The sequence below is a fragment of the Vibrio sp. M60_M70 genome (genome assembly GCF_037162085.1).
GTDB classification, from domain to species: Bacteria; Pseudomonadota; Gammaproteobacteria; order Enterobacterales; family Vibrionaceae; genus Vibrio; species Vibrio diabolicus.
Map to the genome: position 1 here is coordinate 1 of NZ_JARLUL010000003.1, position 57,671 is coordinate 57,671.

General features: G+C 41.2%; 60 protein-coding genes and 3 pseudogenes (1 of these 63 running past the window's edge). 35 read left to right on the forward strand and 28 right to left on the reverse strand.

What is annotated here, in order from left to right:
• Both P4S59_RS24050 and P4S59_RS24055 read right to left on the reverse strand, forming a co-directional pair.
• On the reverse strand, window positions 1-755 hold a 755-nt coding region (locus P4S59_RS24050; protein WP_337169217.1), incomplete at its 3' end, for an NYN domain-containing protein.
• A 12-nt stretch (window positions 756-767) separates the two neighbouring features.
• The gene (locus tag P4S59_RS24055; RefSeq protein ID WP_337169218.1) at window positions 768-2,303 is read right to left on the reverse strand and encodes a hypothetical protein; all 1,536 of its coding nucleotides are present in this window, start codon (window positions 2,301-2,303) and stop codon (window positions 768-770) included.
• A gap of 457 nt (window positions 2,304-2,760) precedes the next feature.
• Between P4S59_RS24055 and P4S59_RS24060 the strand changes: the two genes are divergently transcribed.
• Both P4S59_RS24060 and P4S59_RS24065 read left to right on the forward strand, forming a co-directional pair.
• On the forward strand, window positions 2,761-3,960 hold the full coding sequence (locus P4S59_RS24060; protein ID WP_337169219.1) for a ParA family protein: 1,200 nt from the start codon (window positions 2,761-2,763) through the stop codon (window positions 3,958-3,960).
• Complete coding sequence (locus tag P4S59_RS24065; protein ID WP_337169220.1) at window positions 3,960-5,033, forward strand: ParB family protein; 1,074 nt, start codon at window positions 3,960-3,962, stop codon at window positions 5,031-5,033. Before P4S59_RS24060 ends, P4S59_RS24065 begins: the two co-directional genes overlap by 1 nt.
• A gap of 177 nt (window positions 5,034-5,210) precedes the next feature.
• On the opposite strand, the gene P4S59_RS24070 is transcribed toward P4S59_RS24065, so the two are convergent.
• Genes P4S59_RS24070 through P4S59_RS24080 form a run of 3 tightly spaced genes read right to left on the reverse strand, consistent with a single transcriptional unit; the run spans window position 5,211 to window position 8,364 of the window.
• On the reverse strand, window positions 5,211-6,086 hold the full coding sequence (locus P4S59_RS24070; protein ID WP_337169221.1) for a hypothetical protein: 876 nt from the start codon (window positions 6,084-6,086) through the stop codon (window positions 5,211-5,213).
• Window positions 6,026-6,709 carry a hypothetical protein gene (locus P4S59_RS24075; RefSeq protein ID WP_337169222.1) on the reverse strand — a complete coding sequence of 228 codons (684 nt, stop codon included), beginning with the start codon at window positions 6,707-6,709 and terminating at the stop codon, window positions 6,026-6,028. Before P4S59_RS24075 ends, P4S59_RS24070 begins: the two co-directional genes overlap by 61 nt.
• Window positions 6,709-8,364: a hypothetical protein gene (locus P4S59_RS24080; RefSeq protein ID WP_337169223.1), complete on the reverse strand. Its 1,656-nt coding sequence runs from the start codon at window positions 8,362-8,364 to the stop codon at window positions 6,709-6,711. Before P4S59_RS24080 ends, P4S59_RS24075 begins: the two co-directional genes overlap by 1 nt.
• Window positions 8,365-8,871: 507 nt before the next feature.
• Between P4S59_RS24080 and P4S59_RS24085 the strand changes: the two are divergent.
• Together P4S59_RS24085 and P4S59_RS24090 are read left to right on the forward strand one after the other, a co-directional pair.
• Window positions 8,872-9,003 (forward strand): annotated as a pseudogene (locus P4S59_RS24085) (ParB family protein); the annotation flags it as partial.
• Window positions 9,004-9,230: 227 nt separating this feature from the next.
• The gene (locus tag P4S59_RS24090) at window positions 9,231-9,371 is read left to right on the forward strand and encodes a hypothetical protein (protein ID WP_213893715.1); all 141 of its coding nucleotides are present in this window, start codon (window positions 9,231-9,233) and stop codon (window positions 9,369-9,371) included.
• Between the two features lie 101 nt (window positions 9,372-9,472).
• Here the strand turns inward: P4S59_RS24090 and P4S59_RS24095 are convergent, their stop codons facing one another.
• Window positions 9,473-10,630, reverse strand: a complete 1,158-nt coding sequence (locus tag P4S59_RS24095; protein ID WP_337169224.1) for a hypothetical protein — start codon at window positions 10,628-10,630, stop codon at window positions 9,473-9,475.
• A 169-nt stretch (window positions 10,631-10,799) separates the two neighbouring features.
• Window positions 10,800-11,642, reverse strand: a complete 843-nt coding sequence (locus tag P4S59_RS24100; RefSeq protein ID WP_337169225.1) for a hypothetical protein — start codon at window positions 11,640-11,642, stop codon at window positions 10,800-10,802.
• Between the two features lie 522 nt (window positions 11,643-12,164).
• Here P4S59_RS24100 and P4S59_RS24105 point away from each other — a divergent pair.
• From P4S59_RS24105 to P4S59_RS24115, 3 genes are all read left to right on the forward strand, one after another.
• On the forward strand, window positions 12,165-13,547 hold the full coding sequence (locus tag P4S59_RS24105; protein ID WP_337169226.1) for a class I SAM-dependent methyltransferase: 1,383 nt from the start codon (window positions 12,165-12,167) through the stop codon (window positions 13,545-13,547).
• Between the two features lie 366 nt (window positions 13,548-13,913).
• The gene (locus P4S59_RS24110; RefSeq protein WP_337169227.1) at window positions 13,914-14,762 is read left to right on the forward strand and encodes a hypothetical protein; all 849 of its coding nucleotides are present in this window, start codon (window positions 13,914-13,916) and stop codon (window positions 14,760-14,762) included.
• On the forward strand, window positions 14,755-15,492 hold the full coding sequence (locus tag P4S59_RS24115; RefSeq protein WP_337169228.1) for a hypothetical protein: 738 nt from the start codon (window positions 14,755-14,757) through the stop codon (window positions 15,490-15,492). Before P4S59_RS24110 ends, P4S59_RS24115 begins: the two co-directional genes overlap by 8 nt.
• Window positions 15,493-15,560: 68 nt before the next feature.
• On the opposite strand, the pseudogene P4S59_RS24120 reads toward P4S59_RS24115, so the two are convergent.
• A pseudogene (locus P4S59_RS24120) lies at window positions 15,561-15,777 on the reverse strand (hypothetical protein); the annotation flags it as partial.
• Window positions 15,778-15,879: 102 nt separating this feature from the next.
• Here P4S59_RS24120 and P4S59_RS24125 point away from each other — a divergent pair.
• The 5 genes from P4S59_RS24125 (at window position 15,880) to P4S59_RS24140 (ending at window position 20,450) form a co-directional block, all read left to right on the forward strand.
• A complete protein-coding gene (locus tag P4S59_RS24125) occupies window positions 15,880-16,203 on the forward strand; it encodes a hypothetical protein (protein ID WP_337169229.1) in 324 nt (107 codons plus the stop codon).
• Window positions 16,185-16,457: a hypothetical protein gene (locus P4S59_RS24130; protein WP_337169230.1), complete on the forward strand. Its 273-nt coding sequence runs from the start codon at window positions 16,185-16,187 to the stop codon at window positions 16,455-16,457. Before P4S59_RS24125 ends, P4S59_RS24130 begins: the two co-directional genes overlap by 19 nt.
• The gene (locus P4S59_RS24455) at window positions 16,424-16,660 is read left to right on the forward strand and encodes a hypothetical protein (RefSeq protein ID WP_443089059.1); all 237 of its coding nucleotides are present in this window, start codon (window positions 16,424-16,426) and stop codon (window positions 16,658-16,660) included. The genes P4S59_RS24130 and P4S59_RS24455 overlap by 34 nt, the downstream gene beginning before the upstream one ends.
• A gap of 1,259 nt (window positions 16,661-17,919) precedes the next feature.
• Window positions 17,920-18,687 carry a hypothetical protein gene (locus P4S59_RS24135; RefSeq protein ID WP_337169231.1) on the forward strand — a complete coding sequence of 256 codons (768 nt, stop codon included), beginning with the start codon at window positions 17,920-17,922 and terminating at the stop codon, window positions 18,685-18,687.
• A gap of 686 nt (window positions 18,688-19,373) precedes the next feature.
• Window positions 19,374-20,450, forward strand: a complete 1,077-nt coding sequence (locus tag P4S59_RS24140; RefSeq protein ID WP_337169232.1) for a replication initiation protein — start codon at window positions 19,374-19,376, stop codon at window positions 20,448-20,450.
• Between the two features lie 703 nt (window positions 20,451-21,153).
• On the opposite strand, the gene P4S59_RS24145 is transcribed toward P4S59_RS24140, so the two are convergent.
• Window positions 21,154-21,456 (reverse strand): type II toxin-antitoxin system RelE/ParE family toxin, encoded by a 303-nt coding sequence (locus P4S59_RS24145; protein ID WP_337169233.1) that lies wholly within the window; start codon window positions 21,454-21,456, stop codon window positions 21,154-21,156.
• Window positions 21,456-21,716: a type II toxin-antitoxin system Phd/YefM family antitoxin gene (locus P4S59_RS24150; RefSeq protein WP_025589569.1), complete on the reverse strand. Its 261-nt coding sequence runs from the start codon at window positions 21,714-21,716 to the stop codon at window positions 21,456-21,458. Before P4S59_RS24150 ends, P4S59_RS24145 begins: the two co-directional genes overlap by 1 nt.
• 208 nt (window positions 21,717-21,924) lie before the next feature.
• On the opposite strand from P4S59_RS24150, the gene P4S59_RS24155 reads away from it, so the two are divergent.
• Window positions 21,925-22,464, forward strand: coding sequence for a recombinase family protein (locus P4S59_RS24155; RefSeq protein ID WP_337169234.1), 540 nt, complete (start codon window positions 21,925-21,927; stop codon window positions 22,462-22,464).
• A 587-nt stretch (window positions 22,465-23,051) separates the two neighbouring features.
• Here the strand turns inward: P4S59_RS24155 and P4S59_RS24160 are convergent.
• Window positions 23,052-23,273: a hypothetical protein gene (locus tag P4S59_RS24160; RefSeq protein WP_337169235.1), complete on the reverse strand. Its 222-nt coding sequence runs from the start codon at window positions 23,271-23,273 to the stop codon at window positions 23,052-23,054.
• A 411-nt stretch (window positions 23,274-23,684) separates the two neighbouring features.
• Between P4S59_RS24160 and mobI the strand changes: the two genes are divergently transcribed.
• The 4 genes from mobI to P4S59_RS24180 all read left to right on the forward strand — a co-directional run bounded on the left by mobI (window position 23,685) and on the right by P4S59_RS24180 (window position 27,077).
• Complete coding sequence (gene mobI / locus P4S59_RS24165; protein WP_337169236.1) at window positions 23,685-24,215, forward strand: conjugative transfer protein MobI(A/C); 531 nt, start codon at window positions 23,685-23,687, stop codon at window positions 24,213-24,215.
• Between the two features lie 732 nt (window positions 24,216-24,947).
• On the forward strand, window positions 24,948-26,108 hold the full coding sequence (locus tag P4S59_RS24170) for a hypothetical protein (protein WP_337169237.1): 1,161 nt from the start codon (window positions 24,948-24,950) through the stop codon (window positions 26,106-26,108).
• Window positions 26,105-26,395: a hypothetical protein gene (locus tag P4S59_RS24175; protein ID WP_337169238.1), complete on the forward strand. Its 291-nt coding sequence runs from the start codon at window positions 26,105-26,107 to the stop codon at window positions 26,393-26,395. The genes P4S59_RS24170 and P4S59_RS24175 overlap by 4 nt, the downstream gene beginning before the upstream one ends.
• A 79-nt stretch (window positions 26,396-26,474) precedes the next feature.
• Window positions 26,475-27,077, forward strand: coding sequence for a hypothetical protein (locus P4S59_RS24180; RefSeq protein ID WP_337169239.1), 603 nt, complete (start codon window positions 26,475-26,477; stop codon window positions 27,075-27,077).
• Window positions 27,078-27,266: 189 nt separating this feature from the next.
• Here P4S59_RS24180 and P4S59_RS24185 read toward each other — a convergent pair whose 3' ends face one another.
• The 6 genes from P4S59_RS24185 to P4S59_RS24215 form a co-directional block, all read right to left on the reverse strand.
• A complete protein-coding gene (locus P4S59_RS24185) occupies window positions 27,267-28,226 on the reverse strand; it encodes an IS481 family transposase (RefSeq protein ID WP_337169240.1) in 960 nt (319 codons plus the stop codon).
• A 195-nt stretch (window positions 28,227-28,421) separates the two neighbouring features.
• A complete protein-coding gene (locus P4S59_RS24190; RefSeq protein WP_025589582.1) occupies window positions 28,422-28,628 on the reverse strand; it encodes a hypothetical protein in 207 nt (68 codons plus the stop codon).
• A 291-nt stretch (window positions 28,629-28,919) separates the two neighbouring features.
• Window positions 28,920-29,078, reverse strand: coding sequence for a ribbon-helix-helix domain-containing protein (locus tag P4S59_RS24195; RefSeq protein ID WP_337169255.1), 159 nt, complete (start codon window positions 29,076-29,078; stop codon window positions 28,920-28,922).
• A 522-nt stretch (window positions 29,079-29,600) separates the two neighbouring features.
• On the reverse strand, window positions 29,601-30,500 hold the full coding sequence (locus P4S59_RS24205; RefSeq protein WP_337169241.1) for a phosphoadenosine phosphosulfate reductase family protein: 900 nt from the start codon (window positions 30,498-30,500) through the stop codon (window positions 29,601-29,603).
• 16 nt (window positions 30,501-30,516) lie between these two features.
• Window positions 30,517-33,879 (reverse strand): hypothetical protein, encoded by a 3,363-nt coding sequence (locus P4S59_RS24210; protein ID WP_337169242.1) that lies wholly within the window; start codon window positions 33,877-33,879, stop codon window positions 30,517-30,519.
• Window positions 33,876-34,841 (reverse strand): DUF4007 family protein, encoded by a 966-nt coding sequence (locus tag P4S59_RS24215; protein ID WP_337169243.1) that lies wholly within the window; start codon window positions 34,839-34,841, stop codon window positions 33,876-33,878. Before P4S59_RS24215 ends, P4S59_RS24210 begins: the two co-directional genes overlap by 4 nt.
• Window positions 34,842-35,105: 264 nt before the next feature.
• Here P4S59_RS24215 and P4S59_RS24220 point away from each other — a divergent pair, with 264 nt between their 5' ends.
• The 6 genes from P4S59_RS24220 to P4S59_RS24245 are packed head-to-tail and all read left to right on the forward strand — an operon-like array spanning window position 35,106 to window position 42,105.
• Window positions 35,106-36,743, forward strand: coding sequence for a DEAD/DEAH box helicase (locus tag P4S59_RS24220; protein ID WP_337169244.1), 1,638 nt, complete (start codon window positions 35,106-35,108; stop codon window positions 36,741-36,743).
• 6 nt (window positions 36,744-36,749) lie between these two features.
• Entirely contained in the window at window positions 36,750-38,573 is a 1,824-nt protein-coding gene (locus P4S59_RS24225) for an ATP-binding protein (RefSeq protein WP_337169245.1), read from the forward strand.
• Between the two features lie 54 nt (window positions 38,574-38,627).
• A complete protein-coding gene (locus P4S59_RS24230; RefSeq protein WP_337169246.1) occupies window positions 38,628-38,789 on the forward strand; it encodes a hypothetical protein in 162 nt (53 codons plus the stop codon).
• Between the two features lie 25 nt (window positions 38,790-38,814).
• Window positions 38,815-40,128: a hypothetical protein gene (locus tag P4S59_RS24235; protein ID WP_337169247.1), complete on the forward strand. Its 1,314-nt coding sequence runs from the start codon at window positions 38,815-38,817 to the stop codon at window positions 40,126-40,128.
• Entirely contained in the window at window positions 40,128-41,060 is a 933-nt protein-coding gene (locus P4S59_RS24240) for a phospholipase D family protein (protein ID WP_337169248.1), read from the forward strand. Before P4S59_RS24235 ends, P4S59_RS24240 begins: the two co-directional genes overlap by 1 nt.
• Window positions 41,053-42,105: a cysteine desulfurase family protein gene (locus tag P4S59_RS24245; protein WP_337169249.1), complete on the forward strand. Its 1,053-nt coding sequence runs from the start codon at window positions 41,053-41,055 to the stop codon at window positions 42,103-42,105. Before P4S59_RS24240 ends, P4S59_RS24245 begins: the two co-directional genes overlap by 8 nt.
• On the opposite strand, the pseudogene P4S59_RS24460 reads toward P4S59_RS24245, so the two are convergent.
• The 3 genes and pseudogenes from P4S59_RS24460 to cadR all read right to left on the reverse strand — a co-directional run.
• Window positions 42,102-42,302 (reverse strand): annotated as a pseudogene (locus tag P4S59_RS24460) (hypothetical protein); the annotation flags it as partial. The gene P4S59_RS24245 and the pseudogene P4S59_RS24460 overlap by 4 nt on opposite strands.
• A 314-nt stretch (window positions 42,303-42,616) precedes the next feature.
• Window positions 42,617-43,639 (reverse strand): IS110 family transposase, encoded by a 1,023-nt coding sequence (locus P4S59_RS24250; protein WP_102552417.1) that lies wholly within the window; start codon window positions 43,637-43,639, stop codon window positions 42,617-42,619.
• A gap of 180 nt (window positions 43,640-43,819) precedes the next feature.
• On the reverse strand, window positions 43,820-44,227 hold the full coding sequence (gene cadR, locus P4S59_RS24255) for a Cd(II)/Pb(II)-responsive transcriptional regulator (RefSeq protein ID WP_048608525.1): 408 nt from the start codon (window positions 44,225-44,227) through the stop codon (window positions 43,820-43,822).
• Window positions 44,228-44,322: 95 nt separating this feature from the next.
• Between cadR and P4S59_RS24260 the strand changes: the two genes are divergently transcribed.
• The 7 genes from P4S59_RS24260 (at window position 44,323) to P4S59_RS24285 (ending at window position 48,031) form a co-directional block, all read left to right on the forward strand.
• Window positions 44,323-45,219, forward strand: coding sequence for a cation transporter (locus tag P4S59_RS24260; RefSeq protein WP_020744994.1), 897 nt, complete (start codon window positions 44,323-44,325; stop codon window positions 45,217-45,219).
• 3 nt (window positions 45,220-45,222) lie between these two features.
• Window positions 45,223-45,735 carry a signal peptidase II gene (lspA, locus tag P4S59_RS24265; RefSeq protein ID WP_004863699.1) on the forward strand — a complete coding sequence of 171 codons (513 nt, stop codon included), beginning with the start codon at window positions 45,223-45,225 and terminating at the stop codon, window positions 45,733-45,735.
• A gap of 21 nt (window positions 45,736-45,756) precedes the next feature.
• Window positions 45,757-46,470 (forward strand): transposase, encoded by a 714-nt coding sequence (locus tag P4S59_RS24270; protein ID WP_337169250.1) that lies wholly within the window; start codon window positions 45,757-45,759, stop codon window positions 46,468-46,470.
• Window positions 46,471-46,555: 85 nt separating this feature from the next.
• Window positions 46,556-47,068, forward strand: a complete 513-nt coding sequence (locus tag P4S59_RS24275; RefSeq protein ID WP_113606150.1) for a Spy/CpxP family protein refolding chaperone — start codon at window positions 46,556-46,558, stop codon at window positions 47,066-47,068.
• Window positions 47,069-47,155: 87 nt separating this feature from the next.
• The gene (locus tag P4S59_RS24465; protein WP_443089058.1) at window positions 47,156-47,359 is read left to right on the forward strand and encodes an SHOCT domain-containing protein; all 204 of its coding nucleotides are present in this window, start codon (window positions 47,156-47,158) and stop codon (window positions 47,357-47,359) included.
• Window positions 47,360-47,416: 57 nt separating this feature from the next.
• Entirely contained in the window at window positions 47,417-47,806 is a 390-nt protein-coding gene (locus tag P4S59_RS24280; protein ID WP_113606151.1) for an ArsR/SmtB family transcription factor, read from the forward strand.
• Window positions 47,807-47,881: 75 nt separating this feature from the next.
• Window positions 47,882-48,031 carry a hypothetical protein gene (locus tag P4S59_RS24285; RefSeq protein ID WP_181714985.1) on the forward strand — a complete coding sequence of 50 codons (150 nt, stop codon included), beginning with the start codon at window positions 47,882-47,884 and terminating at the stop codon, window positions 48,029-48,031.
• Between the two features lie 544 nt (window positions 48,032-48,575).
• Here the strand turns inward: P4S59_RS24285 and P4S59_RS24290 are convergent.
• On the reverse strand, window positions 48,576-49,202 hold the full coding sequence (locus P4S59_RS24290) for a recombinase family protein (RefSeq protein WP_238777244.1): 627 nt from the start codon (window positions 49,200-49,202) through the stop codon (window positions 48,576-48,578).
• A gap of 273 nt (window positions 49,203-49,475) precedes the next feature.
• Here P4S59_RS24290 and P4S59_RS24295 point away from each other — a divergent pair, with 273 nt between their 5' ends.
• From P4S59_RS24295 to P4S59_RS24305, 3 genes are all read left to right on the forward strand, one after another.
• Window positions 49,476-49,826, forward strand: coding sequence for a type II toxin-antitoxin system RelE/ParE family toxin (locus P4S59_RS24295; protein WP_258520172.1), 351 nt, complete (start codon window positions 49,476-49,478; stop codon window positions 49,824-49,826).
• Window positions 49,816-50,121: a helix-turn-helix domain-containing protein gene (locus P4S59_RS24300; RefSeq protein WP_170897565.1), complete on the forward strand. Its 306-nt coding sequence runs from the start codon at window positions 49,816-49,818 to the stop codon at window positions 50,119-50,121. The genes P4S59_RS24295 and P4S59_RS24300 overlap by 11 nt, the downstream gene beginning before the upstream one ends.
• A gap of 413 nt (window positions 50,122-50,534) precedes the next feature.
• Window positions 50,535-50,816: a thioredoxin family protein gene (locus tag P4S59_RS24305; RefSeq protein ID WP_029788655.1), complete on the forward strand. Its 282-nt coding sequence runs from the start codon at window positions 50,535-50,537 to the stop codon at window positions 50,814-50,816.
• A 173-nt stretch (window positions 50,817-50,989) separates the two neighbouring features.
• Here the strand turns inward: P4S59_RS24305 and P4S59_RS24310 are convergent, their stop codons facing one another.
• The 6 genes from P4S59_RS24310 to merR form a co-directional block, all read right to left on the reverse strand.
• Window positions 50,990-51,277: a MerR family transcriptional regulator gene (locus P4S59_RS24310; RefSeq protein ID WP_050582022.1), complete on the reverse strand. Its 288-nt coding sequence runs from the start codon at window positions 51,275-51,277 to the stop codon at window positions 50,990-50,992.
• Between the two features lie 39 nt (window positions 51,278-51,316).
• On the reverse strand, window positions 51,317-52,813 hold the full coding sequence (merA, locus tag P4S59_RS24315; protein WP_253644439.1) for a mercury(II) reductase: 1,497 nt from the start codon (window positions 52,811-52,813) through the stop codon (window positions 51,317-51,319).
• Window positions 52,806-53,063, reverse strand: a complete 258-nt coding sequence (gene merF, locus P4S59_RS24320) for a mercury resistance system transport protein MerF (RefSeq protein WP_337169251.1) — start codon at window positions 53,061-53,063, stop codon at window positions 52,806-52,808. Before merF ends, merA begins: the two co-directional genes overlap by 8 nt.
• Window positions 53,064-53,069: 6 nt before the next feature.
• On the reverse strand, window positions 53,070-53,345 hold the full coding sequence (gene merP, locus P4S59_RS24325; protein WP_029788659.1) for a mercury resistance system periplasmic binding protein MerP: 276 nt from the start codon (window positions 53,343-53,345) through the stop codon (window positions 53,070-53,072).
• Window positions 53,346-53,368: 23 nt separating this feature from the next.
• Window positions 53,369-53,716, reverse strand: a complete 348-nt coding sequence (locus P4S59_RS24330; protein WP_029788660.1) for a mercuric transporter MerT family protein — start codon at window positions 53,714-53,716, stop codon at window positions 53,369-53,371.
• A 67-nt stretch (window positions 53,717-53,783) separates the two neighbouring features.
• A complete protein-coding gene (gene merR / locus P4S59_RS24335; RefSeq protein ID WP_029788661.1) occupies window positions 53,784-54,176 on the reverse strand; it encodes an Hg(II)-responsive transcriptional regulator in 393 nt (130 codons plus the stop codon).
• 341 nt (window positions 54,177-54,517) lie between these two features.
• Between merR and P4S59_RS24340 the strand changes: the two genes are divergently transcribed.
• Complete coding sequence (locus tag P4S59_RS24340) at window positions 54,518-56,344, forward strand: Tn3 family transposase (protein WP_337169252.1); 1,827 nt, start codon at window positions 54,518-54,520, stop codon at window positions 56,342-56,344.
• Here P4S59_RS24340 and P4S59_RS24345 read toward each other — a convergent pair.
• The gene (locus P4S59_RS24345; RefSeq protein ID WP_337169253.1) at window positions 56,298-56,828 is read right to left on the reverse strand and encodes a hypothetical protein; all 531 of its coding nucleotides are present in this window, start codon (window positions 56,826-56,828) and stop codon (window positions 56,298-56,300) included. The two genes, P4S59_RS24340 and P4S59_RS24345, sit on opposite strands and share 47 nt — an antisense overlap.
• Before the next feature lie 62 nt (window positions 56,829-56,890).
• On the opposite strand from P4S59_RS24345, the gene P4S59_RS24350 reads away from it, so the two are divergent.
• Window positions 56,891-57,671, forward strand: partial view of a DNA phosphorothioation-associated putative methyltransferase gene (locus tag P4S59_RS24350; protein ID WP_337169254.1) — the beginning only. It continues 1,241 nt past the right edge of the window; 781 of the gene's 2,022 nt are visible here — the first part of the coding sequence; the start codon lies at window positions 56,891-56,893; the stop codon falls past the right edge of the window.

The window sequence follows — 57,671 nt, forward strand, 5'->3', positions numbered from 1 at the left end:
TCTTCTCCACGGTGCAAGATGAATGCAAAGCTGTTGCCTTTCTTAGGTGTCGCTTTAACCTTACCCGTTGCGTTAGCAAGGCGCACGTAGCAACGATCTTCTCGAGCGTCATGAATTTCCAGTTGGGCGGTTTTGTTTATGATCAGCTTTTTCAGACTAGCGCTACCATAGGTTCGTGGGTCAAATGCACTATCTAATTGTTTTAATTTAGTACCGAGATCGCCAAGGTAAATACTATCGCTGTCTCCAATCAATTGCCAGTAAGCATCAAGTAATAGCTTATCAAGCTCAGCCTCATCACCAATGTCATTCACGTTCTCGTCTTCTACTCCAATATTCTCAACATAGACAAAATTATGACAAGCTTTACGAAACGCAGCTGGCGTATCCTTTTTTCCGACTGCCATTACATGCAACCCTTTTTCACTGATTCTCTGCGCGAGTCCAGCAAAGCCGCCATCACTACTCACAATGCAAATTGCGTTGATTTTATTGGTCGAACAAATCAGCTCGATAGCATCCATGATGAGCGCATGATCCGCTGCGTCTTTACAGTAATGAAACTGTTGCTTAGGTGCTGAGCTTGTTTCAAGCATAATGTCCTTCCAACCTTTGTGAGTTGGATTAGTCCAATCTGCGTATACCCATTTACTAGCAATGTTTCCTTTTTGGCTTATCTCTCTCAAAATATCTTGATACTTAGAAGGTTGCGCGTTTTCACCATCAACGAAAACCGCAAAGTTTAGTGAGTTCATATTTGCAGCCCTCTAAGATATTGTAAGAACATCACTTAATAAATACCCACGAGTTAGTAGAGCTTCCTTTACGTGATACTTATGGTCACGTTCTACTATATCTAGTAACTCTGTCGCAGAAAGCGGCGGCTCCATCACCATAACTTGCTTCTCACACAACTCCATTTTTCTAAGTAAGATAAGGTCATTGTTATCCAAAGCATAGATAGTTATTGGTGACGAGGCGCCCTCTGAAGATTGATAAACCAGCTCACCGTTGATCTGAACAGTTTGACAAATGGGTGTTGCTTCCATCGTTCGACACCATCCTTTCAACTTTTCTGCAAGGTTAATCGATACGTCATTATCAAAAATCAGAAGTTCGATCTTATCCTGTTTCAGTACTTCTTGAAGCAGGTTGTCGATATCGAGAGAGAGGAAGTCATTCACCGTGATGGTTTTACCTTCACTAATATCTACGGCTTTTGATACATCAAATATTTTATTTAAGTTCAGTTTATTTTCTCGGCCGACCTCTCTGGACTTCAGTTCGAAAAGTTTCTCATAATACCGCTTTTGTTCATCAGAAAAACGCTCGAACTTAGCCAATAGTTTCTTTGCTTCATCGATTGCAAACCCAAGATCGTCAGAACTCAGTACGTGATTACTGCGCGTAATACATTCGGGTATATAGCTGTTCCTATCACCCAACGCCAGGACATTATGACGGGCTCCAAACTCGCAATCTTCCATAAACGCAGCCACCCGTTCCATGTAGTTCACAAGTGCATTGTATGAGTTTGCACTTGTGAACTGTGATGGTTGCAGTTGTTCAACGAGCCAATTGAGTTTTTCTTCAAGTTGTTGTCCCTGTTCCTCTTCACCGTAGCTGTGATTATGATACTTCATTTGATTTATAACGGATTGAAAAGATGAGTAAATGGTCTCCTTATCAGCCTCTTTACGCTTTTCTAGCATTTTTAGTCTACTTTCTGCATTTTCGATGGACTCGAGTAAAGCGGCGATAAGAGATTGCATTTGGCGTTGATAATCAAATGGTAATACCTTGGTTGGCTTTACATAATTAGGAACGGCACCAAAGGGCGCAGGCCTGCTTCTATCCATAGCTACACTAAGGTCAACTTCTTTACGAACCTTTTGATTGAAACTCTCAGACAACAACCGATTGATATCATCAAGACATGAGGCGTCAAGGAGTTGCTGCCTGTGCTCAAGAGTTCTAACAACACTGTCGTCTTCTCCAATATTGGTTACAACGGACATTAAGAAGCTTTCTAGATGGTCTTTGTCTAACGGTAGAGATACCTTTGATACAACATTGTGAACAAAAGCGTGGTGGTTAGACAGGCGTTCGTTTAGCAGAGCACGCAGCTTTATCAAGTACTCTTCGTTTGCTCCGCCTCCCTTCTTCCAAGCGGTAATTCTGGAAGGACTGCAGTTACAACGTTTGGAAATATCTATGTCTCTTAATCCTTTTCCTTCAAGAGCTTTAAGTAAACTTTGAGCACTATTTATATCGATTGGATCCAACTGGTCTGTTACGTTCATATTCGCCTCATTTCATTATTGTTTCGGTTGTTACTATAATCACCGAGATAGGAAAAAAAGAGAAATATGGCAGAAAATTTTATATATAACTAATTGATAATTAATAAAACAAGAAGAATGACAAGACAAAATAAGTTCATTTTTTGTTCTATTTGGTTGAGCAATTTGGTACTCAGCCTTCTAACATTTTCAAAAAAATTTATAGCTCGCCACACTATCAAGACAAAGTCTGTTTAACGGAAATATTAAGGAAAACTAAGGAAAATAAACCATCTAACACAGAAATAAAGCGGAAAACTCACCGTTTAAATCAACTTAAAATGAATAAAAGCTCCCCCTTATTTATCGGTTCTTGTCTGACTCAAACACTCTACCCCCAGAAGCATTACCTCAAAAATCACTTCCACCCTAAAAAAATGATGTATATACTATTTATAATTCCTTTATGGAGGTAGAAATGGATACCACACAAACAACTCAGGATTTTCAGAACCTTAAATACGGTGCGGATGAGTATATAAAACGTCGTAACATCCGATTATTAGCCAACCACCGTAAAGAACTGCGCAATTACACCCGTGCAGAAGCATCTTCATACCTCGATATAGACGCTAAAACACTGGACAAATACGTCGCAGCTGCAGGGATAGACCCCCGTCGTCATAGCGATTCACAGTGGTCAATAGATATTGCAGAAATGTATCTTGTCCGGGACCAGCTTCCGGAAAGTCTGCGTAAAGAAGCAAAGTTCCAACGCAGCGAGAAACAGCAAACCCAGGTACTAGTGATCCAGAACCAGAAAGGTGGGGTTGGCAAAACGGTCTCTGCTGCCACAATCGCGTCAGGTTTAGCAACCGAGTTCCATCAGGAATATCGTGTTGGCCTAATCGATATGGATGGTCAGGCTACACTATCGATGTACTACGCACCGGAAGCAAACCAGGAAGGAAGCCTGTCTGTTGGCGACCTGATGATGCGTAACTTTGATATGGATGAAGGCGAAACGTTTGAGCAAGTGGTATCCGAAGCGTTTCTGGAAACCACCATTCCAAACCTGCGTATTCTGCCAGCATCACAAAGCGATCGTGCGATGGAGGGCTGGTTTCATGAGCAAGTCTTTAATCACAAACTGCCCTCCCCTTACGAGATTTTAAGTGATGTCATTGATGCAGTAAGAGATGAGTTCGATATCTTAATCATTGATACACCGCCATCATTAGGTTATGCAACATTTAACGCTTACTATTCGGCGACCAGTGTCGTGTTTCCATTGTCGATTACCGAAAACGACATCGACGCAACCTGCTCATATTTCAGCTACATTCCTCAAGTATGGGCACTACTAAAAAACGCCAATCATGAAGGTTATGACTTCATGAAAATATTGCTAACCAATCACAGAGACAGTTCGAGCACCACTGACCTGATGAATAACCTGTACGATTATTTTGCTCCTTACCTGTACTCAAAAGAGTTCAAACACAGTGAAGCCATCCGCCAGGCTTCTTCGCTTCTATCAACCGTATTTGATATGTCCAAAAGTGAATACCCAAAGAGCAAAGCAACCTTCCAAACGGCACAACAAAACGGCTATGAAGTGACCAGTCAAATCTTACGAGACATTCTTAACGTCTGGCGTGAACAGGAGAATAACTAATGGCGAAGAAACGAGGCGCAAGCCCTCTTGGAAACACACCAGGCGCAGCTGAAGCGCAACAATCTGCAGCAAAAGCAAATCTGGAAACACTGTCTAATCAGCTGACAGCAGAACTAGAGAAGTCAGGTGAAAACATTGCTGACTACTTAAAAGCTCAGTTTGGTCTGGAGTCCATTGGTAAAGCGATGACTTGGCAACTGTCATCTGGTACATCTGCGACATTTAATGAGGTGACATTGTCACACGATCAGGTGCGCGACAATACTATAGTCACCTTTGATGTTAATGGCCGTGATCAGTCTCTTCTGACGGCAGAGTCTCTGTCTGATTTAAACTCACTTGAGTTTCAGCAGTTCTACCCTGCAGTAGGCCGTGAAGTGGACGGAAAAATCGACATTCTCGACGGTTCACGCCGCCGCGCTTGGTTCCTGCTTCAGGAAGGGAAAGTTGATTCATTCCGTGTTCTGGTTACTCAGGATGACATTTCCACAGCTGACGCCAAAGCTCTGGCCAAGCAACTGCAAACCGCCAAAGAGCACAACCAGCGTGAAATCGGTCTACAGTGCAAAGCGATTATGGACAGCGGAGAATACACTCAGGAAGATGTAGCCAAACTAATTGGCATCAGCCGTCCTGCAGTCAGCAAAGCACTGAAAGCTGCAAACATCGACTCTGCAATTATCGGCTTGTTTCCTGTCGTCAATGAACTATCTCATACCGACTACGCTTTACTTGATAAAGTCATGAAGGTAGTTGAAAAAGATAAGAAAAAAATATCAGCATTCGCTAAGAAAGTCAGCCAGCAGATTATCAATGCCCAGCCAGGACAAAGCAGCGATGAAGTTAAAGACAACATTATCAATGTGATCAAAGCCGAGCTGAAAATAGTGGAAGCTAAACAGGAAAAAGACAAAGCTGAAGTCACTCCCCTCGCCCAATTCAACAGCAAAGGTATGTTTGCCCGTAAAAGAGTTAAAGGACGTAACTTTTCTTACGAGTTCGGACGACTGTCGAAAGAAGTTCAGGAAAAGCTGGACATTGCAATTGCCAATGTATTAGCTGATAGTGAATGAGCCCCATCAGAAAAGTCTAAAAACTAAGCCAGCACCTGTTGGCTTAGTTGTACCAAACTGCCACTTTGATATTACGGATCGAATTAAGCCGTTATTGGGCAAAAATGACTTAGAGACTAACTCTAAGCCGCACCTTAGGATAAGCAGAGATAATTCAAAACTAACTTTGCACATCTATCAAGTCGCTAGTTTCTTCAGTTCAGCATCTAAGTATTCATCAACAGCATCAACATCAATATGACCAGCGTTGTGCCAAGCATATACTTCCTTGAGAGCTAAAGTACCAAATCGAGCCCAACCGATTATGTTGGTTCTCAATAAGAATTGCACCATATCACCACCAGACTTAAGCGCTGCATCTCCCGAATCAATCAAACAGAGCGTACCGTGAGCAACCAATAGCATCCGTCGTAACTCTGGATTACTCTCTGAGGGAACGCACTCCTTCCATAGCTTTTTGTGATAAAAACGCTGCTTACTCGCCCACATTAGTCGTGTTAAAAGATCGGTAATTAGAACTGGGATTGCCATGGCAACACCATGTCTCAAATCATAACCTTTTTCGAATACTTGTGTTGCTACAGTGGCAAAAGATTGTCTGTGTTGACCAAATTCACCAACATCCAGTAATAGCAGTAAGTTATAGAAAGGGATTGGAATACCCGCGCCACGTCCCGAAGCTCCGGAAGAACCAGCCATATCAGAGAATAAGTGTCCTAGCCAGTTGGCAAAGCCAGAAAAGACTTTGGCTATAAAGTTTCCGCCTTTTAACTCATGGGTTTCAGTATCAATAGTGATTATCTGACCGTTTGAGATAAAAGTCGAGGTATCCGTAAACTGATTCAAGATAGAGAAAAATAGACCAATGAGATCGGGAGAATGCGCCAAACTCTTTAAATGGTGATTCTTGGGAGAAAGGTTATTGACCGCGCCATCTGTCCCGTTTTTACCAAATGTGGTCGCTTGGTCATAGTTAACTTTGAAGTTACGCTCTAAGTAACCAATTGCACTCTTAGTTGAGTCCCCTCCTTCCTTCCCCCTTGCCAGCCGCACGCTGAGGCAAATTTCTCGACAGCCGAGTCAACAGCGCTATCTGCAACTTTGGTGAACTTTCCGTCTCCGGGCATACCGACGAAGAACACATCTATAAGCCCACCGATGACACCACACGTACCAGCAATGAGGTAATCATACTTATCACATTGAGCATTCTTGATGGTAAACTCATCTTTGATGCGTTTTTCGAGCTCTATTCGCTGAATTGGTGACATCAGTGTAGTAAACGGATCTGCACTTAAATCAACGTTGTTGCTCAGAGCATACTGCTCAACCGAACTCTGGTATTGTGCCCAACTCATATTTTCATTGAAATCTAGAGTATCGAGCAGGGCTATTGGCGCAATGCTTGGCTTAATTTGTGAGTGTGCGATAGATCTATCTAGGTCGAGTAACTCTTGAGTAATATCTATAGTTTCAACCAATGGAGAGTTAAGGTTTTGGTTATCCAACATCATATCCAAATCTGCTAGCGCTTGGTCAAGAGCATCATTATTTGATTGTTGACTTTGCTGTAAAGCATTAAGAGTCTTGTCCAGTTCACTTAACTTGTTTTCCGACTGATCCAGCTGGTGCTTTTGCACCAGCATAGCCGAAACGTGTTCATCTGATTTAGTCACTATGAAAACATCCCTGACAATTTACCTTTGATGACGTCAGCTGCTTTGAAATACCCGATTGCTTCAAAGACTTTGGCAAGTTTTTCCATATCTAAAGTAGAGATGTCTTGTTTTAAATTGAGTACACTAACGGTTACAGTCTCACCGTCTTGTTCACGTTCAACGGTTTTCTCTTCGTAGAAAGACATAATTACGGTGTAAATTTGCTGCTTGGTTGCTTCACGAGTAAGCGATTGAAGTTTTTCGTGATTAAGTTCCGTTGGACACTTCAGTTTGAAGCACTTGTTTTGAGTCGCATCGCCTTTTTGTGTAAGTACATTTCCTGCTGAGGTCAGTTGCTTCACTTTTTGTAAAAGCAGTTTTACTTTTTCATCTTGGACGCCGTGAGAAAGAATGCTCTCGTTCAACTTGATGGTAATGAAGTTGATATCTTCCATTAAGTGTGACACGGTTGCTTGGGTCTGCTTAATAACTTCGTTAAGCATCAGCTCTCTGCGTTTGGTTTTATCAAGTTCATTTGCTCCTGTTAAATGCTTAATGCCTTTGTAAGCACCGACACCTATTAGGACTGCAACACCAATACCAGTCGCCATACTAGAGAACCCTAATGCGCCGCCTAAACCAAGCGTTGCAAGGCCTGACGTTAAACCAGCAGCTGACATGCCAACTACTGAGCCTGAAAGGTAAACCGCAGCCAAAGGCACTCCCACAGCCCCCGCTTTTGCTCCAAGCTCTTTCATGCCACGAGTTAGTGCGTCGTCACTAAAGTCATCACTGAGCATCTTAAAGTCGAGCTCGAGTGCGTCGATGATTAGTTCAACTTCTTCATCACTAATATTGAACAAGTAGTTGTTGTCTTTAAAGAAGGCAAAGTTTTCATGCTGTCCATCGTTCACACTCATAAAAACGCTGAACAGATCTTTAACGAGCGAAATCTTAACTGATTTATTGTGGCTAGGTATGCAGGTTTCATCGATTGTTTGTATCAGAGATTCTAAGCTCTCTAGTTCGCCGGTTGTGGTGATGTACTCTCTTAGCGCAAAACGTGATTCAGAGCTGAGCTCTAAGCGGGTCATGAGCAGAAGAATCTGCGCAAATTCATTTTTGTCGACTTCGCCGTCGTCGGAGTAGGCCATGTTCACGATAACTTTTAAATAGGCGACTTTGAGGTCTTCTGACATTTCAGATAGTGCGACTAACTGATCTTCTTCTTCGAAGGTATCAAATTGACTGCTGATAGTGTTTAAGAACTCAGCTAACTTCTCGAGATTACATTCACTGATGTGCTCAATTTTAAAGGATGATCCATTTTTTTGGGTGACTGTGGTGTACTCGGTGATTTTCTCTTTGCCTTTATCATTACTCGTTACATTGCGGACATATTCCGCGGTTTCTAGATCGCTAAAGTTTACCATTTCAGGTGACTCGAATGCTGGTTTGTAGACCATTTTCTCACCAGTAAATGCTAAGCCATCTTTACCACTGCCAAATACGGTGCTATCGAGTAATGCAATGACGGAGCCGATTGCATCTTGCAGGCACATAGATTTAGCCGCATTGTTGAGTTTTTTCTCCGGAATATCTGGCGCGATGTGGAGGCCTTTATGCGCAACTTGGCTGACGTTTTCTTTAATAAATACATTTATGTTTTGCATTGCAAATACCTGAATTTTAGATAGATGACTTTAAGTGTTAGCTCGAACACAAGTTGTGAAATATCACCTAAATTTTACTTTTATATGACAAATCAAAATGAGTTTACATTTGATGAGTTGCATATTCTGTGAAATTTAACACATTGATTTAAATTGAAAGCTACCTAATAACAAGACCAGTTTTTAAGGCATTTAGAACTCATGAAGTCTTCGTCTAATCTTAAAGCTAACAATGAAGCATTTCACAATTGGTTTATTAATGATGATTTTCGGAAGTCGAAGTACATTTGGGGACGACAGAGCTATAAACGCTACTCGTGTTTTGTATGTTCCATAAAAGTGAACCTAACACCACAGACTGAGTATGAACGATTTTGTCAAATTATGTACATTTCCTAATTCCGGTTGACATTAGGAAATGTAGGGAAAGTTTTGGCGGTATTCATCGGCTTTAAATAAAGCTGACACGCTTTGGAGAAAACTCTGTTTGCAATAAGCGACTCATATTTCGACAGTAACGGGATAGTTGCCCGTAAGAGAGTTAAAAGACGTAACTTTTCTTACGAGTTCGGGCGTTTGTCGAAAGTGCTTCAAGATCTGCTGGATAAAGCGATTCAGGCAGTACTGGATAAGCAATGATACTATAGTTTTTCGCTTTCCGCACATGATGAAGCCGCCAACAATGGCGGCTTCATCGTATGAGTTGATATCAATAACACCTTTCGCTTTATCAAATCACACTGCAAATAAATTTATTTGCTAAAAGTACTTTTTGGGCTCCCACCCCCTGTGTAATTCAATGTTGAACCAGTCATAGTTATTCCCATCAGGTAATACCGCCTGATATGGAATCAAGGACTAATAAAATGTCAGGATTTAAAAGCGGCTATGAGCCATCTCAGGATGATCTGGATAACCATTCAGATCAGTTGAACCCAAACAATGATGCCTACTGGCAGTCCAGAGGCGAAGATGAACGGCCTGAAGACTGGGAGGATATGGAATGAGTAAAAAACAAACTCCACCAAACGGACCAAGTAAAACTGGTAACCCTTCGGGTAAAGACCGGGGCAATAACCCTCCGCGCAAATAGTACAAAGGCAGCCGTTTAATAGGCTGCCTTACTCTTATGGTATCGGTAGTATTTTTTATATACTTCGGGGTGTACCAGCTCATTCCAAGTAATGCCTTTAACTGCATTATACAACCTATCCAGCATCTCACAGAGGAAACCGATAACAGCAAAATCAAACCCATTACGACTGAAAGCTTCATAGATAAAATTTTCGATCCTATCAAAGCTAGGCTTCGTATCCCCTCTTCTCCACTCTTTTAACCGATGAGAACGAGCCATATCTAACGTAACGCCTTCTCCAGAATCCTGCCTATCAATGTCAATAAACTTAGCTAAGGCCCCTACCTCAACATCAAGTAACTTAGCAATATAGCAAAGAAAGCAATCAAAATGACACTTACCCTCAAAACTGAAAATCTCATGAAAAATGCCATATTTTGGCCATTTTGAAGCGTCTTCCATATCAGCTTCGGTATAACCGCCTTCTATAAGCATTTTGTTTAAAATCGTGACATCAATTGAAGCCAAAAGAGACAAGTAGAAATCAAGCTTGTATCGCATAATCGCTTGAATATCATCAGTACTCATAGATGGAATGCCGTTCATCTCCAACACACGCTTTTGTGCTTGCAAGAATGCTTGTGTTTCCAAATCAGACAGTAAAGAGTTATCGAGACCTACTTTGAAATAATTGGATGCTCTTATATTTTGTTCCTGACCGCCTTGGGCCCAAGCTTCCAAAGCCTGTTGTTCAGTACCAATTCGCTCTTTTAAATATGAAATGTAATAGGCCTTGTCGTAAATTTTATCGTTACGTAATTCAACGCCTTTAATCAGCCCTATCCATTCATACGTAGTATCAAACTTAGCAACGGGTTCCGTAGGCACCATATGAAGTAAGTCAGATTCAAAAATACCTAACTCATCAAACATAAATGAAAGTACTTTCTTCGCTGACTTGGAAGATATTCCGGTTTTATGGATGTTATCCAGAGTGCTATTACTTACAGGGATTTTGCCTCCACTAACCTTTGATATATGTTTCATCAGATTACGATATGATGATCCGAGGCCAAGATAAGTAAAAATCTCTTCAGTGCTGGGCAAGAATACATATTTTTCTTCTCGTTTAGGTACCAGAAATTTTTTGTCTTCATCTAAAAATTGAAACAAGTTAGCTTTAATATCCATCAAGAATTTAAATACCTCGGTTGTCGAGCTGTTTGCGACATTCATCAGCTAGGTATGGGTACGTTTGAATAATTTTCCGCATAATGATTTCAAAACTTCGGTCATGCGCTTCGTTTTTGTTATATGTGGGAGACCAAGAAAGCATGTATCCAACTGAGTTGTGGCGGATTTAGTTTACTATTCGTCTTTTCTGGCTTTCATTGGTTAAATTATTCCAGTCAGAACCTTGATTGAGCCTTTCATACTGACCTTTAGCTATATTTCTCCATGTTGAGACGGGGAATGGTGGGATGGGCTCATTGGGTAATGCTTTAAGTTCTTTTTCAAAAAATTCAGCATCTTGTTCGTTATTTAGAGAGTTTAACTTGGAACAGTGTGGCCAAGAACACTTTATACCGTCAGTCAGAGGAAGAAAATTTATTAATCTAAAGAACGGTTCTTTTATTGGTCTTGGCTTTATCATTTTAAGAGGCATGACATTACTGGTGATACCCGACTCCTGAAGGTTCTTGAAGAGAGCCTTAGCGTCAAACTCAGTGTATTTGAAATGCTTTACTAAGTTTTTTGGTGAGAAAGCTATGATGTCGGTCTCATCAACTATGCATGTTGCCTCTAGCTTTTCCCCTGCATTTTGCACATCGGTTATGTCAGCAATAAAACCAGGGTGACTATAGGGATGAATAATGACAGGAAGTATTAGCTTTTTATTCACGCCTTTGAAAACATCACAGTATAAATCGCGAATAACTTCACGTACGTAGTCATTGTCTACACCTTCATTATTACCGATGTTCGATAGTTCATAATCCTCCATATCATCAATGCAGTCATAACATAACTTCAACATGCCCTGTATTGTTTTGCCTATTTGAGGTAAAGGCTCCCCATTAATGGCTATTGCAAAAACAGGGTTCCATAGATACTGAAGAATCTCTATATCGAGTCCGTACCTATCGTAATACTCTCGCTCCGTCATCTCGGTAGTAAGTTTTTCAAATAACCTTTTTGTCATTGTCACTCCTTGAATTTTGTGTGATACATCCCAAACAGGTACTGCGTTACTACCAACACTTAGGTTTTCGAGCACTACTAAATCATCACAGACATTGTTCAGAGAGGTTGGTGCGCCATTACCTTGTATGAATAGCCAACAACTTGATAGGCCACTTATTTTATATTAGGGACATTAACTCAATTAGGTCAAAGAGTACTTCATCGGAGCTACAAGCCCCTAACCTACTTAGCGACAGAAAGGCCTTATGTTCAGCCTGAACATTGACAACTTCCAGCTCGGTAAAATCAACTGAAAGCGATTCGTTTTACAATCCATAGCATACTTCAGTCCTTAAAGGTAAAAGGCAGGATTTTAATATTTATATAAATAACAGACACTTAGATTTCTACTCATCAGGTAGCAATCGGAAAATCATTTTCCAAAAAAATCAACGGCCTTTACTTACTATGAGCATTATTCCATATGTAGTATCTTTCTTATTATATGATTAATACACAAAACTACTTAGAAGGTCATACTTTGAATAGTGTAGATAATTTATCAGCTATAACCAGTGAAAAAGCTCCAAATACCGAAACGGCACAAACTTGTACTGCAGTTTTTAAGCACTATGACACTCATTCGAAAAGCGTAGATGAACAAATGCTCCATGTTTTCATTGAAATTCCCTCAAATAAAGAAATCATTAACACTACTACCTTTTGGGGATTAAAACCGGCTGATATTGCCTCCGTAGCGACACTTTTCTCTGCAGTTTTCGTTGCCATAAAATTCTTTTCAGATAGGAAAGAAGCAAGAATAACTTCTGATATTACAAAGCTAGAAGAACAGCTGAGAACTTTGTATGGTCCACTAAAAGAACTACGTGAAGAATCAAAACAGCTTTACAAAATGTTTGCTGTAAGCCTGAAAGCTGAGTACGAATCTCAAAATGGAATTCGATTTAGAACCATGACTTACCTTCGTACAAACCCTCCAACTTCATTACCTAAATATGACCAAAAAATTCTTACTCATATCATTGATATATCGAAAAAAAACATCGATTTTATCGAACAAAACGGATGGGCTATTGAATCAACAGCATTATCGACTTTACTTGGAAACTTATGTGCACATTTTAGAGTAATGGAAATAGCTGCAGCTGGTAAGTTGGTAGGTGCACCTGATAAACTTAAAGATATTGTATTTCCATTAGAAACTGATGGTGCTTTGGATAATGAGATTAAAAGAATTGAAGCTCGTATCCATAACTTGCGCAATCCTACAGGATACTTTAGTAAGACCATGTCCAAACTAAACAAAATATTATCCCATAGTTCTACGATAGATTTTTATAACAAAAATTCAGACCAATACTATATGCAAACCAACCATGTTGATATGAGCAATAGTTACCGTAGGTTTCGTAAGTATGTTACTGAAGGGCGAATCTTAGACGCTGGGTGTGGAGTTGGCAGAGATACTCGTTATTTCATCTCTAAAGGTTATAAAGTGCAATCATTCGACCTTTCTGAAAAAATGTGTGAGATAACAAATAAATATCAGTTTGCCTTTTGTACTGAAATGTCTTTTCTTGATGTGAGCTTCTATGAGGAATTTGATGGTATCTGGGCAAATGCTTCATTACTCCATTTAAACAATAAAGAGCTATCAGAAGCATTAACTCGATTGGTTAGGGCTACCAAAATAGGTGGTTATCTTTTCGCATCTTTCAAAACAAAAGACAATTTTGTAAAGCAAGATTCTCGAGATTTTTACTTCCATACTAAAGAGCAACTGAATCAGATCATTGAAAGTAAAAAGTTAAATATAGAATTAGTCGAAGAATGGAAAGAGTTTAAAGACCAAGACCCTAGTAAAGAATCATTTGAATCATACATTTGGAAGAGAACGTCTTAGTCACTACTTTTCGCAGTATACTCCCGCTATATAAATTGAGCCATCCATAACGAGCTGTCTAACGAAATTCCCTCCAATGTTCAGCTTGAACATTGACAAATATATCCCCGTTTAAATCAACCTGAATCGGTTCGTCTTCCATTCCAAAGTATCAGTCATCCCTTACTAGACAAGGGCTGACTAATAGTAAAAGAAAACGGCGACACCTGAAACTTCTGCCTGATGGGCGACAACGGTATTAGCAACTAGGAACAATTAAAATATACTGTTTCATGAAAAATCCTCGTAACCTATTGCTATACATATCAATTTACGCTTTTATACTCAGACTAAATACTATTCTCTAAATAATAATAAAGGCTGTTTATGGACGTAAATTTTGATGTTTGGGTTGATAGTGGAAAGGACTTTTCTATTGATATGAACTCTGGTTTAGATACTTTCAAAGGAGCATCTGAAGTCACTAGAAAAGTTGCAGAAACTCTACTTACAAAGCACGTACCTAAGCAGCTACACCACAGTAATAAAATTAGAACTCAATTAAGACAAAACTTTAAGGGCTCCTTTGTTCAAACATTTTCATTATCTATAGATGACCCAGAACTCGAAGAAAATTACAGAAAAATTGGCAGAGGTGCCTTTATTGAATTGATTTCATTTTTTATGAGTGAAGCGTTATATCAAGAGAGTCCAGAGTTATCAAACAAAGCTCGGATTACATTAAATAAGTTAGGGGACAAGCTGACTGAGAAATTGATAGAAGAACTTCGAGTTTCATCATTAGCCCATTTACACACGGTATCAACTAACTTTAATCAGGAAGTTCAGCTTAGATACTATAAAAATAAAAGCAAAAAAGAAACAGTGGTTGTTGCCAAGCTTGACCAAACTACAGGTGAAGTGTTGAAACCGAAAACTGACACGGCGACGGTAACGTTAGAAGCAAGTATTACCCGACTTAACATCAATACAGGTAATGGCAGGCTACAAATTAAAGGCGATACAGGGACTGTTGCATTTGGATTCTCTCGGCCTGGTCACTACCCACATCGCGATAAAGTATTGAAACAAAAATTGTCTGATAACTTGCATGTAAATAACGGTATTGGTTCTGATAAGAAAAAATGGAAAACAATTAAGTTAAAAGCTCATACTCAAAAAGCTCAACACGGCCGTATAATAAAATATATCATTGAAGGTATCGCTGATGCTTAATCGGTACTCAATCGCCGCTATTATCTTAATGCTGAGTGTCATAGCTTCTTATGTGATGCAATTTCACTTTAACCTTGGGTATGAGTTATCTAAAAAAGCTTCTGATTGGGTAAACTTCAGCAATTTTGTAGGCGGACTAACCAGCCCAATTCTAAGCTTTATCTCGTTGGTTTTATTAATACACTCACTAACTTTGCAGAATGAGGCAAATACTGAACTCCGCGCCGAAGTGAGAAGAAACCAACGTAACGAAAAGCTAAGATCATTTGAAACTTATTTTTTCAGTCTAATTGAAGCTCAAAAATCGTCATTTTCAAACTTCAGTCTCGACTTCCCACCAAGCCTTGGAGGTTGCTCCTTGTCAGGCATATACGCAGTAAACCAACTGGAAAGCCTGATTATTCACACTCTAGACAATAAAGGTACGTTTTCCGATATCAAAGAACTGTTGGAACACATAGACCAAGAGGAATGTGTTTATAACGCCGTTAGAATATTCTACAACACTGTAAAAATGATTACTGAAAGGTTATCCGATGAGAATGGATTTAATGTAGATATTCGAAAAAACCAATTCCAAACTCTGGTCAGTTTTACTGAATTCTATCAACTGCACTTGCTCATAATAAGCATGCAATTTATGGATTGCCATCAGACAAACTACCTTAAGAGCAATGAAGAATTCATGGATGTGCTTGAAGATCTAGGGCTAAAAGTAGACCCTTATTAATAGCCTTATGAGGCAACTCGTATACATAATACGCTAATTCGACGTCAATGTTCAGGCTGAACATTGACAACCCTCATCCACTCATCACTATTGTATTCATCCAAATTAGTTTTCATTTCAGCGACTACATTCAAATCTAATTTAAATTTATTTTCTTCGGGTAGCAATTCAGAACTATTTGAAAAATAGCATCAGGGTCAATTTTTTTTGGGTGGGTAAAACAGGAGTAGGGGAGTTGTAATGTGATTCGTCTCCTTTAAGAGCTGGTAACTCAAATGGTTTAATTTCCGAAGGAGGTGGATAGGTTCATTATCCTAAAAATCTTATCCCTCTACGACATCAAATGTCGCGCCTACATTTATTCTCTGCTAATCAGAGTGTTAAAAGGTGATTGGCCATGTTTTATCAGAAAAATTGCATCGTATTGCTGTTGTGGGAATAGGTTTCTGTGGACACAACGCAGTTAATTATTTAGCTACAGATTTAGCTGATGACGTCGAATTATGTTTTTTTGATACTGATTCTAGAATAATGAATAGCGATGAACGAGTAAAAAGATTCGCTATTGGTAGTGAAGTTTCCAATAGGCTGAGCACTGATGCTATTCCTCTTATTTGTGAATGGCTGAGCGAAACTACCACAATGACTGTTACGATGGTCACCACGCCGTTTGAATTTGAAGGCATGAAAAAATGCGACTGTCGCAGTTAGCACTGGATAGAGTTAATATTACGGCTTACTCAACTATTGTCGTTACTGACCAAAAGCTTTTATCAACTACTGGATACATCAACCTCGACTTTGCTGGTTTACGTACGGTACTGTATCAATCTGGCCCAACAGTTATTGGTTATGGCGAAGGCGTTGACGAAGACAGAATCCAGAAAGCAGTAGTGCCGCACTCGAAAGTCCGCACCTTGATGAGTTTGATATCAGTACAGCAAAGGCGGTACTTATCAATATAACCGCTGACCAATCACTTGGTTTGGAAGAAACACACAGTGTAGGCGAATTGCTTACTGATGAAACCCAAAGCGAAACTCCAATAATTATTGACAATGTTGTGGCGACTACAAGGCAAGACGAGGTCAAAATATATGCGAGATTCAGTGGTGTTCATTCTTTAGTACCAAACAACACAGTGCAACCGAGGGCGTTATGGAAGTAATCGCTGAAGAAAAAACAATGCATGAAATTAATGATGGCGATTATGTGCAGTACTAAATAGTGTCCAATCATCACCAACAACTATCTAATTCAATAATGAGGGTGATCAGTAGAGTGCAATTTCGCAGGGTAGATAACGTTACTATCCAAAATATATGCGCGGTAGATTTGGTATTTTTTTTCGAATACGGACTTGAAGAGGTAGATTTTTATAATCTTAATAATAAGTTAGCGCATATACAGGGCAGTTAAGCTTAACTATCTGCCTTCACCCTGATCACATAAATCGATGGTATACCGGGGTAGACAGCGTATTTCTCACAAAAGGTGATACGGAGCAACGTAGCATTATTAATGGTTTGATAGAAAGTAGGTGTATCTTAGTGGGTATGGTTCTGCTGACGAAATTAAACTAACAAACGATTATTACGTGGCAAGAGTATGATTAAATCGCATGGCCATATCTGAAAGATACTTGCTTATGCTTTTCAAGTTGTGATGTTGCAAAAGTATTGAAGAAAAATTCGAACACCATAATTCATTTGTAGCGCAGTGAGCACTCCTGCAAGGAAAATCACTTGGGGGAAGGCTTGGTGGCATTTAGTGCTTTATACCATAGAGTCTTATCATTCTCTCCTAGCTCTAGCCAGTGTGAAATCACATTGTTGGCGCTTGTTACTTTTAGAGCAACCACCTACTCAGCAGGTTAATGAATAATAACTAAGTGGTACGCAGTGGATTTTGTATTCTCTGCGACAAACCACCTTAATCATAGTCTCAATTTACATTTATGTTACCTTGTTTATCTTTTAAAAGCCGGCTCGATGGACTGAATATGAACACAACCTACTTTCCTAAACTACCAAACAGGATTGCAAATCCAATTGTCAGTCTTTATCTGCTTTTAGATGCGAAGAAAAAACATTGCAACTCTGTAGGTGAACAAGACTCGATCCTTGAGCTTCAGTTATACCTATAAAATATACGTCATCTTGCAAGGACAACGTACTCTGCATCCTTCACAATAAAAAAACCGACCGATGTTAGAGCAACTAATAAGAAAATTTTTCACTATATAGGCAGTTGGGTGCGATGGCTAAGCATTATGAATGGTCAGAAAACACTGAGACCCAAATGATGAAACAGGTAGAGCTCATTGTGAAAGTATTGTCGCGCGAAAATGCGCGTCTGAGTTATTAAGCGATGTCGCTATCGACATATCTGAACATTAATTCTCATTTAGAATCTGGAGATCTAAACATGGAACGATTGATTAATGAGTTACATTTCATTAATTCCCCCAAAGCTGTGGAAGCGGTTGAAGTGGACCTAGACAGCATCCCGAAGGAGTACCACGACTACACTGATATTATTATTGATAGTTTGCAGCCGCTGGCTAAGTCATCTCCAGACCTACGTGCAACCGTTTATGTTCAACAAGCATTGTCTGTTAACTTTATGCATTCAAGCTGCTCAGTCTTTATTTGTGTTGTTGGAAGCAGAAATGCCCTAGAATTAATTTTGAGTGGATTCCAATCTATATCAGGGGTAGATGCTCGCTACGGAGATTCAATTCTCACAAAGCAATCACGCCGCAAGCTCCACATAGAGGATGGTCTTGTTTGGCAACAGGAAGACGACGTGACTTGGTTTGCAAGTTCTTCAATCGGTGATATTGAAGAGTTTGATGGTAACTGCGATCAATATGATGAACAAAATTTTGAGCATTACCCAAGTAACGCTAAGGTTTATGAAGCCGGAGACTTGTTAAAAAATACAGTCAAAGCTAATGACTCCGAAATCGACAATGTTGTAAATACGGAGGATCTTGTAGCAACATTCTCTAAAGGTATTTATACCCGACATAGAGCGGCCCGAGCAGATGCAAGAGTTGGGTCGATTCGCACAACAATAGAAGATGTTTTTGGGCTGCCTGAGGGGTCAGTTAAGCTTTGTGATCCAGAAGGGAATTCATTACGCGCGGATGCAAGAATAGGCACACTCCGTCGACGTTGGGATAAGGATTAAATAATTCGGCTTTACAGCTCTAATCACCAATTTTTTGACTCATTGACGTTATAAAAACGCCAGCTAAATAGTTGGCGTCAGATTGATGACGAACCCCACCTTTTTAGGTGGGGTTCTTTTTTATAAGCGGCCGCGATCTCGATATTTTTCATTATGCGAAGTTTGGGAGTTCCCAGCACTTAAATTGGCATAAAGAAACTAAGATTTAGCCCTGTTTTGCGAAGATAGCTTACCACCAAGGCTATCTTCTTGATGTTTTGATCTTCAGCAGCCAGCCAACACTGCATTTGCACTTTGCTTAACCCGCGAAAGCGGGCATAACGGTGAGCATGGCAGGAGCATCATCACCCGTAGAGCCTATTTATTCCTGAGTCAATCACACCAAAACCCAGACGTACTTGTCAAAACGACATCACGTTGTCGCTGGCGTCTTTTCCCGTAACGACCGATATGTAAGAACCGGACATAATTTAAGGGGAAGAACTTTGATTTATGCATCTCTGTTAAACTGATGCTTAGATCGAAGACCAGATCTTTAAATGGCTAAGATCACACGACTTTTTGGGGTCACCTCGAGTAGAGAAACACATCACATCAATATTTATGTGACACAATTCAGGGGTGATTTGGCTGATTCACCTATATTATGTAATACTAAACCTAAATTATGTCTTAGATGAAAAACCATGAGCGAAGAACAATACTATTATCCTGTCGTCAGTGACCACCTGCCAAAACACATCAAGAAAGGTCATCAGTTGGTATTCAGCCGTCAGGATCTTTCAGCCAGAGAAGCTGATATGTTTGCGCTGATGGTTGCTCATATGAAAGCAGCTGACTGGGATACCAGAACACCACATTATGAATTCACTTCACACCAGTTATCAGAATGGTTAGGTGTTGAATCCAAACACATTGGCAGTAACTTAAGTCCGGTAGCTAATCGTCTGGCCAGCCGTAAAATCGGTATCAAGATCGAATCTAAAAAAGGGGATACAGAGTTCGATTATCGCCCTCTGTTTAAGCATATCGCCTATAAAAATGGTGTATTAACCATGGTTCCTAACGACATGCTTAAATCCGAATACATCGAGTACAATCAGGGTTTTGCGTTGATCAACACCCGTAATTTCTTCGATGTGAAAAAAGAGTACTCCAAACGTCTGTACGAACTCCTGAGCCGTTTTAAAGACAAAGGCTTTGAAATGCACCAACAAAAGCTCGACGAACTAAAAGGTGTTTTTGGCCTTCTTGATGAAGCCGGAAAACTTAAAAAGGATAAGACATCTTTTAAGAACAACAGTGTATTCATGAAACGCTGTATCCGTGAAAGCATTAAAGAGCTCTCTGAACACCCACAGATCCGCAAAGAACTGCTATTTCTCGAAAGCGATAGCGGAGAAAAAGGATTTGAAGTGATCAAGAAAGGCCGGACCATCACAGGGATTAAGTTTCTTTTCCGGTGGATAAAACTCGGCACTGTAGACGAACTCAACCAACATGACGCACTGAAAACAATTCGCGAACTTGAGCTAAAAAGACTTCAAAACGACATACGACTTTCGGACGCAGAGCTCGAGTCGCTGGCGATTGCTTATCGTTACATAGGGAAAGAAGAACAAGCACTTAAAGTGGAAGAGAGCTTATCGAAACGCCATCTTAAACAGCAAATAGAACAAGAAGAAGGCGCTCAGGATGAAGTTGACTCGCTACTCGATAAAATAGAAACCCTGTCAGAGATCAGTAACAACCCAGAGTATTAGCGGACATAATTTAGGTAATTAGATCGCATAGCGGACAGGAATCAGGCTTCACAAACAATATGAGACACATTTTAGGTATAAAAGAACGAGAGACACCTAAAATGTGATACTTAAAGGTTATCAACAACAAAAATTAGGTGCTGTAATCGAAGTGCTATATAAGCCATACTCAGTAAGTATCTGATTTAGCTTCTGGCTACCTAAATACTGTCATGTAAACACCTGAAAAACGATCATTAACACCTAAAATCTGTCATAAGCTCACCTGATAAATGATCAATTACACCTGAAATAAGATCATCAAAACCTAAATAGTGTTATTAAAACACCTAAAATAGGATCATAATTGTCATTTTTATTATTATTTATCAATCACTTATGTAACCTATAGATCTTATAGTTTAATAGATTTAATAGATTAAATAGATAGTTATAGATCTTTATAGCTGATGTGGATAACTGGAAAATCAAAGATTTACACAGTTAACCACAACAACAATTACATTTTTTTCTTGTTTTTATTTTCGATAGGTCATAATCTAGGCAGAGACACACCTTTTTTATGTCTGGGGTTGTTATAACATTTCTATATGAAAGGGAATTGCCATGGCCCACGATGCTTGCCTTAGAGTTTATTTCGATACGGACTAAAGGTGAAGCACCAAGCACGCTACGCGATTACATTAAGCAAAGAAGACAAAAGCTATATCTGTTGCTGGAAATGTTTAGCAGGAGACATATTTCGGCCAAGAACCGCAGCAATCACGATATGGTCAGATTTTTTAATGTAGTAAATCACATGATGTTTTAATGGAAAGCGGCAGTAACCAATTCCCAGCTCGGACATATCGATCCCAATTAACTCGTTGTTGGCCAACAGCGTCATTGAACGTTTTAGCTCCCCGAAATAACTAGTCCACTGCACACTACCCCAATTTTCAAGAGTGTAACGACGAATATCAACCAGGTCAGTTTGTGCGGCTGGCGACAGTTTATATTGTGCCATTAGTCAAACTTGCCCTGGTCCAAGTCGTTCATAAATGTTTCGCCATCGACCAAATCACCATTTGCGATATCTCTCTCAGCTTGTTCAAAGCGTGATCTCACCATCGCCATCTTCAAAGCTTCAAGTTGTTCGTACTCTTCACATGACATGACGACGGCCACCGGTGATCCATTTTTACTAATTTGTACAGGTTCTCGCTGTACTTTCATCAGTAAATCACCAAATTTGGTTTTTGCAGTGTTTGCGGTTAACGATTGCATAGTGTGCTCCTTTTTTGTTCATTATAAACGAATCATTCGATTCATACGAATCATTTGAAACGAATGGAGTGGATAGTTGTTCAGAAAGGTGTACCTTTATGGACAGTTGCGATACTGCATCACAAAACTGTTCACTTAGTCTTATAAATGTTTAGTGAACATGTACACTATTAGAATCACCTCTTAATGTTCACTTTTGGATGCAAATATGAATCTTGGCTATGCACGAGTCAGTACCGATGAACAAAATCTTGATGTTCAACTTTCCCAGCTAAAACAAATTGGCTGTGAGAAGATTTTCCAAGATAAAGCCAGTGGTAAATCTTCCGAACGTGAAGCATTGAACAAGTTAATCGACTTCGCTAGGGAAGGAGATGTAATTCACGTGACCAAGGTTGATCGAATTGCACGTAACACTATCGACGCATTAAAAATAGCCGATCAACTCGCAGGTAAAGGAGCTGGATTAGTTTTTCATGATCTCGGAGATTTGGACATCAATAGCGATGTTGGTCGAGTCATTTATACAACCATTTCCGCGTTCGCAGAAATGGAAAGAAAACGCATCTTACAGCGCTGTAATGAGGGTAGGGAGCGCGCAAGGGCTGAAGGGAGACATCTCGGCCGATTTCCTAATAAAACCTTACATACGCGTATACAAGAGCTCTTTGAACAAGGAATGAGTAAGCATGCGATTAGTAAAGAGCTGAGGTGCAGCCGAACCACGGTGTATAAGGTCCTTACTTAGTATTTTAAAATACTTACAAAAAGCTAGTTTACGAAAAGCTGAAACTTTGGGGCGGCTATGACTTCTATTTTTCACCAGGTAAAATTGAAAGAGGAAACATTTATCGGTCAAGCGTTTGGGATGCGAGAAATGCCTTTTATGACTCCTCTATTTTTCAGTCTGAATTAAATCTCACTGAAGTAATAGGAGAAAAACTGGATGCTTTAGGGGAGGCTATAGAAGGTAGAAATACCTTACTAGATAAAAAAGCTCGCTTCATTGGCGAGCTTTTTTATGTCCATTTTCCAATTTTAATTATTAGTCGTGGTCAGGAAAAAATTTAAATCTGTGAGAAAGACGTATTCAATGGATTGTTTTTCATCTATAAAAGACATAGCCATCCAAGAAGATTTCAATATTTATTTATGAACCATTGATACTGATAAGACAGCCTTGAAAGGTCGGAGGGTTTTAATTTTATTATAAACTGGCTATTATTGATTTGTTATTAATTTTATTTCATGAGAAACATAACCACACCGAACTTAACCAAAATTAAATCCAAGTTCGATGGTGACAAATACGATTTAAATAAACAACATTTTTCATTATATTTTAATGTCAAGATCGCCCTTGATATTCCTTCCATATTTGTCATGAGTATCAGCGTCAGGTTTTATTGATAGACGACTCATATCAATATCATCATCCACAAAAGAGACAAAAAAGGAATCCAATGAAAAGCCCGTTGTACTGGCAAGATGCAAGTAAATCATGAAAACAAAAAACGCACCCAACCCAATCATTGCTATAATAGAAAACAAAGACATAAATAAAACCCTCTAACATTAAGCATATATAATATATTAACACAAAAAGCTAAAAACCAAACTAATAGATGATTATCAAGTCTCATTATAGAACAGACCTAACCGAACAAAAAACGACCTCCTAAAACCTATAAAGCACCGAGAAATAAACATCATTCACTGGCAAGCCATAATTAATAAAAGTAAGGAAAATCCTGATAACCACAAAACATTTAAATATAAAAAATTATAGTACCAAAAACTATATTAAATAACCCCAGTACCAAAAACCACCAAAAATACACTAGTACCAAATACCTTACATTTTGGTACTTAACTTAGTAGAACCAAAAAGTATAGTTTTTGGTTACTACATTTGTTAAGGTAATATTTGATAAAATCAACTATTAGCGTAAGTGGTTAGGTTTGAGTATGCAGAAAGTGGCGGATGCTATCTATGATGAGATAGACGATTTGTATAGAAAAACCGATATATTGTTAGGCATGTGGATGAGGAGCGTGGCTGAGAGGGAGTTCAACCGTAACTACTCAGATGACAACAATCGAGAGTCAACACACTATGAGTTACAAATAGACTTTACAGGTATTAGTTTTAGAATTAGATGGATCGAGTTTCAGTTTGTAAAAAGTGGCAGTAAAACATTGCGACTTACTAAAGCAATCAATGCTCCTGAGAACGGCACTCATAAGTTATCGCAATTTAAAAAGGCAGAACAATGGGAACTACGTCTAATAGAAAAGCTCGAACCTGCATTTGGAACGATACGTCATCAATTGAAATATTTGGCTAAAGCACATAATTCAATTGTCTGGGCTGCGAAGGTTAATAAAACACCTTTGGAAGTTAAAAAAATAAAAGATCGTGTAGAGCGTAGTCATCGTTCTATCAAATCTATAAAGGAATCTATGAAAAGTTCAATGGATGCTTTCGAAGTTTCTTAAGGGATGTAAAAGGGTAGTTATTCATACCGTATTGTTAGAGTTAACTGAGCTGGATGTGACGGGGATAAAAGTAAGTTTAATTAAATAATTATTCATCTCAGAACCTGAGAACTATAAGTATCAGAGGTTCATATTTTCCCATTGTTTATATGTATACAGATATCTATCTCAATAGAATTTTACCCAACTGGGATTCACATTTTCTAAATTAAATTACCAAATATCAATCACATCACTCACTACTATTTGGTTTGCAATAAAACTTCACAATTGCCATTAATTAAAGGTGGTGTTACTTTCGAATAACAATATATTTAAGGTATTTAATAGTTGCTGAGTGTTTTTTATGAACAATCAAAAATTCATGGCTAATAGTACATTTCCCGCATAAATTTTCTTTTCCTGAAAAGAACTGTTCAAAAGTAACTGAGAAAAAATATTAGGTTTATGGTCAAAGATTCATAACTATTTTTGGTATGTAAACACGAATAAAGTGCAGAGTAGGCAGCTAGAAATATTGGGTCTAATATGGATTTAAATGACTCATTAATGGTTGTCGACTTCGAAGGTAATAATAGGTATTGGTAAAAATAAAGTTACATCACAGACAAGACCTCTGATTTCATTAAGACGGTTAGGAAACGGTATTTAACGAGTAAAATGAAAGTATGAAACCAATCCAAAGGGCTAGTTTGTTGTGAATTTTTTAAAATCAATGTACTCGTATCAGTGATGGCACTGTCGTTTAATCTGAATGCTGAGGTAACTAAGCTATCTGAGACTTCAAGTGATTTAGTCCTGATGGTCAGTCAATCACACACGTTAGGGCAGAATGATACCTTGTCCGGTGCTAATAAATACAACCTTGAGAAAATTAAGGTTGAAGCCGCTGAGTACGCGGGTTCAGTAGTGGAAAGTGAACTGGTTGTTAGTGACAACAAAATCACCAAGCAGCAGGTAAATATTCTCGCAGCTGGTTATGTTGAGGTATTAAACGCTGACCATAAACGAGTCATTAACTCTAGCGGGGATGTGGTTCTTACAACCCACGCAAAGGTCAAATTAGCAAAACAGGCCATTCAAGACGGACTAAACAAACTCAAAGTAGACTCTGTTCGATTGAAACGCATCAAAGAGCTTGAGAAGAAGAATGAGCAGCTACACCAAAAGCTGAAAAACCTTGTCTGGTTAACTAATCAAGAAACCGTCCGTCCCGACATTTTGGCAGAGCGAGAGCGCATACTAAAAAGCCTAGAGTCCAACCGAAACTCGACCAAAAAGCTGTTTACTGAAGGCAATGTGTTACACATAGCTAAAGCAACTGACCAAAAATACGATTGGGACAAGAAGGAAATTGACCTGCATGTATTAAACGCCATCAAATACAATACTAGCATCGCCCTTAAAGATGTGAATGTGGTGGAAGATGGTAACGGAAAATACACGCTAGAAATTCCTATTTCTTGGAGCGTAGATATTGAACCAGTTAAGAAAAAGCTACATGAGTATTTCAGCAAAAAGGACTTTGGCCGTTCGCATACCCCTAACACTTTAAAGCTGTTGTTAAACAAAAGCTCTAGCAGCTTATATGCACGTAAGCTCAAAGAGTATCTGTTTAGCCACCAAATTTTGATTGAAGTGGATTTAGGGCTAACCAAGTACTATCCAGCCTACGGTAGCTTTCCTGAAGAATATCGACAAATAAAAACGTATAAAGAAATTGGTAAAGCTAGCGAGAGTGGCTTTGATGGCAAGTACTACGATATTCAGTATAAGCCTAGTCGAAGTGAACGATTGACTATCAAGCATCTTACGGAAAACGACCTAAGTAAAATCACTGAGATAAAATCTAGGGTAGTGGTGTTGGACGAATCAAATAAGGTGTATCTATGAATGGCTTACAGATAGTAGCAACGCTGGCTATGGCCTGTGTGCCGGATACCGGAGTGATGAGTCATGATGCATTGATCGCGGAAGCTTTGGCTAAGGGAAACTTAGCTCAAAAACTGTCTAGTGTCGTTACTGCAAAAAGTACATACGAAAGCGGTAGTGAGGGCGACCAACTATCAGAAGTTATTGAGGTGCGTAGTCAATTAGAGCTGTCAGCCGTGAAGCATATGCACTCAGGATACTCGATTGTTCAAGGTGAACGCCAGTACTGCGTTGAAATAAAGATTTAGGAACCTCTAATTGATATGGCATTGTAGAGATAGAACAAGTTTTATTTAACTCCTGGCCTAAACAATAAGGAAAATAATTATGAATAAGACATTAACGGCACTGTTTGGGGCGATTCTACTGGCGGGTTGTTCTACTTCACCAAGCACAGCAAATTTGGTTCAGCAGCAACTTGAAACTGAGCAGCTTAGGAATGAGGCGGTACAGGCGAAAGCCGAAAAAGAATTAAGCCAAGTTCCCGAATGGGTAATCGCACCACCTAAAAATGATGATTTAGGTGTGTTCGCCGTTGGTATTGGCGAAAGTTACAAACTCAACAACGCCATCAAAAAATCTTCACTAGATGGTCAGTATGGTCTTGCTAAGGCGTTGAAACAAGAAGTGTCGGGTAACGAGCAAAGTTACAGCAAAGACACCGGAAACAGCCATACAGAGCAATATACGCAGCTTATCGACAGCCTAGTGGACTCTGTGCCTGTACATGGGTATGACGTAGTTGATCAAAAAATTGTAGTCCTGGATGGAAAGTACCACTCTTATACACTAATGCGCTTGACGTATGACCGTTTTAAGCAGTCTTTGAAAGAAAATGAATCATTACTTGGCAAGCAAGATGTAAAAGAGGCTTTCGCTGAATTAGAAAATCGTCTTGAGAAGCGTAAGTTAGTAAACTCCAATAGCTAGGAACTGTACGAACATAAAGACGCTCCAAATTGGCAATGCAGTCAGTTAAGCTGGCTGGCATTTTTCTTTTCATAATGGGATATTGCCTAGACCTGTCAGCGGTAGGGTTGCAAAAAACGGAGTGGTTGCCATTGAACAGCCAGTAAACTGAGTTGATTTGGTCAAACACCATCAAGTTAAGTGTGTGATTCATAGAGATGGTTTCAATTTTCTTAGCTGAAGATCGAGCTTGTAATTCTGTTCTTGAAACCGTTCTTTCTTGATCTGGTAGTTCTGAGATACCTCTTCAAACAAAGGAGTTTGTTCAGATATCTCAGTAACCCTGTCTATCGGGGTTAGTCCATTTAACGAGCTGTGGGGCCGTTCCCAGTTAGCTAGTAGCAGATCCAGTTCTTCCAGCCCCACAGAGGCATCTATGGTCGGATAGAACTCACTTTTATCTGTTTTCTGCGAGCGTTCCACTTTGCCATTCAAGTGAGGTGAGCCAGGCTTATTTGGGCGAAACTTGATCCCATAAATCATGAGTTGTTTCTGGACTTTCTCAGCAAAGAATTCACGCCCTCTGTCCGTCTGAATACGCTGGATAGGAAATGGCATCTCTTCCACGACACAATCGATAAAGTCGACTGTATTTGCTGCTGTGCGCCGAGAGTAGCACCTTAGAACCCGATAGCGAGAACAGTCATCAATAGCTGTATACTGGTAAATTCCAGGCGCTATTTTACAGGTGTCCATCTGGACTCTATCACCAGGAATTGGGCGCTCATATCTTTGGAAATCTTTTTTGCGTCGGTAAGTTACGATGGGTTTGACTGATGCTTCGGATAAAACTTTATGGAGTGTCGCGGTGCTTAGGTGTATTTGGTGAAGCCGGGTTAATTCCGTTTGTAAACGCCGCGCCCCTAAATTGCGTTTCTCACGCATCATAAGGATGAATGCTCTTAGCTCATCAGTGAGCTTGGTATCTGGAGATGAATGAGGGCGTCTGCTCTGACTTTCCAGACCAGCAATTCCACACTGCTTATATCGCTTAGCCCACTTGCGTAATGTTGGTCTGGAAATACCACAACGTCGACATACGAGGCCTGCATCACCACATTCCTCATACATTTTTACCCACTGTAGTCTTTGTTGGATTTCTCTGTCCATAGACACCCAGTATAGTTGAAAGGATGTCTATGAATCACACAAGTTAAGGTACAAGTTAAGGCCTTAAAAGTTGTAACTAACTATCTTTCAAAACGCATAAAAAATCCGATATCAGATAGCTAATATCGGATTCTTAAGTCTTTTAAAGATCGATCAAATGCTCTCGAAAATTTCTTAACAGATCGATATTGCCATCTAAGGAGCGTTTTTGTCATCTTTCTTAGTAAGCAGTTTATCACACCATGTAATAATTTTATCTGCTTTCAATGTCATTACACCGACAGCCATCATTGCAAAAATGTATATCCAAGCCATAACACTCATCCAGTTGGCCACGTTGTCACTGATCACGATGAAAAGCGCACTACATGAAAGTACAGTAAAAATAATTCGAAAAAGCATACAAGCCTCTTTGTCATTGGTTTTATCATCTAACGTACCATGAGATTTAAATTTCCAAACTGGATATCCACACATCAGGAAAAAATCGATAAAGTCGTTTTTATTGGTGTATGGATGCTACAAGCGCAGCGCATTAGCTTAATCATTTTTATTTGTAAAACTCACTCACTGGTTACACTGTCACTTGAATGAAATTTATGACTTTGTACTTCTCCCTGTAGTGTGGAATAAATGTCAAATCTCATGTATTCGTAAATATCTCCCAAATCATCTGCCGCTTTCTGGGAGAGTTTATACATGCAGTCGAGCCTTTCTTTTTGCTGCAATGTCTTTTGAAGACAAAGAGCACTCTCCACTTGCCTCGCCTTCATCAAGAGCTTTTCGCAGTAAGTCTTGTTGTTCAAGCAATCGTAATGTACTTCTCATCATTTCACTTGTTGTTCTACCTATGAAACTACTGTGTTAACTATTAACACTTATAGTATAAAGAAGACGATGACTAGATTACGCAGCCGAGATGCGACCTGGGTAATCATCATGGCTTACCAGTTAAAAGGGAATGGGTATACCTGGAATGCTACGGTAAAAAGCGCCCTACGTTCATTTACGGAATATTTGAAAGGAAATTATGGGATCAAGGATTTACGAAAAGTAGAGCGAGAGCATGTTCGTCATTTTCTCATCTCATCACTACAATGTTCGATTCGAACGTGGTGAGATCTCCGCAAATTAACATACATTTGGAGAAGAGCGAGGGCGTTTACTCTGGCTTTCCATACCAGTAATTCCACACGTTTCACCCACTTGCGTAATTATGATCTGGAAATATACGAGGACTGAATCATCACATTCCTCATATATCTTTACCCACTGTAGTCTTTGTTATATTTACCTGTCTATAGACATCCAGTACAGTTGAAAGGATGTCTATGAATTACACATAATGTTCCCTTTTATATGTATTTTGTAATGTTACTTATAACAAGTCACACAAGCACCACCGCCTTCTTCAAGATCATACATGGCATCCATGTCTAAAGTATCGATAAGCATACTTTCATCAACCATCGCATGCATACCTAGACGGCGTTTTCTCTCACGCTGTTTCTTTTTCTCAAAGCGTGCCTTTACCTTTTCATGATTCTCTTTAATTTGTCTAATCCGCTCTGGATCTTCGAGCGTTTCTAACGGTTCGTTTGGCCCCATCCAAAAGAATGTTTCGCCGTTGGCGCTAGTATCAGCACGTTTCTCATAAGCTTTCGCTTCTTCAAACGCTTCCGGGTGTATCTCTTTTAGGCGAACCCACTCGATTTTTCTTTGGAAAAAGCAGAATGTGCATCCAGATCGAGAACGCCAGTCATAATATTTAGGTAGTCCTAACCCAGCGCTGTCGAGGATATCTAAAACACCTTGTTTCTTAATGCCATCTTCAGCAAATGGCATTTTAATCTTCAAGTACTTTTGACTTTCATTTGGGCGATACCCATCACGCCACGGCTCATCCGCTCGGATACCCACGTAAGATACAACTTCGTAGCCTTCATCAAGATAAGGTTTGATCCACTTTTCAAATGGCTCAAGCTTCATACGAATTGTGCACCAGCGCTGCTGCCCCGCAGGAAGATAGTTATTGTGCTGTTCAAGCCAATAGTCGAAGCCTTTTTTGTCGTTAATGTGAGAAATTGGTTTACCGAGGACAATCTCAAGCTGTTCCAAATACTCGTAAACTTCAGGTAACTCTTTTCCTGTATCGGTAAAGAAATAATCAATATCGATCTCAGGGTAGTTACGTGCCATATAAATGGCTAAAGCAGCGCTGTCTTTACCGCCTGATAAGCCAAGTACATGTTTTACTTTGCGTTCTTCACTCATGATTAATACCCATTTTTTAACCTTGAGCTTCCAGTGCTTCTTTCAATAGTGTTTGGAGTACGTGAATGCGTTCAAACTCATTCATATTCAGCGCGTTTAGTGTTCGGTTTACGTCTTGTACTTTGATGTCTGAATTTGAACTATCTGTCACACGGACTTCTTTTTTATAGGATTTTAGTTGGCCATCATCGTCTTCTAAAACCAGAGAAACAAGCTTAGTTTTTGTTGCTTCTGGTTTTGCATCGGCTGATACATCACTTTGATAGCTCGATTTAACTATGCTTAAAAAGTCTTGAGAAAAATCACTGATTTTAGCGGAAGCGGTTAATAAAAGACCTTCGTTCCAACTCTGCTTACCACGGCCGATGACAATCTGAATCATGCTTTCTAGCCATTGCATTAAGCCATCTTCGCTCTTTCCTAATTCTCGAGCAAATGCTTTCAGGCGTAAGTCACCGGTTCTGTCTTCAACAAGCTTACACATTGAAGCAAGTTCTTTACCAGTTTCAGGGAAGATGATTTTAACTTTGTCTTTGATTTGGAGAAGCATTTGTTCATGTTTACCACGCAGAATCTTAAAGCAATTTTCTAAAACATCGATTTGCTGTGAATAGCTTGGGCTGTCTTCCGGGTTTAATAACTTCGGCAGGTCTTTAATTAAAAGCGCGTGTGGGTCGTTAGCTTGTAAGAACAGGTCACGAATCGCGATCACTTGCTTGTTGGCTGCCAAATCGTCTTCAATAAAGTTATGTGCATTTTTTACCCAATGAGGCAAATTATGCATCGTCGTTACCAACGGTGTTGCAACAGCTAGCACGTTGTTCGCAACATCTCGGTTTGTTTCGGTCGCTGCAAATACTGACAGGTTTTGTAACCATTCTTGCTCAGATTGGTCGAGTACTATGTACTTTACTGCTAGCTCATGTTGAGAGCGAATTAGCTTGTGTACGTAATCTACATCTGGCTCTGCGATAAATGCATATTCGCCGCCGAGGTCTTTTTCATAAAAAGCGATATCTTGTCCAAGCGTTTTCAAAAATGCTAGTAGATAAATTGGGATAACACCATGAGTTAAACCAAAGGGAGCCTTATTCCATAACTCTGAGACTTCTGATAACAGAACCGTTTGCCCTGCTTTGTCCTGAAGTAGCTTGTTTGCTGCTTCAAAAACAGCCACTAATTTAGGATTGATATCATCTCTGTGCCAGTGCGAATCTTGCTCGAGTTCGTATGTATGAACAGCTGTGTTTTTAAGACAGCTGATATACATAGACATCTCTGGCGGAAAGCCTGTAATACCTAAATTTTCTTCATCTTCGCGATCCAGCATTGCTTCAAGTAGTTTTTTCAAAGCAGAAACGGCGGTACCCGATAACTTATTACGGTTGACCAATTCATTCATGATCACTGGTGTCTTGCCGAAAATTTTGAGTGCGGTTTTACTGACAACCTCACTAAGCGTTTCGGTTGTAGAACGTTTACCACAATAGAACCAAGTCGCAGTGTTAAAGCCTTCATCAATAGCATTGTTAAGTGCGATTTCCGCATTGATATAGCGCCCTTGATACTCTTTTTGAGCGACATTGTCGTGTTGTAAAATTCGACCGATTTCTTTATCTGATCTAATAAGCTCTAAGGCATACACTTCTTTTGCCAGGGCAATAATATCTTCAGAGTTGTTCGCATTTGCCAAAATGAGTGTTGAATTCTTTTGGGTATGTTCGCGTAAAGCGGCTTCGTCTTGTGTTTCCAACAGCAATAACATGTTCGCAAACTCTTCCTTGCGGTGTGCAAGTATCTGAGTGCTTTGCTCTTGATCGAAGCGTTGTATCAGTGACTGTTCAGCCCAGCGAAGAGTACCTATTTTGTGATAGTAACCTTTAGCGATGATCTGTTTGGAAAATACAATATGGTTGATAGCTTCGTTACTATTACCTTGCTGCTCTATTTTCTCTTCTATCAGGCTTGGAATATCAAGATCTGAACCTTCAAATACAACCCAAGATAACAGATGTTTTCTATAGATGATGCAAGAAGCCTCTTGGAGTGTTTTCAAATATTCATCAAGTTCTTTTGGATCTTCAATATCGCTAGCAGCTAATAGCATTTCTTTTGTGGCTGATAGGTTCGCAGGTCGTCCAAACAAAGTAAGTAATGCAATTGATTTGAGTATTTCAATAGCTTTCTCGGGTACTTGCTTTTTGCTTGCTTGGCGAATTGATTCAGTCGCTGCCGCCCACGCGTGACCATCTGGGGAGCCTAAAATCGCGTGCTCTAAGTTTGTTTCCAGATAGTCCCATAAATGTTCTAACGTATAGCGCGCATTCTTGTTCGCATTTTGCTTGAGGAACATTTGAAAGCTGTGTTGCTCATGCGAGTTTAAGAAGCTGAATGTACTGCGTTCGTTTTGACTAAAACGACGCTTTGAAATTGGGCCAAGTAGTAATGCGGTTAATGGGTGTAGAGGTACGCTTTGCTCTAAACGTTGTTTGAGCTGTTTCTTTCTCTCAGATTTACCAGTTAGTGCGTTGAGTACTTTAGTCACACGCTCATCGTCACGGTTATCTACTGACTTTATGTTCACGATAGATTTAGCAATCAGCGCGACCGTTTCATCGGTCGATACGTTATAGAGAATATCGTTGTAACGGCCTTGAATTTTGCCCCACTCTTCCTGGAGTTTCGTACCTCTGTCTTTTGCATATTCGCTAAAAGCTTGGTGAAGTAAGCCAAGGAAAATAACGGGTGTTTTTATACGACTTAATACTTCTGCTAAGTCTTGGAAAAGGTGTAGTTCTCCACGGTTTTTATTAATAAACTCAAGGCTCTTACCCATTTCATCAGCAAGCAGCAATACACCGTCTACTAGTTCACTAACTTCTTTGAATAGTTTTTCCCAAGTATCAATTAAAGCAGACTCAGTTTTGATCTCTACTTTGGCGTATTTTTTATAAACTTTCGTGGTGTTCGGATGTGACTGTAACGCTTCTAACGTCGCGTTCCAGAAGGTATCAACAGGGTTGTTAACACCACCAACTGAGCGTATTTGTAGCCACCCAGAAGAGTAAGGAATGCTGTCTTTTAATAAGTCTGTTGATTCTTTATTGATGACATCTAACGCTGCTTGGCGCATATCATCATTATGATGCAGTAAACCAGTAAGCAATAACGCGATGGTTGATTTACCAGAGCCGTATGGACCTGTTAGTGTATAAGCTCTTTGGTCTATCTGAGAAAACTGTCTGAATAAAGTTTCTAACGCTGATTGAGCGGTACCGTGATACACCAAACCACTGAAAAAGTCTGGGGTAAGATCACTATCAATACGCGTTGAGCGCTGTTGGCGTGTAGCGATGGAGTATTGGTTTATTAGAGTCACTTTTGTTCTCCCTGGTAGTACTTCTGCAAAAACATACCAGGATCTACAGCTTGTAAATCATCGTAGTTATGTTGAATTTGTCGTAAGCCTTGAGTATCAGTCCAAGCAATTTTGCCTTCACTTAATACTTCAAGTTCATCGAGTTTTTCACTCAAGCCTGTGGATGTAAGACGAAAAACTCGACCTGGAGAACCGATGTTATTAAGTAGCGAGTCAAATGATAACGTATTGTTATTATTTATTTTTTCCCCATAACTGCCGAGCTGTGCTCTCGCCATATAGTCGATAACCGCATAGGCAAATACTTCTACAGGTAAGGACTTTTGCGCTTTCAACTCTGCACGATAGTCTTTTGCGGAGTCTTGATAAATGAGCCCCAATTCAGTGAAAGGAGAGGTAAAAGTATCTTCGTTTACTTTTGATGCTGATGTTGTCTTCACTGCATACATTTGAAATAGACAGTCGATATCTTTTTTAAGCGTTGCTTCCGTGAGTTCTTTTTCATGATTAGCTAAAGAGATCAAAATCTCTTTTGATAGCTGAATCTTGTCGATGCGTACACCATTAAAGTAGTTAAAGAACCAACGAGCAGTGTTGAGTTCCGCATTTTGAGTGTTAATCGACTGAGTCAGCCAGTGAAGTAGCCAAACGGTACCAACTTTATCTAAAAATTCATCGTAAGCATCATCACCAACGAATAGCTTTTTAGCTAAATCTGTCAGTTCGTATTGCTGAGTTTTTTTATCAGTACAGGTAACCAAGTTGAGCGTTCTGATCCAGTGCCTTACCGACAGCACCATATTTTTACCCATCCCCATAGAGATCATCTGATCTTCGATGTTTTCTTTGCTTGATAGGGAATGACCTTTGATAACTTCTTGAATTATTTTATAAATCCAACCGTATCGAATAGGGAAAGTTTGATGCCCGGAAAATTTCAGGTGACTAGACTCAATGCTCAATGTTATTACCTTGCTTACTGACTTGGAGATTTTATCCAAACAGCAATTCTACAGGATATCAAGTCAAGGTCTAGGGGGGAGAATGTAAATAATACCTTCAATTGATAGAACAGTGAGCAGTCTCAAGAAAGATGAAGTTTAACTTGTTGATTTGTATATATGCTACTTTATTATTATCTTAATAAACAGTAGTACAATACCTTAGGTGGTATCACTATATTTTGAATTGAGTAAATAAGCTGTTGCCGGAAGTGGAAGAAAAGAGTGTTAAAACAAATCATTGGAAACTTATCATCAAGCGATAAGTTTAGTCTTTTGACTCAGTCTCAAAAAGACTATGTAGAAAAGCTTAGTAGCGAGTTGCACTCAGAAGTTGACTTGTCAAATATTCTTTACGAGTCAGCTGGTTTGAAGCTCCTTTTTGAAGAGAGTTCTAGAAACATCCTCTTACAGAGGATGACTCCACTTCAGGTTAGGGAAATCATTGAAAATGTAAGTCTTGAAGGAATAGAGTACAACGAGAGCGACATTCGTCAAAATTATGAGGTCTTACGTGAGATTTCTGAACGTTGTCCCAATGACTTTTATAGAGCTCTAGGCATCGGTGAAGTTGTAGAACAATTCGATTCTTTGAAAGAAAAAGTCCAAGGGACAAAGAAAGCGAGTGTTGCTTACCCTTTATATGATTACCAGATTGATTGTGCTGCTCGTATCCAATGCCATATCCAAGCGAGTGATATTAAAAGGGCATTATTGCATTTACCTACGGGTGCGGGTAAAACTCGTACTGCAATGAACATTGTCTCTTCCTACTTGCGTTCGAATCCGAATAGCTTAGTTGTATGGTTAGCAGATACTAGAGAGTTGTGTGAGCAAGCTTGTGATGAGTTTTTAAAGGCTTGGAGCTGTATTGGCAACCATGACCTACCTGTATATTCGTTTTATGGTGATTCTGAATTGTCCATTAGTGGTATTACTCGAGGCTTTTTAGTCGCGGGTTTACAGAAGTTGCATAGTCTGGGGAGAAATGATGCGGGGGCATTGCAATTTGTCTATGAGCTATTAAGGAAGAACACATCACTTGTAATATTTGATGAAGCCCACATAGCAATCGCTCCTACATATAAAAGTATTGTCGATAACTTTTTAAATCACTCGGAGAATAACGCTTTTCTTGTTGGTCTTTCTGCTACGCCAGGACGAGTTCTTGGTGATGATGATAATCTCATAGAAGAAAATCAACGACTAAGCGATTTTTTTGAAAACAACAAGGTAACGATGAAGGTTCATGGTTACCTCTCTCCATTAGATTACTTAGTTGAAAAGGGCTATTTAGCTAAAGCTGAGTTTAAGCAACTTAACTATGATGATTTAAGCTTGAAGTTACCTGGTGATCCTGAGAATGCTAGGGTAGATAACAGCGAAGTCCTCAAAGCACTATCTCTCAACGATAACCGTAATAAAAAACTGTTGGAAACAATTGAAGCTGAGTTAGCGAATCAATCTCAGATCATAGTTTTTGCCTGTACGGTCGATCATGCGAATGAACTTGCGATGATTCTTGCAGCAAAAGGGATTGCCTGTCGAAGCATTGATGGAAAAACTCGAAAGGTTGAGCGTGCGGTAGCGATTAGTGACTATAGAAATAAGAAGATAAACGTATTAATAAACTTTGGTGTGTTAACCGCTGGCTTTGATGCGCCATGCACCAACGTTGCCATTATCGCGAGACCGACAAATTCATTGGTTCAATACTCTCAAATGGCCGGAAGAGCTATGCGAGGTATAAGAAGCGGAGGCAATGAACACTGTCGAGTTTATACCGTGAATGACAATATCCCCGAGTTTCGTAGTGTTTGTCGGGCATTCGAATATTGGGACCAAATGTGGAAACCGGAATAAGTACTTATGATGAATACACAAACAAATAACGATAAACCGTTTATTCGTGGAGCCGTGGCTATTGAGTCTATGCGCGATAATGGTTACAAAAACGCAGCATATGCATTGGCTGAATTAATAGACAATAGCATCCAAGCTGGTGCAGAAAATGTGAAGTTGTTGTGCTTTGAAAAAGTCGACTCATCAGGAGCAAGAAGTACTCGTAGAATCAACCGTATTGGTATCTTTGATACTGGTAAAGGCATGAGTAAAGACGTGCTTCATTTAGCTTTAGAGTTTGGTGGTTCTAAACACAAAGATGATCCTGAAGGTATGGGTAAATTTGGCATGGGACTGCCTAACTCGAGTATTTCACAGTGTAAGCGTGTGGAAGTTTGGAGCTGGGAGAAAGGTGCATCGCCATGTTATACCTATTTAGATATTGATGAGATGAAACATGGCGACCTTGAGTCGATTCCATACCCAATAGAAAAGCCCATTCCCCTAGAGTATAAGTCGATCATTGAAGGTGACAGACTTCCAGAATCCGGTACTTTCATTTTATGGAGCAGGTTAGATCGCTTGCAATGGAAAACGGCAGCTTCTATTTACAAACATTCTGAAATGCTAGTTGGCAGAATGTACCGCAAGTTTATCGCTGAAGGTAAAGTAAAAATTAATTTTGAGCCATATTTATGGAATGAAGCAAACAAGAAGTTCCTGCCTTCGGAAAACCCTAAAGCGTCAGAGTTTAGGGCGAATGATCCACTTTACTTGAGTGCTAATACGTCGCTTCCAGAATTACCTGCGCCTATGCAAGGTGAAGTGCCGTTTGAGATCAAGCAAAGGGAAGTAGTTGAAATACCGTTTGAAGGGAAAGTTTATAACGTAGAAATTTTAGTTTCTATGATTAAAAACGAAGTTGCTAATGCAATAAAACGAGCTCCTAATATTAAAGGTAATAAGTTAGGTGGTACTGTTTGGGGTAGTCATATGGCTACAAATATTGGAGTTTCAATTGTTCGTGCTGGCCGAGAGTTAGAAACTCGTACAGATTTTTTAAGTAAAAGCTTGATACAAACCAAATCTCGTTTTATGGGGGTAGAAGTAAACTTCCCACCTGGCCTAGATAAAGTGTTTGGTGTACTTAATAATAAGCAAGCAGCTGTCAATTTTGAAAATATGGATTTGGACACTGATGCTGAAAAGTTGGGTTTTTCTAATTCAGAAGAATACCAACAAGATCTGGTAGAGAATAATGATCCTAAGCTTAAGCTATATGAAGTTTCTGTTACTCTAACACGAGCAATTAAAGCAGTAGAAAAATTAGTTGATGCTTTAAATGTAGATGTTATAGGTCCTGCGAATAAGGATAGAAAAGAGCGACCTAAAGCGGAGATAATCATAGAAAGTATAAATAATAAAAGAAGCGAATCTGGACGAGGTCCTGACCCTGATGAAAAAGTAAAACCATCAGATAAACCAGAGATTATAAAAACTCTTAAACGAGATAACTCTGTGACTGAGACGTCTGCTCAAGAGATGGTTGATAGTATTGTTCGAAATGGTGAGCATTTTAAGATACAAGAAATATCAGTTATGCAAGATATATTTTTTGATGTTAGTCGTTTTGATGGTTTAACTCTACTGCAATTGAATACAAACCATCCCTTTTACGAAAAACTGATGTTGCATGCAGAAGATAGTCAAAAAGATATCCTGTTAGTATGTCTTGGTGCTTGGGCTAGAATGGAGAATGAGGCACTTTCAGAACGTCAACGCAATATACTAGAAGTTGCACGTGAGCATTGGGGGCGAATGCTGAATGACTATTTAGTTGATGATGATTAAGTAATTGAAAGCCCAAACAAAGTTTGTTTTGTTTGGGCTTTTTAGGAATCTGTTATGAGAGACAATCTAATAGAGGCAATGGGCTTAATTCGAGTATCTATGTCTCATATAAATAATCTTGAGAAGGAGTTGGAAGTAACAAAAGTGGCTCTAGGTGAAAAATCTGAGCAATTAGATCAGGAAATAAAAAAATATAAAGTTAAATACCGAACTTGAAAAGCTTAGGAGTGACTTCGCGCTGTTGTCGTTAGAGTTTAATCGACAAAAGCGGGCGAATCTTTCAAATAAAAGCAATCGCGTAGGTGAAGAGCTGTCTAACTCCACTACTCAAGAAAAAACAAGCCTTCCGCACACTCCCTCTCAGCCAGGATTAGAGGTTCCTTCAGATATTACAGAGAAGACTAAGCCAGCCCTTACTCTACCGAAAGGTGAACCTGAAAACCCGGATAGTTTTAATCTGACTGGGCTAGTTGAAAGTCATAAGGCTGTTTTACTAAAAACAAAACATTTGCATAAATTTTTGGCATCTAGCCTCGATATTCATCGGCCAAGGTTGAAGTTATGGCTAACAGATGAAGAAGTGGAAACTTTTTTACTGGCCAAAAGCGAAGTACTCAGTAACCACTTGTCTATCAGCTCTTCTCCTCATGAGCCTTTGACAACTTCTAAGGATAGTGACGGCCATCAAGTCCTTGGACCGATCCAGAATTATAGGACTCAAAGAGGGAAACTACTGGCCGGATGGTTTATTGATTTTCTTCCTAGAGCGGTTGTTCAATCCATTGACCCATATACTTTCTTAGTTAAGGGGCGTTTCTTTGTTCGTGAAAAGTATCAAAATAAATTACTTCAAACTATTTCTAAGTGGGATAGAGCTCAAACTGTAAACGAGGAAGAGGCGCCAGAGCCAACACAAAATAATACTGTTTCGGGTAGCGAAAGTTCTGTTCACAGACTCAATACTCAAATTGAAGTGTTAGATAAACAGTTTACTTTTAGGTTTTGTGCACTTACAGACGATGAGTTCTTTTCTTTTAAACTTGACGAACAAACCGTCATTGAATTCAATCTCAATCATAGATATATACAAAAAGCTTCGCCGCAATTAAACGGTAGTTTCTGGAATAGTCTTAAGATGTTTATGGCACTTTGGGCAACGGCTAAAGTTAGTGGGTTATCAGTCATTGCTGATGAAAATAGCCAAATCGCAAAAGGTCGTTTCATGAGGTGTTTGAAAGAATACATGGGAGGATGCATTCAGTATGATACTGAATTCATTAAACTTCCCTCCTCCGTTTTATTTGACAGTCGATCAACAGAATCAGGCATGGTTCTTTTAGTTAACGATTCTCACCCGTTCAATGAAACTTATGTTCAGCCTTTGCCTGATATCGAGAAAAACATTTTTATCCAGATATATGCTGCATGGATTCATGCTGAGAGAGATACGCTATCAAACATCACAGAAAATGCATTAAAAGGTACAAGAGAAATGTTAGGGTTACATTTCTATCATTTAGTAGATGAAATCAATCATGGTGAGGATCTCTTTTAGTGCCTGTTAATTTAATGCTGGGTGAACAGTTAGCCAATGAGTTAAAAGTTAGTTTTGATACCGCAAATAAGATCACGATTATAAGCGCTTATTTAACTCAGCCCGCTGTAGAATTTTTATTTGATTCCGCTCCACTTGGTGTTGATATCAACGTCGTTTGTCGAGCTCGTCCTCAGGATTTTATTGCGGGGTCTTGTGACTTACAGGCGTTAAAAGTTCTTCATTATAGTGGAGTTAAGTGCTATATCAGCCGAGATTTGCATGCAAAACTATACATAGTTGATGAGTCTATTGGCTTCATCGGAAGCGCAAATTTTACTAGTAACGGCCTTAAACTTTCAGGTTATGGGAACCTAGAACTTGCTACTCGCGTGGATCTGACTAATAAAGATATTAGCCTGGTGACTCAAATTCGTAATGATGCAGTACCAGTCACCAGTGAGTTGTTAAGGCAGCTAGAGACGTACTTGTCACAGACGGATAAGGCTGATGAGCAATTGGCACCTGAGTGGTGGGATGAACTGCTCGAATTATCTTCATATGACTTTCAAGATGGGCTATATATTATGGACTTGCCTTGGAGCACTCCTGATGAGAGTTCATATTTAGCCGATTCTGAATCATTCTTACATGATCAGGACGTCTTTAGCTTAGGTATGCCGAAACAGAGAGCGCGGTTAGCGTTTCTCAATAGTAAAGTGTTTCATTTTATTCAACAAAAATTGTTGCAGGAAGAGTCTAAAGAGGCTTATTTTGGTATGGTAACATCTTGGGTTCACGACGCGTTGAAAGATGATGTCCTTCCTTATCGGCGAGAAATCAAAGATTATATAGCTAACTTGTTTGATTACTTTCAGCTTTACGCATCAGATAAGTTTGAGATAGACCGCCCTAACTATAGTCAACGTATTACTTTAATCAGTCATGAATAACTACTTCGATTACGCAGCATCTACACCGGTATCTTCTTCTGTTTTAGATGCGATGTCCCCATGGCAACGCGAGAGCTATGCGAATCCTTCTGCAGCACATGCTGAGGCAGAAAAGGCCACCAAAGCGATTCAACAAGCTCGAGAGGCTATTGCAGATAAAATCGGCGCGATGCCAAGTGAGATAATTTTCACTAGTGGTGCAAGCGAGTCAAACAATCTGGCGATTAAAGGGGTGGCTTTTAAGCACCTAGAAGATAAAGGTCACATCATCACCTCTTCTATTGAGCATAAATGTATCTTAAACACCTGCGGTTTTTTGGAAGGTATCGGTTTCGAAGTGACTTATCTAGAGCCTGACCGTGACGGCATCATTTCTGCCGAATCTGTTGCGAATGCAATTCAACCCAACACACTACTAATCTCCATCCATCATGTGAATAACGAGTTGGGCTGTGTGCAACCTATCGCCGACATTGGCGATGTTGCGTTTGAAAACAACATTCCTCTCCATACCGACGCGGCACAAAGCTTCTGTAAATTGGATATCGATGTCGATGATATGAATATCGATATGTTGTCGCTATCTGGCCACAAAATCTATGGTCCTAAAGGTATTGGTGCGTTGTACGTGCGCGATGCACGCGATGTCGAGTTGGTCCCGCTGATCCATGGTGGCGGTCAGGAGTTAGGAATCCGTGGAGGCACTTCCCCTACCCCGCTAATTGTAGGTTTAGGAGCTGCTGTTGAACATTTCCCAGCAGAGCCAAGCCCGCAGCAAAATGAGTTTGAGAGCATCATTAGCGGATATCAATACTCGCGTAATGGGGGTAATGATCTCGTTGCTACAACCTGGAACGTTACATTTAGTGATGATGATGAAGTAAAGCGCTTTCTTAAAGATCAAGCGTGGTTGATTTCTCAAGGCTCGGCTTGTAATTCGCTCTCAAACACACCGTCCCACGTATTATCAGCGATTGGTTTGTCAGAAAGTGAGGCTCGCAGAACATACCGAATCAGCTTGCCTCCCTTTCACATGCCAGTTTAGTCTTGTTCGTCATGGAGTTCATTGAATATCGCTCGATGTACTTTCAAGTAGTTACGTTGTTGCTCTGTGAATGAGTAAGTTTGTGTAAGTTCGATATGCCAACTTTTAAACAGTGACTTAGGCACACTTGGCGCAATAAGTATTGTTCCTGCAGAGCTAAAACTAATTAAGTGTTTATCAAACAATTTATCAATGTGCGGGGCGAGTAATAGACCATTATGTCCATCAACTCGCTCTCTATGGGGTCACACGACGATTCGGAAAATATTGTACTATAAGGACTTCCTCCCGATGTCAATGGGTGCTCTGAACGCAATCACAATGAAGATTAAGATGCAGTACTATAAGCGGTCATACTGGAATATTCTGTTCCGGACCAAAATGAAAGACGCTCGCAAGAACCTCATACGCTAATCGGATATTTAACATCCTAACGTTTTCTCAGGCACCTCTTGCGGGGTCTTAACCCTTATCATATTTGCGTTGTCATCATTGGTGGTAAGAGATTTATTTAGGTTGAATAACAATTTTCGAATGATTCACCATAGTGAAGTATTGCCCAACAGTGTCGTGCATTTTTTGCAGCTAAAGCAATAGCGGCTCGCCAGTAACCACGGCGATCTTTGACATCACAGACCCACTTACTGAGCGGATCGTCTTTTCGTCCGGCGCTAGCCATCATTGAACGCGCCCCCTGCACAAGCAGACTACGAATATAGTTGTCACCAGCTTTAGTAATTCGCCCTAATTTTGGTTTCCCTCCGCTGCTGTATTGAGAAGGTGTTAAACCCAACCAGGCCGCCAATTGACGGCCATTACGAAACTCTTTTCCGTCAGAGATCGCTGATACTAGAGCACTGGCTGTCATAGGTCCAACCCCCTTTAGTTGCATCAATAGTCGGCATCGTTCATCTTGCTCTGCCGTCTCTTTAATCAGTCGGTCGAACTTTAAAAGCCTGCGCTCAATGTTGTCTATATGAAGAAATAATTCATCCATGCAAGTTGCGGCTAAGGTTGGAAGGTGAACCTTCATGCTCTCGAACTCGTTACGCAATCGCTCCGGTGATAAAGGAGCAATCACACCAAACTCAGCGAGCAAACCACGAATGCGGTTGCATACTGCCGTCCTTTCTTCATTTAGGCCCTGCCTAGCTCGGTGCAAACATTGAATCGATTGCTGCTCTTCTGACTTGATGCTAACAAATCGCATATGAGGACGTTGAACTGCTTCACAGATAGCTTGAGCATCAGCAGCATCATTTTTCCCTGCTTTGCCAGACAGTCGATAAGGAGAGACAAACTTAGGAGCGATGAGGCGAACTTCGTGGCCGACATTTTTGAATAATCGGGCCCAAAAATGAGCGCTGCTACATGCTTCCATTCCAATCAGACACGGTGGCATATTGGCTACCGTTTCTAACAGCTTGGCCCGACTTACTTTGGGTTTGCATAAAATGGTATTGCCTTTGTGGTCAACACCATGCAATGCGAACACATTTTTTGCTAGGTCGATACCTAATACAGTCACAGCCATGTTGTTATCTCCGTATGAAATGGTGAATTTATCATCTCAGAACTAACGGCTGAGTGATAGGGAGGAAGTCCATTCCATACGCTAACAAAAAACGGGTAAGCGGATTAAATGGTTGATCTTACCTTTGCATGAGAGTGAGACAGACCGGCATCTCATCGGATTATCTGGTTGATGCTTCACCTACTGCTGGTGCATGTTTCCTTCGCTAATTCCAGCAAGAACCCCACACGCCTCAACTTCCCGGTCATCGTTGCAACTCGCTCTCAGTGAAACGAGTTGTTTCTCAAGCGCTTGCAGAGCGGTTATCTGCGACCGCACATGAGAGATGTGATCATCGAGCAAGGCGTTGACGGCGGTACAAGGCTGATGAGGGTCGTCCTGATAGCTCTGTAGTTCGTGAATCTCAGCCAGTGACAGGCCCAGGATTCTGCAGCGACGGATGAAGGCCAGCCCCTCACCATGCTTCTCGGTATAGACACGGTAACCGTTGTCCTGCCGATCAGGCGGCGGCAACAAGCCCTGCTGTTCATAGAAGCGGATCGTCTGTGTGTCGACCCCTACCAACTGTGCCAACTGACCAATGCGCATCAGCCTCCTCCCCAACGGATTCTTTACTCTATTGACCTTATAGTAGCTTTATAGTTTAAAATGGTACCACAACATTGTTCAAGTGGAGTCGTATTATGAGCAAATCCTGTGGTGGCGCCTGTGGCGCTGATGCAACGTCCGCAGCGGATACCGATATACAGGCCTCCTCCGAGGCGCCAGGGAGATGGGTCAGTGTTTATGCCGTGCCGAAGATGGACTGTCCATCAGAAGAACGAATGATTCGCCTAGCCCTGAACGGCTTTGAGGAGATTCGGGCGCTGTCCTTCGACTTGTCGAACCGCCGGCTGAAGGTCGTGCATGACGGCGAGGTCGAGCCCGTCACCTCGAAACTGAAGACCTTGGGGCTAGGCGCCTCGCTTCAGGAAACCGTCGCTGCAAATCCGGAGACCATCAAGGCCGCCGAGTTTTCGGCAGCTTCTGCTAAGCAAGAATCCGGGACCCTGCGCTGGTTGCTCGGCATCAATGCACTTCTGTTCGTGGTGGAAATGACTGCCGGTCTGATCGCCCGGTCCACCGGCCTGATTGGAGAATCCCTGGACAATTTTGCCGATGCGGCGGTGTACGGGCTTGCCCTTTATGCGGTTGGACATAGCGTGAAAATGCAGGTACGTGCCGCGCATCTTGCTGGTGTACTGCAACTGATCTTGGCTGTGGGCGTGCTCGTAGAGGTGGTGAGACGCTTTGTATTCGGTAGTGAGCCTGAATCGCTGGTGATGATGGCTATCGCATTCGTCGCATTGATTGCCAATACCAGTTGTCTGCTGCTCATATCCAAACATCGGGAAGGCGGGGCGCACATGAAGGCAAGCTGGATATTCTCGGCCAACGACGTGGTGATCAACCTGGGGGTCATCACCGCCGGCGCCCTGGTCGCGTGGACCGGTTCCAATTATCCGGATCTGATTATCGGCACCATCGCGGGGGGCATTGTACTTAACGGTGCCAGACGCATTTTGGCGTTGAAGGGTTAAATAATGCTCATTATTGGCAAAAAGCTCTCGCCGTATGCCCTATTGTCCATATCGGGCCTGCTGGCAGCGTCTGATCAGGCTGTAAAGTGGCTGGTGCAGCAATCAATGGCCTATGGCGAGTATGTTTCGGTGACCCCGTTCTTTAACTGGGTGCACCTATGGAACACCGGTGCCGCATTCAGTCTTTTTGCGAATGGTGGAGGCTGGCAGCGCTACTTTTTTATCGGAATCGCGGTAGTGGTCTCGATTTTTCTGATCAAGCTGATCCTTGAAAATCGTCATAAAGGAGAAGCCATCGCTTACAGTCTTATCCTCGGTGGCGCCATGGGCAACCTGATTGACCGGGTCTTTCGCGGCTATGTTGTGGATTCCTTTGATTTCTATTGGCGAGACTGGCATTGGCCGGCCTTCAACCTGGCTGATATTGCAATTGTCCTCGGTGCCTTACTTTTCGTTTCCAGCAGCTTGTTGGGTAAAAAAGCAAACACCAATGCCGAGCCGGATGGATCTGACTGACACCTACGCCTATACAACACCATGACCGAACTTCCCGACAACATCCTTCACCTGCCGCAATACCAAGCACTGGGCTGCAAATCAACCGACGACGAAATGCACTTCCAGGTGGACGTGCCCGATCCCATCGCCTGCGAGGAATGCGGCGTGCAGGGTGAGTTCGTACGGTTCGGCAAGCGTGACGTTCCCTATCGTGATCTGCCCATCCACGGCAAGCGGGTCACTCTCTGGGTGGTCCGCCGCCGATACACCTGCCGGGCCTGCAAGACAACATTCAGGCCCCAGCTACCGGAGATGGTGGACGGATTCCGTATGACACTGCGGCTGCATGAGTACGTGGAGAAGGAATCCTTCAACCACCCCTACACCTTTGTGGCGGCACAGACCGGCCTGGACGAGTGGATAGCCACCATCCCGAAGGGCCAAAAGGAAGTCTGGAGCGATCTGGTCAGGGCAGTGGGAAACTGGCGCGAAGAGACCATGACCTACTTCGAGACGGACATGCCCGTCACCAACGCTTACACGGAGTCCATCAACCGACTGGCCAAGGACAAGAACCGTGAAGGGCGCGGTTACTCCTTCGAGGTGATGCGGGCACGAATGCTCTACACCACGAAGCACAAGAAGAAGGCACCGACTGCGAAGGTCTCTCCTTTCTACAAGAAAACCATCGGTTACGGACTGCCGGACTTCGCAGAGGAACTCAACTACGGAGTCGATCTATCAACCATCTGAGGGTGGTATCAGATTGATGGGGTGAAGGTGCCCCATCAACCATTAAATCCGTATACCCAAATTTATTTAAAAAGTGGAGTAAAAGATGAAAACTAACAAATTGACAACAGCAGCCTTAACCCTCGGTCTTACTTTTGGAGCCGCCTCATTAGCACTGGCACATGGCAATATGCAGGGCAACATGATGCAAGGTTGCAGGGGGATGAATGGCAACATGATGGGTGGCAACATGATGGGCGGCAACATGATGATGGGAATGTTCTTCCAGCTGGATCTAAGCACTAAGCAACAGCAAGAGATCCAGGCTATTATGACCCAAGCAATGGCGGGCAGGCAAGTGATGATGGCCAATATGCCAGCATATATGGCGGAATGTCAGGCATTAACCACGGCACCCACCTTTGATGAAGCTAAAGCCAGAGCAATGCTCGCAAAGCGCCAAGGGGTGATGAGCGAAAATATGCTTACTATGTTAAAAGCCCGTCACCAGGCCTATCAGCTATTAACACCGGCACAACAGGAGCAATACTTGATATTGATGCAACAAATGTCTGCCAATATGCAAAATATGATGGGTAGCCAATCACAACATTATTAAGGTGAATAATATGAACGCTATGCACTCTTCTGGCTATTGGGGCAATGGTTGGTGTGATTTTGGGCTTTTTTTCCGGGACCGTTTGGCATGATATTTTCGTTATTACTATGGACTGTCATCATATTAGCCTTGGTTAAATTAGTTCAGTTGTTACTGAAAAATAAATCCCAACAAATCAACAGTAATAAACCAGTTAACAGCCTTGAGCTTTTAAAGGAGCGTTACGCCAGAGGCGATATTGACGAAGAAACATATCAAAAAATAAAACAAGAGTTGCTCTCACGCTCTTAAACCAAAACGTTCTCTCATTGCTCTGGCGGTGAGGGAATTCATATCAAGGAGATAATTGTGGGAAACAACCTGGGAATTTGTACTGAATGTCGCAAAGTCAAGCTAAAAATAGCCAAGGCCAAAGCGTCAATTGCAGCAGAAACAGACTTAATGCAAGCAACTGAATTATTCAAATTACTGGGTAACCATTCTAGGTTGAAAATAATTTTGAGTGTGCAACAGGTTGAATTATGTGTAAACGAAATTGCAGAGCTACTACAGCTGTCTATGTCTTCTACCAGTCAGCATTTAAAAATATTGCGGGACAATCAATTATTAAAATCTCGCTCAGAAGGAACCCAGTCTTTTTACTCTATCGGCAATGAAAAGATCGGCACTATAATAAAAATGGCCCAGCCTGGGAGTGAAATGGGACCATTTTTTGATAAAAAACTTGAACTCATTTAATACCCTGATAGCCTAAAATTGTTGTTAAAAGGAGCTAACAGTATTACTTATATTGCAGGTCTTTGTTGGCCAAGCATGACGTATGCTGCAGAGCCTTGTCAGATGATGCATGACCAAGCGATGGATAAACAGTCTAGCCAAATGGCTATGATGGATCACTCATCAATGCAGATGAGCGATAGTACGACATCAGATAATAGCCCTGCCACTCCAATCAATCAGTAATAGTTATTTCCACTGCTCTATGTAAAGCCGATACCCTGCATTCATGATACTCAGCCTCTGTTTTTGGTATTCAATTACCTTTCTTACTCGTTGTTTTAACTGGGTGCTTTACGCGTTCGGATATACTACAATTATCTTCTTGCTTATTGCTCAAAAAGAAGGCAAATTAAATGATAAAGAGCACTTTTAGAATTCAGGTTAGTCAGAGGATAATCTGAAAGACGGTTAAATCGAACAGTACCAGTACCATCACTCTCTCCCGTTTTATACCAACACTAATAGCAATATTATCAGGAAAAACGTGTAAATTGGACGAGCGGCGCTTTACGGTACCAAGCCCCAAATCTCAGTGATAGCTATTCAAGTTCACTTAAATAGTCTTTATAAGTATATTTAATCCCATATGTCCTATATATAGATTTTCTCTATAAATTTTATTCACAATCCTGCCCTCCTAAAAGCCCTATTGGGGTCACACGACGATTCGGAAAATATTGTACGCTAAGAGCGTAACCTTATAAAATTTGCTTCGATTAATTCCTTGTTACAAAGTGAAGTCTTTGTCAGAGTTACCCTGCTTTTTGACCTTTGCAATAGTTGATCGACTACAGCCTAAAAGATGTTGAATCTGAGACCAACTTTTCCCCTCACTAAGTAAAAGTGCTACGTTTTCTCTCAGCTTGAGATCTGGTTTTCTCCCTTGGTATTTACCCAAGGCTTTTGCTTTCTGTATTCCCTGTGCCTGTCTTTTACGTCGAGTCTCATAATCATCCCTGGCCATTGCCGCAGCGAGATCAATCATAAACTCAGTGAGCACTTTTGAAATCATAGAACTTTCGGCGTTACCACTGAGGGCCGCATGAGTCATTGGCTGGTCAAGAACAACAATATGAAGTCCCGCATCAACTAATTGATGTTTGAGCAGCTTCCATTGTTCATATGGCAATCTTGATAACCTATCAACCTTTTCGATAAGCAAAATATCATTTTGATGAGAATCATCTATTAAACGTGATAGCTCAGCTCTTTCTAGTTTAGAACCTGATTGGTTTTCAATATAGAAACTGGCAATACGTACACCTTTTTGATTAGCAAACCGCTCTAATTCAGCTTTAGCACGATTAGCATCCTGTTCAACAGTTGATGCTCTTAGGTATCCTCGTATGAACATTTTTGTCACTTCGGTCTGTTTTAAGTATGGTATTCAATATTAGTTCACATAGGGTATAAAACCAATAATAAACGAACCAGTTTTTCAAAGATGCGATATGGTTTGCTTGAGGTGTACCCAATTCAGACTTTTTTATTTTAACCGAGGCATTGCTTAACCATAGAATTTGCGTTTGTTATCTGTATGGGTGAGTGGTTATTAAAGTTGACGTGATTGTATATAAATAAAAATCTATATAGAATATAGTCTATACTAAGAAAACAAAGATAAAACATGTGGAATGTAGTAACTAGACCACTTTTTGACGAGTGGTTTCTATCACTAGATGAAAGCGATCAAATTAATGTCCGCGCATGCATCCAGGTTCTTCTTGAAAGAGGGCCTCAGCTGAGCAGACCATACGCTGACACTGTGGAAGATTCAAAGCACAGCAACATGAAAGAGTTGCGAGTGCAAAGCAATGGGAAACCTATACGGGCTTTCTTTGCTTTTGACCCAGAAAGAACAGGAATTATCTTATGTGGCGGTGATAAAACTGGCGATAAGAGATTCTACAAAAAGATGATTCCGATTGCTGATGCAGAATTTGATGAGCATTTAGAGGAACTTAAAAATGAAAAGTAACCCATTAAGCGTACTTGACGCAAAAATGTCACCAGAAGCACTTGCTGCCGCTAAAGAAAAAGCAGCGGATATGCTTCTTGACATTCGACTTGCTGAGCTTCGAGAGATCACCCATCTATCTCAAGTAGAAATCGCTAAAGCTATGGGCATTAGCCAGCCATCAGTTGCCAATCTAGAGAAATCTGGCAAAGATTTACGTCTTAGCTCTCTAAAGAAATACGTCGAAGCGACCGGTGGCAAGCTTCGCATTGATGTAGAACTGCCAGACGGAAAACATTTTGGCTTCCCGGTGTGAAACTTGAATGCTTGTCTGAGTTGTATATTAGGTTGCTTGCCCTGCTTGTAAGGACGCAAGTGCGGTGACAAATCATATTAAAATGGCAGCGAAGCATAGGGACGCTGCCATTTCTAACTTAAAAATGCCCCATTCCCATTTAGAGTACTTGCTCATTCATTTCGTGTTAAAAGTGAATTGGATTAGGTTTGGTAATGTTGGTGAGGTACAGCCAAATCGCTTCAATAAGAGAATTTGCCGCTACCTGTCTTCTTACCAACTATCGACATTTGCTGTGGATAGCTTGACCTTTGACCTAACTCCAAGGTCTACAATATGTTTAGGTGGACTCACGGTGAAAGCCTATTGGAAAGCTCGCACCATCCACGGTCAACCTCAACCTGTTAACTCTATTGTTTGACGGAGTAACCACCATGACGACTAAACGTAAAATTGAGATATTCAGCGCTGGTTGTGCTGTATGTGAAGAAGTTGTCGAACAGGTGAAGAGCATGGCTTGTCCATCATGTGATATTGCCGTTCTTGATATGCACGAACATAGCATTGCTACCCGTGCGAAGAAGCTTGGAATTAAGTCACTTCCTGCCGTTGTTATTGATGGCAAACTCGCTGATTGTTGTGCCAACCGTGGTATTGACGAGTCGGTGCTTAGGGCCGCTGGGGTGGGTTCGCCTTTAGGGCGCAGCACGCCTTAACGGTCAATCAAGGAAACTTGATTGAGACGCAATTAAGAAAGAAATTAGTAGTTCCGCCATTGTATGCCATCTCCCCTTTTTTATCACAGTTTCTCCAGCAGTTGGGACAACTGGGTGAGCCTCTGATGGTTCTGTGCTATCTGCGGATCAATAAGCCTCTTTTCACGATTGATTTACCGATGGTCGGGGAGAACGAGGGCGGATAAAAGAGGTTTGATGTCTTGTAACCTTAAGCCCGCAACCATCGCTGCTCTAATCAAGGTTAAGCGGTCAAGAGCGGTTTCATCAAACAACCAATAGCCGCCTTTTGTTTTTGAATAGGCTGAAATTAATCCTTCAGCCAGATAGTTTCTCACTGTATGTACAGAGTTATCAGCCGCTTTGGCGAGGTTTGAAATTGTGATTGGATAACCACTTTCAATCGACATTCCTGGGTGAGTTTTAGTCATAGAAATTGTCATCTTCAACCCTCGTTACACATCAATACACAAGTCTATTCGTTAACCCGCACAACAAGAGAGTGCTTTTACATCCTTGCTAAAAGTCTGGGCGCATAACTTTAACCCTTCAACCATGGTGAGATAAGGGAACAACTGTTCAGCTAATTCCTTAACTGTCATTTTATTGCGAATGGCCAGTGCAGCGCTCTGGATGATCTCTCCTCCTTCATGGGCGAGAAGCTGTGCGCCAATGAGTCGTTCTGTATCGGCATCGATGACTAACTTGATAAAGCCGTCCGTTTCAAAATTTGCCAATGCCCTTGGGACGTTTTCCATCTCCAAAACGCGAGAGTCGGTATTGATCCCTTGAGCTGTGGCCTGCGCATCTGTAAGCCCTACTGTTGCCACTTGCGGATCGGTAAATATCACTGACGGCATGGCGGATAAATCCAGGGTCACATCACCGCCTGTCATATTAGTGCCTGCACGGCTGCCAGCGGCGGCGGCCACATAAACAAACTGAGGCATGTTACTGCAATCACCCGCTGCATAAATGTGGGGGACAGAAGTTTCCATTCGCGAATTCACTTTAATGCAGCCATTCTTATCCGTTTCAACACCTGCTATATCAAGGTTGAGCTTGGCAGTATTAGCGTGACGTCCAGTGCTCACCAGTAATTTATCACTGCTTAATTGGCCATTGTTGGTTTTCAGCTTGAACTGTTTACCATCGAAACGTATCTCACTGGCCTGGGTATTAGTCAGCACACGGATACCTTCTTTTTCAAATGACTTGGCTAACTGTTCGCCCAATAAGGGATCTTCTTTGTATAGCAGGGTATGTCTTGCCAATAGAGTAACTTCAGCACCCAAACGTCGGTATGCCTGGGCAATTTCTAGTGCCACGACTGATGAGCCGATGACAATTAAATGCTCAGGTGTTTGCTCTGCGAACAGAGCTTCGTTAGATGTCCAGTAAGGTGTATCTGCCAGTCCGTCGATTGGAGGAATGGTAGGTGTAGAGCCTGTTGCTATAAGGAATCGGTCAGCAATCACTTCCACCTCTTGACCATCAGGTTTGCTTACCACCAATGTCCGTGCATCTTTAAAGCTTGCGTACCCCTTTATGAGGCTCAGTGCGGGGTTGTTATCCAAAATATTCTGGTATTTAGCAGCCCTTAACTCATTAACACGAGACGTTTGTTGTTTTGCCAACAAGGAACGGCTAAGTAATGGAGCCTGATTTTCCAGCCCTGCAAACGGGTTGCTGCGTTGTTGCTGAGCCAATTGTGCCGCTCGGATCAGTATTTTTGATGGCACACACCCTACGTTCACGCAGCAGCCGCCAATAACCTCATTGGCTTCTATAATCGTCACCCTAGCACCGCCTTCAGCAGCTTTAATTGCGCAGGCAAAAGCGGCTGAGCCACTACCAATAATGGCAACGTGAAGTTCATCGCTTCCACTACACTTAGCTTCACCACCACTGCAACAGGATGATTTGGAGTGATTTACTGTCACTTCTTCAGCGTCAAAGGCAGATTGGTCATTATTCATTTATTTCATCCTGTTGATTAGGAGGGCAACAATCGGACTTCTGTTGTTCCCCTTTATTTCGGTATAAGGCGTAAACGGTCAGGCCAACAAAGAATGCCAACGCAGGAAGCAACGCATAATCCAGATAACCCAGTAACCCAGATAAACCAACCGCTCCCAGCAATATGACCAGTACAGGGGTAAAACAGCACAGTGCGGCAATAACCGTTCCTGCTATACCCAGCCTCAATAACTTGCGCTGTCTATTCATGGCAATCTACTCTTTCACGAGCGAGGGATAACCTGCATTAGTCGTGGCGTCGATTAAGGCTTTTGTATTGGTCATCTCATCGTCAAAGGTGACTTTTGCCAGCCGTTCCTCGAACTTCACCTCAACATCAGTGACGCCATTCACCTTCTCCAGTGACTTAGTCACTGTAATGGGGCAAACAGGGCAATTCATGGTTGGCACTTCCAGGGTGATAGTCTGTGGTTTAGCAATGACACCGAAAGTAGTCAGGAGCAGTCCTGTCGTAAGTAACAGCTTTTTCATTTTAATCACCTTTTCCTTTTCTATTAAACGACCCATAAAACCCAGTAATTACTGGTCACTAAAATCAGCGCCACTAGTGCTGCCAGCCAAAACATCACTTTTCGGCGCTTTTGCACCTGGGGTACAGCACAAGCTTCCCCTGGCTGGCATTCTGTTTGAGGACGATAGAGCTTCCAGCCTGCCCAGCCAAATAAGCTAACGACAGCCAGAATAAAGAAGGGGCGATAAGGTTCAAATAAAGTTAGGTTTCCGACCCAGGAGCCACTGATGCCGAGCAATAGCAATACCAAGGGGCCTGCGCAGCATAAACCTGCGCCGATAGAGGCTACCACGCCCCCGATGAGGGGAAGGTTACTTGCCTTATTTTCCATGACTTACTCCATATTTTCTCTATCTATCAAGTAAGTCTAATCTCCGTACCTACATACGGAGTCAAATTTATTTTGTATCTTTTGGTAGAAGTGTTTTAACGATGGGGCAAGATGACTCAGAGGGATTGCACTTACATTGTGTTACTAGGTTATCAAGTACGCTTTCAAGACGGCACAGATCCGCTATTTTAGCCCTGACATTGACCAGTTTATGTTCAGCTATTTCTTGTACCGACAGACAGTTCCCTTCTCCCAATAGCAGCAGGTTAGCAATTTCCTCCAGTGTAAAGCCAAGCTCCTGAGCACGTTTGATAAATTGAACTCGCTCAAGGGTTGTATTGGGATAGTCCCGATATCCTTGCTCAGGTTTCAACGGTTGGTTGATAAACCCTCGGCGCTCGTAATAGCGAATGGTTTCAACATTGACGCCTGCTGCTTTAGCCAAATCACTAATTTTCATTTCAGCTCCATCATAGTCTTTCTCATTGGAGATAGTAGTTTCTGAGTCTGTATGGGTAAAACTGAATTTGCCAGTTCAAGGTATACGCTAACAAGGTGGATGGGTAAATACCGCTCGCGTGAGATAGTTTTACTTATGACAAAAGACGTCATTAGAGTTCTAACTCTAACTTGGTTCTGTCCATTTCCGAGTTACGATACTGATTTTCAGTGTGTGATCACCAAGCGATTCTGTCGTACCTCACACCTATAAAACCGGATTGTCAGCATTGGGTTTTAATCGAGGCATTTATCTGGTTAGCTAAGTGTGTCCCTTTGACATAGCTACCGGAGGAAATAAGATTGCCACGCAAAACCCTCTTCACGTTATCTGAGCGTGAAACATTAACGGCATTTCCTCAAGAGCATCATGATCTTGTCCGACACTACCTATTTAACGATGCCGACCTTGCCCTTATTAACCAAAGGAGAGGGAAACACAATAGACTTGGGTTTGCTATTCAGCTTTGCTACTTGCGATATCCCGGAAAACCCATTCCTCCAGATGAAGAACCTCCAGCCCACCTGCTGTCTTTCGTAAGTGAACAACTCGGTGTACCGATAACACATTGGAAGAGGTATGCGATAAGAAAGACGACCCGCAGGGAACATCTTACTGAGCTGATGAACTGGTTGGGGATGGCCTCTTTTACTCTGTCCCATTTTCGTCTGTCCGTACAATATTTACTAAAGACTTCGGTCCAAACCGAATCAGGTATGGTGCTTGCCAAAACGTTATTAGATTATCTACGCACCCAAAAGGTAGTTATTCCTGGCATGGAGGTATTGGAAAGGATATGCGCGGAAGCGATCACTCTCGGAACGAAGAGAGTATATCGTGCACTGACATCGGAATTGTCTGAAGGTCAAAAAGAGCAATTGGATCGACTTCTACTGATGCGTAACCAGCAAAGCCAGACGTTTATTAACTGGTTACGGCAGCCACATGGTTTTCCCAATGCAAAGCACGTTCTAAAACATATAGAGAGAATTGAATATATTCAGGCACTATCTCTCCCTGATGGTCTGGAAAAAATGGTTCATCAAAATAGGCTCAGAAAAATAGCCCGTGAAGGTGGTCAAATGACACCACAACATCTCAGGGATTTTGAACCGTTAAGACGACACGCAACACTGGCGGCAGTGGTACTTGATACAAGAGCTACTTTGATTGATGAACTCATAGATATGCATGACCGAATCATGGCTAGTAAAGAGAATGTTGCCAGACGAAAACATGCTGAACAGTTTCAAAGCTCAGGCAAGCAAATTAATGAGCAACTAAAGGTACTGTCACAGGCCGGACGCCTTATTCAGAAAGCCAGAGAATCAAAAAGTGATCCATTTGATGCTATTGAAACCTCCATTGGCTGGCAGGTCTTTCTTGATAGTATCAAAAGCGCAGAGCAACTTAGCCAACCAGAGTTTGATCACCTTACGCTCATTATTGATGCGTATCCTCAGTTACGCCGTTACACTCCGGCGTTTCTTGATGCACTGGAATTAAAGGCGGCTCCAGTCAGCCAGACTCTGCTTGATGCGGTTAATGTCCTTCGTAAACTAAACCTAACCAAAGCGCGTAAGTTACCCGAAGACGTACCGACTGACTTTATTCGAAAACGATGGGCTTCCCTTGTTTTTACTGAGGAAGGAATAAATAAAAAGTATTATGAACTTTGTGTCTTTTCAGAACTGAAAAATGCGCTGCGTTCGGGGGATATATGGGTTCGTCATTCCCGACAGTTTATGGACTTTGAAGATTACCTGCTTCCGCTCGACAAATATCGCACACTGTTTAGCCAACAAGAGTTAGGACTGGATATTGAAACTGACGGTGAATTATTCCTTGAACAGAAAAAGAATCAGTTAGTCACCGCATTGAAACGTGTCGAACTCCATGCTGCTGATAACAACCTTCCCGGTACGATAGTGACTGCCAGTGGAATGCGCATTACACCGTTGATGAACTCTGTTCCAGAAGAGGCTGAGAAGTTGATCAGGAAGGTATCAGCACTTATGCCTAAAGTGAAAATAACCGAGCTTCTGCTAGAGGTAGACAGATGGACAGATTTCTCACGCCATTTTACTCATTTGAAAGGCGGACATCATCAGAATCTTTCCAGCTTTTAATGTGACTAGCGATAAGCACAGGCTCATAATTTACTCCCGTGACAATACAAGTGGACTGACACATTTCAATCACGTTACGGCGAAACTTCGCTTGCTTTAAGCGGACTTTAACGCTTTTCTCGGTCTCTGTTGTTGCTTCTTGTAATTCTCGTCGCTCAGTCAGAAATTCAATATGAATCTCATTCCCTTTCTTTTCGAAAACTAATTGGTCATCAAGAGATAAACCTTCTGGTGTTGGTATGCCACCGATACGAAAGCGCCCCACCACACACTCCAACTTTGCTTCGACCGCTTTCCCATTAAAAATACAAGTTATTGGTAACTTGTCACCTGAAGCCATTTTCTTGGTCTGTTCAAAAAAGTGTGCGATGTCTTTCGGTACACCAGTTTTCTTTTCTTGGATCAGGGATTTATCAACTTCTTTGATAGCAATACTAGCGGATACTAAGGCCCAGGAATGAGAAGAATATGGATAGTTCTGCATAATGAGTTACGATAAGATTGTTAATAGAGTAACCATACCGGAAGTCGTGCAGCATTTATATTATGGATTTTCAGCAATTTAAGTCACTAGTCAAAGAAGTAAAAATTGGTAAGCAATTGCCAGACGCCATCTACTTTCATAGAGATGCTATGTCTTTGGTACCGGATGTCTTACAAAAGTTTGTTCCGGCGGTAGCTAAAGCCGTTAATCTGCCTGAAAATGAGTGGAATTTGATTAAGCTGTTTAAAAACGAATTTCGCTTATCGTTACTTTATTACCCTGATTTTTACGAAGAATCCTATCCCGCGCTACAGCAAAGTTTAAACGTTGACCTTTCTAAATTAAGTCACAAGGTCACCTGTTATCGTTCATCGGATAACCCGCCTATCCTTCATCGAAAAGAAACCATGATTGACCCTGAAAGCGAGTTCTTCCCGTTGTTTCAGGAAATCACAGAGGAAGGTGAACGTGCCGGGTTATATGAGAATACTCGAACGATTGGGTTTCAGCGCTCTTGGCTAAACCTTATCACCAAAAGTGGCTACCAGCTCATTGATGGCCGTTTACATCCTGCTTCTGAGCAAGAGTTTGAGTTCGATGAGGTGGGTATCGACCGGCATAAAACCGCTATTGTAAGGCATGAGCTTTCAGCACCAATGAAGCAGCTAGCAAGACTCGGCTATTTAGATGGTCGCTATTCCATATTTGATTATGGCTGTGGTCGTGGTGATGACTTGCGTGAGTTAGAAGCGCATGGTTTGGATGTGCTGGGCTGGGACCCGAATTTCCGTCCCGATAGTGAAAAGATTAACTCTGATATTGTAAACCTTGGCTTTGTACTAA

Coding starts and splice junctions, on each gene's coding strand:
- P4S59_RS24065 (WP_337169220.1), top strand. CDS start 3,960: ATGGCGAAGAAACGAGGCGCAAGCCCTCTTGGAAACACACCAGGCGCA.
- P4S59_RS24080 (WP_337169223.1), bottom strand. CDS start 8,364: ATGCAAAACATAAATGTATTTATTAAAGAAAACGTCAGCCAAGTTGCG.
- merP (WP_029788659.1), bottom strand. CDS start 53,345: ATGAAAAAGCTGTTACTTACGACAGGACTGCTCCTGACTACTTTCGGT.
- P4S59_RS24465 (WP_443089058.1), top strand. CDS start 47,156: ATGATATTTTCGTTATTACTATGGACTGTCATCATATTAGCCTTGGTT.
- P4S59_RS24115 (WP_337169228.1), top strand. CDS start 14,755: ATGCTTAATCGGTACTCAATCGCCGCTATTATCTTAATGCTGAGTGTC.
- merA (WP_253644439.1), bottom strand. CDS start 52,813: ATGAATAATGACCAATCTGCCTTTGACGCTGAAGAAGTGACAGTAAAT.
- P4S59_RS24250 (WP_102552417.1), bottom strand. CDS start 43,639: ATGGCTGTGACTGTATTAGGTATCGACCTAGCAAAAAATGTGTTCGCA.
- P4S59_RS24345 (WP_337169253.1), bottom strand. CDS start 56,828: ATGCAGAACTATCCATATTCTTCTCATTCCTGGGCCTTAGTATCCGCT.
- P4S59_RS24285 (WP_181714985.1), top strand. CDS start 47,882: ATGACGTATGCTGCAGAGCCTTGTCAGATGATGCATGACCAAGCGATG.
- P4S59_RS24095 (WP_337169224.1), bottom strand. CDS start 10,630: ATGGATATTAAAGCTAACTTGTTTCAATTTTTAGATGAAGACAAAAAA.
- P4S59_RS24275 (WP_113606150.1), top strand. CDS start 46,556: ATGAAAACTAACAAATTGACAACAGCAGCCTTAACCCTCGGTCTTACT.
- P4S59_RS24270 (WP_337169250.1), top strand. CDS start 45,757: ATGACCGAACTTCCCGACAACATCCTTCACCTGCCGCAATACCAAGCA.
- P4S59_RS24245 (WP_337169249.1), top strand. CDS start 41,053: ATGAATAACTACTTCGATTACGCAGCATCTACACCGGTATCTTCTTCT.
- P4S59_RS24130 (WP_337169230.1), top strand. CDS start 16,185: ATGCGACTGTCGCAGTTAGCACTGGATAGAGTTAATATTACGGCTTAC.
- P4S59_RS24175 (WP_337169238.1), top strand. CDS start 26,105: ATGAATGGCTTACAGATAGTAGCAACGCTGGCTATGGCCTGTGTGCCG.
- P4S59_RS24060 (WP_337169219.1), top strand. CDS start 2,761: ATGGATACCACACAAACAACTCAGGATTTTCAGAACCTTAAATACGGT.
- P4S59_RS24160 (WP_337169235.1), bottom strand. CDS start 23,273: ATGTCTTTGTTTTCTATTATAGCAATGATTGGGTTGGGTGCGTTTTTT.
- P4S59_RS24305 (WP_029788655.1), top strand. CDS start 50,535: ATGACGACTAAACGTAAAATTGAGATATTCAGCGCTGGTTGTGCTGTA.
- lspA (WP_004863699.1), top strand. CDS start 45,223: ATGCTCATTATTGGCAAAAAGCTCTCGCCGTATGCCCTATTGTCCATA.
- P4S59_RS24180 (WP_337169239.1), top strand. CDS start 26,475: ATGAATAAGACATTAACGGCACTGTTTGGGGCGATTCTACTGGCGGGT.
- P4S59_RS24295 (WP_258520172.1), top strand. CDS start 49,476: ATGTGGAATGTAGTAACTAGACCACTTTTTGACGAGTGGTTTCTATCA.
- P4S59_RS24310 (WP_050582022.1), bottom strand. CDS start 51,277: ATGACAATTTCTATGACTAAAACTCACCCAGGAATGTCGATTGAAAGT.
- merF (WP_337169251.1), bottom strand. CDS start 53,063: ATGAATAGACAGCGCAAGTTATTGAGGCTGGGTATAGCAGGAACGGTT.
- P4S59_RS24185 (WP_337169240.1), bottom strand. CDS start 28,226: ATGGACAGAGAAATCCAACAAAGACTACAGTGGGTAAAAATGTATGAG.
- P4S59_RS24190 (WP_025589582.1), bottom strand. CDS start 28,628: ATGCTTTTTCGAATTATTTTTACTGTACTTTCATGTAGTGCGCTTTTC.
- P4S59_RS24300 (WP_170897565.1), top strand. CDS start 49,816: ATGAAAAGTAACCCATTAAGCGTACTTGACGCAAAAATGTCACCAGAA.
- merR (WP_029788661.1), bottom strand. CDS start 54,176: ATGAAAATTAGTGATTTGGCTAAAGCAGCAGGCGTCAATGTTGAAACC.
- P4S59_RS24230 (WP_337169246.1), top strand. CDS start 38,628: ATGAGAGACAATCTAATAGAGGCAATGGGCTTAATTCGAGTATCTATG.
- P4S59_RS24135 (WP_337169231.1), top strand. CDS start 17,920: ATGGAACGATTGATTAATGAGTTACATTTCATTAATTCCCCCAAAGCT.
- P4S59_RS24110 (WP_337169227.1), top strand. CDS start 13,914: ATGGACGTAAATTTTGATGTTTGGGTTGATAGTGGAAAGGACTTTTCT.
- P4S59_RS24155 (WP_337169234.1), top strand. CDS start 21,925: ATGAATCTTGGCTATGCACGAGTCAGTACCGATGAACAAAATCTTGAT.
- P4S59_RS24145 (WP_337169233.1), bottom strand. CDS start 21,456: ATGGCACAATATAAACTGTCGCCAGCCGCACAAACTGACCTGGTTGAT.
- mobI (WP_337169236.1), top strand. CDS start 23,685: ATGCAGAAAGTGGCGGATGCTATCTATGATGAGATAGACGATTTGTAT.
- P4S59_RS24140 (WP_337169232.1), top strand. CDS start 19,374: ATGAGCGAAGAACAATACTATTATCCTGTCGTCAGTGACCACCTGCCA.
- P4S59_RS24055 (WP_337169218.1), bottom strand. CDS start 2,303: ATGAACGTAACAGACCAGTTGGATCCAATCGATATAAATAGTGCTCAA.
- P4S59_RS24090 (WP_213893715.1), top strand. CDS start 9,231: ATGTCAGGATTTAAAAGCGGCTATGAGCCATCTCAGGATGATCTGGAT.
- P4S59_RS24290 (WP_238777244.1), bottom strand. CDS start 49,202: ATGTTCATACGAGGATACCTAAGAGCATCAACTGTTGAACAGGATGCT.
- P4S59_RS24225 (WP_337169245.1), top strand. CDS start 36,750: ATGATGAATACACAAACAAATAACGATAAACCGTTTATTCGTGGAGCC.
- cadR (WP_048608525.1), bottom strand. CDS start 44,227: ATGCGCATTGGTCAGTTGGCACAGTTGGTAGGGGTCGACACACAGACG.
- P4S59_RS24205 (WP_337169241.1), bottom strand. CDS start 30,500: ATGAGTGAAGAACGCAAAGTAAAACATGTACTTGGCTTATCAGGCGGT.
- P4S59_RS24170 (WP_337169237.1), top strand. CDS start 24,948: ATGGCACTGTCGTTTAATCTGAATGCTGAGGTAACTAAGCTATCTGAG.
- P4S59_RS24260 (WP_020744994.1), top strand. CDS start 44,323: ATGAGCAAATCCTGTGGTGGCGCCTGTGGCGCTGATGCAACGTCCGCA.
- P4S59_RS24150 (WP_025589569.1), bottom strand. CDS start 21,716: ATGCAATCGTTAACCGCAAACACTGCAAAAACCAAATTTGGTGATTTA.
- P4S59_RS24330 (WP_029788660.1), bottom strand. CDS start 53,716: ATGGAAAATAAGGCAAGTAACCTTCCCCTCATCGGGGGCGTGGTAGCC.
- P4S59_RS24100 (WP_337169225.1), bottom strand. CDS start 11,642: ATGACAAAAAGGTTATTTGAAAAACTTACTACCGAGATGACGGAGCGA.